48 protein-coding genes, 9 tRNA genes, 3 rRNA genes, 1 CRISPR repeat array and 2 riboswitches are annotated in these 57,671 nt (G+C 43.2%); of the genes, 40 read left to right on the top strand and 20 right to left on the bottom strand.

Features of this window, described 5'->3' with window-relative positions:
• Positions 1 to 265 precede the first annotated feature (265 nt).
• From DTOX_RS17515 to DTOX_RS17505, 3 genes are all read left to right on the top strand, one after another.
• Positions 266 to 1,135, top strand: a complete 870-nt coding sequence (locus DTOX_RS17515) for an AAA family ATPase (RefSeq protein WP_015759007.1) — start codon at positions 266 to 268, stop codon at positions 1,133 to 1,135.
• 3 nt (positions 1,136 to 1,138) lie between these two features.
• Positions 1,139 to 2,329, top strand: coding sequence for a vWA domain-containing protein (locus tag DTOX_RS17510; RefSeq protein WP_015759006.1), 1,191 nt, complete (start codon positions 1,139 to 1,141; stop codon positions 2,327 to 2,329).
• Positions 2,330 to 2,633: 304 nt separating this feature from the next.
• Entirely contained in the window at positions 2,634 to 2,876 is a 243-nt protein-coding gene (locus DTOX_RS17505; protein ID WP_042316165.1) for a hypothetical protein, read from the top strand.
• Here the strand turns inward: DTOX_RS17505 and DTOX_RS17500 are convergent.
• Positions 2,869 to 3,261, bottom strand: a complete 393-nt coding sequence (locus DTOX_RS17500) for a DUF6941 family protein (RefSeq protein ID WP_015759005.1) — start codon at positions 3,259 to 3,261, stop codon at positions 2,869 to 2,871. The genes DTOX_RS17505 and DTOX_RS17500 overlap by 8 nt on opposite strands.
• Before the next feature lie 22 nt (positions 3,262 to 3,283).
• Positions 3,284 to 3,730, bottom strand: coding sequence for a C-GCAxxG-C-C family (seleno)protein (locus tag DTOX_RS17495; RefSeq protein WP_015759004.1), 447 nt, complete (start codon positions 3,728 to 3,730; stop codon positions 3,284 to 3,286).
• Positions 3,731 to 3,942: 212 nt separating this feature from the next.
• Between DTOX_RS17495 and DTOX_RS17490 the strand changes: the two genes are divergently transcribed.
• Positions 3,943 to 4,269: a carbohydrate-binding protein gene (locus DTOX_RS17490; protein ID WP_015759003.1), complete on the top strand. Its 327-nt coding sequence runs from the start codon at positions 3,943 to 3,945 to the stop codon at positions 4,267 to 4,269.
• A 75-nt stretch (positions 4,270 to 4,344) separates the two neighbouring features.
• Here DTOX_RS17490 and DTOX_RS17485 read toward each other — a convergent pair whose 3' ends face one another.
• On the bottom strand, positions 4,345 to 4,626 hold the full coding sequence (locus tag DTOX_RS17485; RefSeq protein ID WP_015759002.1) for a DUF503 domain-containing protein: 282 nt from the start codon (positions 4,624 to 4,626) through the stop codon (positions 4,345 to 4,347).
• A 92-nt stretch (positions 4,627 to 4,718) separates the two neighbouring features.
• Positions 4,719 to 4,883 carry a hypothetical protein gene (locus tag DTOX_RS23235; protein WP_162013542.1) on the bottom strand — a complete coding sequence of 55 codons (165 nt, stop codon included), beginning with the start codon at positions 4,881 to 4,883 and terminating at the stop codon, positions 4,719 to 4,721.
• A gap of 185 nt (positions 4,884 to 5,068) precedes the next feature.
• On the opposite strand from DTOX_RS23235, the gene DTOX_RS17480 reads away from it, so the two are divergent.
• The 3 genes from DTOX_RS17480 to DTOX_RS17470 all read left to right on the top strand — a co-directional run bounded on the left by DTOX_RS17480 (position 5,069) and on the right by DTOX_RS17470 (position 8,203).
• The gene (locus DTOX_RS17480) at positions 5,069 to 7,081 is read left to right on the top strand and encodes a glycoside hydrolase family 15 protein (protein WP_015759000.1); all 2,013 of its coding nucleotides are present in this window, start codon (positions 5,069 to 5,071) and stop codon (positions 7,079 to 7,081) included.
• 355 nt (positions 7,082 to 7,436) lie between these two features.
• Complete coding sequence (locus tag DTOX_RS17475; protein WP_015758999.1) at positions 7,437 to 7,964, top strand: BON domain-containing protein; 528 nt, start codon at positions 7,437 to 7,439, stop codon at positions 7,962 to 7,964.
• A gap of 50 nt (positions 7,965 to 8,014) precedes the next feature.
• On the top strand, positions 8,015 to 8,203 hold the full coding sequence (locus tag DTOX_RS17470; protein WP_157863005.1) for a hypothetical protein: 189 nt from the start codon (positions 8,015 to 8,017) through the stop codon (positions 8,201 to 8,203).
• Positions 8,204 to 8,224: 21 nt separating this feature from the next.
• On the opposite strand, the gene DTOX_RS17465 is transcribed toward DTOX_RS17470, so the two are convergent.
• On the bottom strand, positions 8,225 to 8,437 hold the full coding sequence (locus DTOX_RS17465; protein WP_015758997.1) for a hypothetical protein: 213 nt from the start codon (positions 8,435 to 8,437) through the stop codon (positions 8,225 to 8,227).
• 282 nt (positions 8,438 to 8,719) lie between these two features.
• Between DTOX_RS17465 and asnS the strand changes: the two genes are divergently transcribed.
• Positions 8,720 to 10,012 (top strand): asparagine--tRNA ligase, encoded by a 1,293-nt coding sequence (gene asnS / locus DTOX_RS17460; RefSeq protein WP_015758996.1) that lies wholly within the window; start codon positions 8,720 to 8,722, stop codon positions 10,010 to 10,012.
• Positions 10,013 to 10,042: 30 nt separating this feature from the next.
• Here the strand turns inward: asnS and DTOX_RS23230 are convergent.
• Positions 10,043 to 10,139: transfer RNA gene (locus DTOX_RS23230), tRNA-OTHER, on the bottom strand.
• Positions 10,140 to 10,389: 250 nt separating this feature from the next.
• On the bottom strand, positions 10,390 to 11,259 hold the full coding sequence (hisG, locus tag DTOX_RS17455; RefSeq protein WP_015758995.1) for an ATP phosphoribosyltransferase: 870 nt from the start codon (positions 11,257 to 11,259) through the stop codon (positions 10,390 to 10,392).
• Between the two features lie 284 nt (positions 11,260 to 11,543).
• Here hisG and DTOX_RS17450 point away from each other — a divergent pair, with 284 nt between their 5' ends.
• On the top strand, positions 11,544 to 11,735 hold the full coding sequence (locus tag DTOX_RS17450; protein ID WP_015758994.1) for a hypothetical protein: 192 nt from the start codon (positions 11,544 to 11,546) through the stop codon (positions 11,733 to 11,735).
• 53 nt (positions 11,736 to 11,788) lie between these two features.
• On the opposite strand, the gene fabF is transcribed toward DTOX_RS17450, so the two are convergent.
• Positions 11,789 to 13,030: a beta-ketoacyl-ACP synthase II gene (gene fabF / locus DTOX_RS17445; RefSeq protein WP_015758993.1), complete on the bottom strand. Its 1,242-nt coding sequence runs from the start codon at positions 13,028 to 13,030 to the stop codon at positions 11,789 to 11,791.
• Between the two features lie 148 nt (positions 13,031 to 13,178).
• The gene (locus DTOX_RS17440; RefSeq protein WP_015758992.1) at positions 13,179 to 14,264 is read right to left on the bottom strand and encodes a hypothetical protein; all 1,086 of its coding nucleotides are present in this window, start codon (positions 14,262 to 14,264) and stop codon (positions 13,179 to 13,181) included.
• Between the two features lie 149 nt (positions 14,265 to 14,413).
• On the opposite strand from DTOX_RS17440, the gene DTOX_RS24975 reads away from it, so the two are divergent.
• Together DTOX_RS24975 and DTOX_RS24970 are read left to right on the top strand one after the other, a co-directional pair.
• Positions 14,414 to 14,539 (top strand): hypothetical protein, encoded by a 126-nt coding sequence (locus DTOX_RS24975; RefSeq protein WP_015758991.1) that lies wholly within the window; start codon positions 14,414 to 14,416, stop codon positions 14,537 to 14,539.
• Between the two features lie 326 nt (positions 14,540 to 14,865).
• A complete protein-coding gene (locus DTOX_RS24970) occupies positions 14,866 to 14,991 on the top strand; it encodes a hypothetical protein (RefSeq protein ID WP_015758989.1) in 126 nt (41 codons plus the stop codon).
• Positions 14,992 to 15,657: 666 nt separating this feature from the next.
• Here the strand turns inward: DTOX_RS24970 and DTOX_RS17430 are convergent.
• From DTOX_RS17430 to DTOX_RS23220, 4 genes are all read right to left on the bottom strand, one after another.
• On the bottom strand, positions 15,658 to 16,401 hold the full coding sequence (locus DTOX_RS17430) for a UPF0280 family protein (protein ID WP_015758985.1): 744 nt from the start codon (positions 16,399 to 16,401) through the stop codon (positions 15,658 to 15,660).
• A complete protein-coding gene (locus DTOX_RS17425; protein WP_015758984.1) occupies positions 16,402 to 16,803 on the bottom strand; it encodes an NIL domain-containing protein in 402 nt (133 codons plus the stop codon).
• A 24-nt stretch (positions 16,804 to 16,827) separates the two neighbouring features.
• A complete protein-coding gene (locus DTOX_RS17420; protein ID WP_042317428.1) occupies positions 16,828 to 18,021 on the bottom strand; it encodes a homocysteine biosynthesis protein in 1,194 nt (397 codons plus the stop codon).
• 85 nt (positions 18,022 to 18,106) lie between these two features.
• A riboswitch (SAM riboswitch) is annotated at positions 18,107 to 18,216 on the bottom strand.
• Between the two features lie 84 nt (positions 18,217 to 18,300).
• Entirely contained in the window at positions 18,301 to 18,450 is a 150-nt protein-coding gene (locus DTOX_RS23220; RefSeq protein WP_015758982.1) for a hypothetical protein, read from the bottom strand.
• Between the two features lie 324 nt (positions 18,451 to 18,774).
• Between DTOX_RS23220 and DTOX_RS17410 the strand changes: the two genes are divergently transcribed.
• The 10 genes from DTOX_RS17410 to DTOX_RS17365 all read left to right on the top strand — a co-directional run bounded on the left by DTOX_RS17410 (position 18,775) and on the right by DTOX_RS17365 (position 33,346).
• Positions 18,775 to 21,540, top strand: a complete 2,766-nt coding sequence (locus DTOX_RS17410) for an S-layer homology domain-containing protein (RefSeq protein ID WP_015758981.1) — start codon at positions 18,775 to 18,777, stop codon at positions 21,538 to 21,540.
• An 80-nt stretch (positions 21,541 to 21,620) separates the two neighbouring features.
• Positions 21,621 to 21,804, top strand: a riboswitch (cobalamin riboswitch).
• 83 nt (positions 21,805 to 21,887) lie between these two features.
• On the top strand, positions 21,888 to 22,952 hold the full coding sequence (gene cobT, locus DTOX_RS17405) for a nicotinate-nucleotide--dimethylbenzimidazole phosphoribosyltransferase (RefSeq protein ID WP_015758980.1): 1,065 nt from the start codon (positions 21,888 to 21,890) through the stop codon (positions 22,950 to 22,952).
• Positions 22,953 to 23,054: 102 nt separating this feature from the next.
• A complete protein-coding gene (locus tag DTOX_RS17400; protein WP_052292969.1) occupies positions 23,055 to 23,405 on the top strand; it encodes a YlbF/YmcA family competence regulator in 351 nt (116 codons plus the stop codon).
• 623 nt (positions 23,406 to 24,028) lie between these two features.
• Positions 24,029 to 25,204: a sulfate adenylyltransferase gene (gene sat, locus DTOX_RS17395; RefSeq protein WP_015758978.1), complete on the top strand. Its 1,176-nt coding sequence runs from the start codon at positions 24,029 to 24,031 to the stop codon at positions 25,202 to 25,204.
• 311 nt (positions 25,205 to 25,515) lie between these two features.
• Entirely contained in the window at positions 25,516 to 25,956 is a 441-nt protein-coding gene (aprB, locus tag DTOX_RS17390; RefSeq protein ID WP_015758977.1) for an adenylyl-sulfate reductase subunit beta, read from the top strand.
• A gap of 76 nt (positions 25,957 to 26,032) precedes the next feature.
• On the top strand, positions 26,033 to 27,910 hold the full coding sequence (gene aprA, locus DTOX_RS17385; protein WP_015758976.1) for an adenylyl-sulfate reductase subunit alpha: 1,878 nt from the start codon (positions 26,033 to 26,035) through the stop codon (positions 27,908 to 27,910).
• A 313-nt stretch (positions 27,911 to 28,223) separates the two neighbouring features.
• Positions 28,224 to 29,471 carry a CoB--CoM heterodisulfide reductase iron-sulfur subunit A family protein gene (locus tag DTOX_RS17380; RefSeq protein ID WP_015758975.1) on the top strand — a complete coding sequence of 416 codons (1,248 nt, stop codon included), beginning with the start codon at positions 28,224 to 28,226 and terminating at the stop codon, positions 29,469 to 29,471.
• A gap of 4 nt (positions 29,472 to 29,475) precedes the next feature.
• On the top strand, positions 29,476 to 31,686 hold the full coding sequence (locus DTOX_RS17375) for a hydrogenase iron-sulfur subunit (protein ID WP_015758974.1): 2,211 nt from the start codon (positions 29,476 to 29,478) through the stop codon (positions 31,684 to 31,686).
• A 167-nt stretch (positions 31,687 to 31,853) separates the two neighbouring features.
• Entirely contained in the window at positions 31,854 to 32,462 is a 609-nt protein-coding gene (locus DTOX_RS17370) for a 4Fe-4S dicluster domain-containing protein (RefSeq protein WP_015758973.1), read from the top strand.
• The gene (locus DTOX_RS17365) at positions 32,462 to 33,346 is read left to right on the top strand and encodes a CoB--CoM heterodisulfide reductase iron-sulfur subunit B family protein (protein ID WP_015758972.1); all 885 of its coding nucleotides are present in this window, start codon (positions 32,462 to 32,464) and stop codon (positions 33,344 to 33,346) included. Before DTOX_RS17370 ends, DTOX_RS17365 begins: the two co-directional genes overlap by 1 nt.
• Positions 33,347 to 33,797: 451 nt before the next feature.
• On the opposite strand, the gene DTOX_RS17360 is transcribed toward DTOX_RS17365, so the two are convergent.
• The 4 genes from DTOX_RS17360 to DTOX_RS17345 form a co-directional block, all read right to left on the bottom strand.
• Positions 33,798 to 34,055, bottom strand: coding sequence for a hypothetical protein (locus DTOX_RS17360; protein ID WP_015758971.1), 258 nt, complete (start codon positions 34,053 to 34,055; stop codon positions 33,798 to 33,800).
• Between the two features lie 259 nt (positions 34,056 to 34,314).
• On the bottom strand, positions 34,315 to 34,935 hold the full coding sequence (locus DTOX_RS17355) for a hypothetical protein (protein ID WP_015758970.1): 621 nt from the start codon (positions 34,933 to 34,935) through the stop codon (positions 34,315 to 34,317).
• A 110-nt stretch (positions 34,936 to 35,045) separates the two neighbouring features.
• Positions 35,046 to 36,638: an ABC transporter substrate-binding protein gene (locus DTOX_RS17350; RefSeq protein ID WP_083773486.1), complete on the bottom strand. Its 1,593-nt coding sequence runs from the start codon at positions 36,636 to 36,638 to the stop codon at positions 35,046 to 35,048.
• 224 nt (positions 36,639 to 36,862) lie between these two features.
• Positions 36,863 to 37,336 (bottom strand): general stress protein, encoded by a 474-nt coding sequence (locus DTOX_RS17345; RefSeq protein WP_015758968.1) that lies wholly within the window; start codon positions 37,334 to 37,336, stop codon positions 36,863 to 36,865.
• Positions 37,337 to 37,512: 176 nt separating this feature from the next.
• On the opposite strand from DTOX_RS17345, the gene DTOX_RS17340 reads away from it, so the two are divergent.
• The 7 genes from DTOX_RS17340 to DTOX_RS17310 all read left to right on the top strand — a co-directional run bounded on the left by DTOX_RS17340 (position 37,513) and on the right by DTOX_RS17310 (position 40,100).
• Complete coding sequence (locus DTOX_RS17340) at positions 37,513 to 37,971, top strand: pyruvoyl-dependent arginine decarboxylase (RefSeq protein ID WP_015758967.1); 459 nt, start codon at positions 37,513 to 37,515, stop codon at positions 37,969 to 37,971.
• Between the two features lie 13 nt (positions 37,972 to 37,984).
• Positions 37,985 to 38,812, top strand: coding sequence for a polyamine aminopropyltransferase (gene speE, locus DTOX_RS17335; RefSeq protein ID WP_015758966.1), 828 nt, complete (start codon positions 37,985 to 37,987; stop codon positions 38,810 to 38,812).
• 9 nt (positions 38,813 to 38,821) lie between these two features.
• On the top strand, positions 38,822 to 39,685 hold the full coding sequence (gene speB, locus DTOX_RS17330; RefSeq protein ID WP_015758965.1) for an agmatinase: 864 nt from the start codon (positions 38,822 to 38,824) through the stop codon (positions 39,683 to 39,685).
• A gap of 95 nt (positions 39,686 to 39,780) precedes the next feature.
• Positions 39,781 to 39,857, top strand: a tRNA-Asp gene (locus DTOX_RS17325).
• A gap of 5 nt (positions 39,858 to 39,862) precedes the next feature.
• A tRNA-Phe gene (locus tag DTOX_RS17320) sits at positions 39,863 to 39,938 on the top strand.
• A gap of 3 nt (positions 39,939 to 39,941) precedes the next feature.
• Positions 39,942 to 40,016 (top strand) — tRNA-Gly (locus tag DTOX_RS17315).
• 9 nt (positions 40,017 to 40,025) lie between these two features.
• Positions 40,026 to 40,100, top strand: a tRNA-Cys gene (locus DTOX_RS17310).
• 308 nt (positions 40,101 to 40,408) lie between these two features.
• Here DTOX_RS17310 and DTOX_RS17305 read toward each other — a convergent pair.
• Positions 40,409 to 41,401 carry an ADP-ribosylglycohydrolase family protein gene (locus tag DTOX_RS17305; RefSeq protein WP_015758964.1) on the bottom strand — a complete coding sequence of 331 codons (993 nt, stop codon included), beginning with the start codon at positions 41,399 to 41,401 and terminating at the stop codon, positions 40,409 to 40,411.
• A 204-nt stretch (positions 41,402 to 41,605) separates the two neighbouring features.
• Between DTOX_RS17305 and DTOX_RS17300 the strand changes: the two genes are divergently transcribed.
• Positions 41,606 to 41,962 carry a YlbF/YmcA family competence regulator gene (locus tag DTOX_RS17300; RefSeq protein WP_015758963.1) on the top strand — a complete coding sequence of 119 codons (357 nt, stop codon included), beginning with the start codon at positions 41,606 to 41,608 and terminating at the stop codon, positions 41,960 to 41,962.
• 69 nt (positions 41,963 to 42,031) lie between these two features.
• Here DTOX_RS17300 and DTOX_RS17295 read toward each other — a convergent pair whose 3' ends face one another.
• On the bottom strand, positions 42,032 to 42,880 hold the full coding sequence (locus DTOX_RS17295; protein WP_042317421.1) for a zinc metalloprotease HtpX: 849 nt from the start codon (positions 42,878 to 42,880) through the stop codon (positions 42,032 to 42,034).
• A 585-nt stretch (positions 42,881 to 43,465) separates the two neighbouring features.
• Here DTOX_RS17295 and DTOX_RS17290 point away from each other — a divergent pair.
• On the top strand, positions 43,466 to 44,371 hold the full coding sequence (locus tag DTOX_RS17290) for a GerMN domain-containing protein (RefSeq protein WP_015758960.1): 906 nt from the start codon (positions 43,466 to 43,468) through the stop codon (positions 44,369 to 44,371).
• Between the two features lie 105 nt (positions 44,372 to 44,476).
• On the opposite strand, the gene DTOX_RS17285 is transcribed toward DTOX_RS17290, so the two are convergent.
• On the bottom strand, positions 44,477 to 45,817 hold the full coding sequence (locus DTOX_RS17285) for a LysM peptidoglycan-binding domain-containing protein (RefSeq protein WP_015758959.1): 1,341 nt from the start codon (positions 45,815 to 45,817) through the stop codon (positions 44,477 to 44,479).
• A 188-nt stretch (positions 45,818 to 46,005) separates the two neighbouring features.
• Here DTOX_RS17285 and DTOX_RS17275 point away from each other — a divergent pair, with 188 nt between their 5' ends.
• The 10 genes from DTOX_RS17275 to DTOX_RS17230 all read left to right on the top strand — a co-directional run bounded on the left by DTOX_RS17275 (position 46,006) and on the right by DTOX_RS17230 (position 55,948).
• Positions 46,006 to 48,696 (top strand): DEAD/DEAH box helicase, encoded by a 2,691-nt coding sequence (locus DTOX_RS17275; protein ID WP_015758958.1) that lies wholly within the window; start codon positions 46,006 to 46,008, stop codon positions 48,694 to 48,696.
• Between the two features lie 464 nt (positions 48,697 to 49,160).
• Positions 49,161 to 50,731 (top strand): 16S ribosomal RNA (locus tag DTOX_RS17270).
• A 124-nt stretch (positions 50,732 to 50,855) separates the two neighbouring features.
• Positions 50,856 to 50,970: ribosomal RNA gene (gene rrf, locus DTOX_RS17265) — 5S ribosomal RNA — on the top strand.
• Between the two features lie 135 nt (positions 50,971 to 51,105).
• A tRNA-Ile gene (locus tag DTOX_RS17260) sits at positions 51,106 to 51,182 on the top strand.
• Positions 51,183 to 51,234: 52 nt separating this feature from the next.
• Positions 51,235 to 51,310 (top strand) — tRNA-Ala (locus DTOX_RS17255).
• A 98-nt stretch (positions 51,311 to 51,408) separates the two neighbouring features.
• Positions 51,409 to 54,345, top strand: a 23S ribosomal RNA gene (locus tag DTOX_RS17250).
• Together the 16S, 23S and 5S rRNA genes with 4 tRNA genes alongside form the textbook arrangement of a ribosomal RNA operon.
• A 32-nt stretch (positions 54,346 to 54,377) precedes the next feature.
• Positions 54,378 to 54,453 (top strand) — tRNA-Val (locus DTOX_RS17245).
• 67 nt (positions 54,454 to 54,520) lie between these two features.
• Positions 54,521 to 54,609, top strand: a tRNA-Leu gene (locus DTOX_RS17240).
• A gap of 417 nt (positions 54,610 to 55,026) precedes the next feature.
• Positions 55,027 to 55,197 carry a hypothetical protein gene (locus tag DTOX_RS17235; RefSeq protein ID WP_157863004.1) on the top strand — a complete coding sequence of 57 codons (171 nt, stop codon included), beginning with the start codon at positions 55,027 to 55,029 and terminating at the stop codon, positions 55,195 to 55,197.
• 307 nt (positions 55,198 to 55,504) lie between these two features.
• Positions 55,505 to 55,948 carry a hypothetical protein gene (locus DTOX_RS17230; RefSeq protein WP_015758956.1) on the top strand — a complete coding sequence of 148 codons (444 nt, stop codon included), beginning with the start codon at positions 55,505 to 55,507 and terminating at the stop codon, positions 55,946 to 55,948.
• A gap of 124 nt (positions 55,949 to 56,072) precedes the next feature.
• Positions 56,073 to 57,235: a CRISPR direct-repeat array (repeat unit 30 nt; unit sequence GTTTCAATTCCTCATAGGTAGACTAAAAAC).
• Positions 57,236 to 57,671: the final 436 nt, after the last annotated feature.

The following is a 57,671-nucleotide window of genomic DNA, read 5'->3' as shown; positions in this document are numbered from 1 at the left end:
GCAAAATTACTGAATATAGCTTTTGCTAGTCATAAGGGTATTTATTTAATCCCTTATAAAAAGGAGGCAGGTGAGTGGATAGAACTCCCTCCTCTTTTTTGTATTCTTGGAAAGTATGCTTATGATAGATTTGTATTAAAGATGTATATTGGTCTATTGACTGATAATTTATTGACATGAGGTATTATATAAAATAAGCTTTTAATTACAAGGTGAAATTGAGGAGAATTAATATTGTCTTGAGGGGGCGTTTAATACGGATAACATCACAGCAAAGACCTTTTTAAAGTACAACGGCACAGAGGACTACATTGTTTCCGAAGAATTGCGCAGCAGTGTGAATATCGCACTGACTCTGGGCAGACCGCTTTTAATCAAGGGCGAGCCGGGTACCGGCAAGACACTTTTATCCATGAGTATTGCCAGAGCTCTGGGTCTTAATTTGCTTATCTGGAATATCAAGTCAACTACTAAAGCCAAAGACGGCCTTTATATTTATGACACTGTGCAGAGATTATATGACAGCCAGTTTGGTGACGGGAATGTTTCGGATATTAAGAAGTATATAAAATTAGGACAGCTGGGAGAAGCTTTTGCCTCAGAGGAGCAAGTGGTGCTCTTAATTGATGAAATTGATAAAGCGGATTTGGATTTTCCTAACGATTTACTTTGGGAACTGGATATGATGAATTTTTATATAGCTGAAACAAAGGAGACGGTGACAGCCAGGCAGCGGCCGATTGTGATTATTACCAGCAATGCGGAAAAGGAACTGCCCGATGCTTTTTTGCGACGCTGTATTTTTCATTACATCTCTTTTCCCGAACCGGAAATGATGGCCGGAATCGCTCGGGTGCATTATCCCGATTTGGAAGATTTTCTTTTGCAAGAGGTTTTGAAAGCTTTTTACTGGTTGCGAAAAATCAGCGGTTTGCATAAAAAGCCCAGCACCAGCGAGCTGTTAGACTGGGTGCAGGCACTTAGCATAGGCGGCATCGAACCGGAGAAGATATGCCGGGAACTGCCTTTTCTGGGTGCTGTGTTAAAGCATAATCAAGATTTAGATGTTGTTTTGAGGAGATTAAGAGATTACGGCATTAAACCGGCCGGAGAACCGGCAATCGGGCGGGGTTAGCCTATGTTTAATGATTTTTTTTATACCCTCAGGCAGGAGGGGGTGCCGGTCACTCCTACCGAATGGATGACACTGCACGAAGGTTTAAAAATGGGTTTAGCCTTTTCCGGGCTGACTGGTTTTTATTATCTGGGGCGGGCCTGCCTGGTAAAAAGCGAGGCCCATTATGACCGCTATGATTTGGCCTTTCAACGCTGTTTTGGTCAAATTAATACTCCGGAAGATTTTTTGGAAAAGGTCTTGGCCTGGTTAGAGAGTGAATTGCCGCCTTTGGAAACGGAGGAGAGTTCTCCTTTCAAAGCCTGGAACCTGGAAGAATTGCGCCTGCTGCTGGAAGACCGGCTGAACCGCCAGGAGGAGAAACACGAGGGTGGCTCGCACTGGATTGGTCCCGGGGGACACTCTCGTCTGGGTCACTCCGGCATTAATCCTGTCGGGCTGAGAATTGACGGGCAGTCTGTAAACAACAGCGCGGTAAAGGTTGCCGGCCAAAGAAAGTACAAGGAACTGCGCACAGATGAGACCTTGGAGACCAGGCATTTTGAGGTGGCGCTGCGCAAGCTGAGGCAGCTTACTACCAGAGAAGACGGTCCACTGGACGAACTGGATTTGGATGGGACTATAGATGCTACCTGCCAAAACGGTGGTTTCCTGAAACTGGATTGGCGCAGGCCGCGCAGGAATGAACTGAAGGTGGCGCTTTTTATGGATTCAGGCGGATCTATGACTCCCTATGTGCATATTGTCAAACGGCTTTTTACCGCCGTAAATAAATCCAGCCATTTTAAGGATTTGCAGTTCTATTATTTTCACAATTGTATTTACGAAAGAATTTATGCTAACTCTATGTGTGTGCCCCGTGATTCTGTGTCTACCCGCGAGATACTGAAAAAGCTTGCTTCCGACTATCGTATAATTATAGTTGGCGACGCCAGCATGTCTCCGGGTGAACTGATTATGACGGGTGGGGCCATTGATTGGGGAGTCAGTAAAAATGAGCCAGGCCTGGCCTGGTTGAAAAGGTTTTCTAACCGTTTTAGGTATGCAGCCTGGTTGAATCCGAAACCGGAAAAAAATTGGCACAGCACTGACGGGGCGGAGACAATAGCCCTTATACGCCGTTATTTTTCTATGTTTGAGTTAACAGTGGAGGGTTTGGAAAGAGCTGTTAAGCGGCTCAAAGTCAGCCGTTAAAATCGTTTTTCAAACCAAAACCATGACGATTTATGGTTGTGATATGGAAAAAGGATTTTGGAAGTATAAAAATGAGTGTAATAGGCTAAAAAATAAAAATTTTAGTAAATTTCATTTTTATAAAAAACCGTTCCTGAAAACCCACGGGCTTGTCCCGTGGGATGAAAGGAGCTGTTGCCCGTTAAGGTGACAAGTATATGCACAAACACTTCCTATACTGTATAACCCTGGACATAGTTGGTGTTTCCAGGATTCCGAATAAATCGGTTAACGGTAAAACGGTAAATTCACCAGAGAGCGTAATTTGCCTGAAGGGTCAGAATATGCACGGCTAAAGCTACTAGCGCCGAAAAAAAAGCTGCTTAAATGTATTTACGATGAGCAGCAGATGCCCATGAGCCACAGGGCTGCGGTAACGCAGCCCTGTGGCTCATGGGAGAGTGTAAGACCTTGCTTTGCCAGAGCAGTTTTCAATGAAATGATAAACCTTACGGGTAGAAGCTTCCGTGCCCGTTTCGAGGGGAGTTCACTCGTGAGAGTTAATTAATCGAGCTAGTAACCACCACTTGCAAAGGGTATTCACCGTAAAGCTCATCATTTAAATATACAATAAAATGGTAGTTGCCGGGTACATGGAGGGGTATTTGAGCCTGCAGCACCACATTAACATATGGCCTGTCCAAAGTCAGTTCAAAACGATAGGCGGGCAGCATTAATATAGGCTGCCCGTGAGGGTCGTTAAGAATAATGTCAAAATGATGCATTCCCTGTTCACCATACCAGCCCATAACTATATTTAAGTTATATGTATACGGAAACAGCGGCGGAAAGATTCGATAGAACACACCTAAGATACAGTATTTACCGTTAACTACCTGCACTTCATCGCAGAAGGTAAAACAAACTATCTGCGGCAGAGGAACATTCACCATCTGACCACCTCAAATTAAAATATCATTCTTTATTGTATAAACCATTTTCCTGAAGGAACTCCATCAAAAGCTGGGCAGTCCCTCCTGTAATCTTGATACAGTTCCTTAAATGCTCCTTAGTATCAAAAGGGTGGGGGTTTAAAGCACGACAGCAGGTGTAACCAAACTTTTCTTCAAAACGATCATGAAAGCGGCGAGCCAGATCATAAGCAGGCTCTCTCTTCTCCTCGGGTGTAGTACGCCCTTTTATCATGTTTAAGGCCATAACGGAGGCATTTAAAGATCCGCAAAGACAACCGGCATGACCCAAACCTCCGCCAAATCCGGTAACAAATTTTACAGTCTCAGGGCTGATTTCCGGCGCCAAATATTCACGAAAAGTTAAAAAAACCGCCTCTGCACAGTTGAAGCCTGATTTAAAATAATTTCCCGCCTTATTTCTTGCTTCAGTTGCTATATTCTCACTCATCTACAATTCCTCCTAATAAAATAAGGTTTTAAACTATTTCTCCAAAAACATTTAAATCCCTACCTGCATAAAAAATAATTATAGACTATGTCTATAAATTAAAATACTGCCATTTCTTCTTTAAAATGGCCACTGTTAAAAGTTATATTAACATATCAAAGGTAGCAAAATATAAGTGTCAAAAGATTAATCTTTGGAGGTGTTAATACTTGATGAGTTTACAAGCTTCATTTGGCGGTTGGACCGATTCCTACCGGGGTGTTCAAGTAACTCCTTTGTCCCAGGATGGTAGAGAGGTAACTATAACTTACAACGGGTTGCTTCAAAATTCGGGCGCACAAGAAGTTTATTTACACCACGGCTTTGGAGATAGCTGGCACGGTACAGGTGAATTTAGGATGGAAAAAACCCCACAGGGCTGGCAAAAAACCATTGTCATGCAGGATAATCAGGTTGTCTTTTGTTTCAAGGACAACGCGCAGAACTGGGACAATAACGACGGCCATAACTGGCTCTACCGGTTATCATCAGGCTTTTAAACAATTGCTGCCGGAAATTAATTTAAGCAGAAAAAAAGTCAAGGAGAGCAAGACCAGCCCCTTGACTTTTTTGTCTTAATACAATTCATAATGATAGTCGATAATTTCCACCATGTTCTGTTGATCAATAAAGTTGAGCACCGAAGAAAAAACCTTATCTATCTGAGCCCTTTCATTGCTCACACAGGATACCCCGACAGTGGAACGCTGCCAGAGTTCTTGATGGTCGACTTCAGCTATAGATACATTGAAGCGTGCTTTTATTTTATCTATAACACTTTTTAACAACCGCCTTTTTTCTTTTAAAGAAGATGACTCCCCAATAAATAATTCAACAGTCATAGCTCCTACGTGCATAATAATATCAACTCCCTGCTGAAAACGACTGCAGGAAATTAATTGCCCTACCTGCAAGCGTATTGGGTTAAACTAACCCTATATTAGCCGCATCAACCGCCGCCCTTAAATAAAAGCATAAATATTTGCGCAATACCAAAAGACATTAAGACAAAAGATACAGTTGGAGGCAATTTACCGGATAAAGCCGCCAAAATAAAAAGCGGCCCCAATATCAAAAAAATTAATTTAATCTTGCCGCTGAGCATTTTCACCATCCCCCTTGCTGCTTTGTACCAGTATATCATCTTAATCAGCCTTGCTTCAAGAATAAAAGTTGCCCGCCATCCATGTGGTAAATATTGACGTTTCCTCAATGGCCATATTATGATAAACTTAGGGATTAAATATAGTTCTCTTTATATTATGCTCAGCCATATTTTAAAACTAACGGGGGGATTTTATGACCAGACCGCTGGTGCTTGGCAACGGAAAAATGCTAATCGCCTATGACCAAGAATTCAGCTTGAGAGATTTCTTTTACCCGCATGTCGGTCAGCATAATCATATTATGGGCAGATCCAACCGCTTGGGCTTCTGGGTTGAGGGCATGTTCTCCTGGCTGGATGCTCCATCATGGCACAAGTTGGCCAATTATCGAAAAAACACTCTGGTTATGGAATCAACTGCTAAAAACGAGGAAATGGGCTTATCCATTGTAAATACAAATGCGGTACACTACCGGGAAAATATTTACTTAAAGCGCCTGATAGTGCAAAACCTGACTGACAGGGGACGGGAAGTGCGCGTCTTTGTCACGCACGACTTTTCTATTAATGAAAATGAGGTGGGAGATACTGCATTATATGATGCCCGGTTGAAAACTGTTATTCATTATAAGAAAAACTGCTATATTTTGATTAACGGTTTTTTCGGACCATCTTCCTTTAATATGTACACCATAGGTGTGAAACGGGCTTTTGGTGCGGAAGGCACATGGCGTGACGCAGAAGACGGGGTGTTAAGCAGCAATCCTATTGCTATGGGATCTGTAGACAGTACTATTGGTTTTAAAATCTATCTGGGGGCCAAAGAAGAAGCCAGCATCTACTACTGGATTGCTGTCGGGCCCAGTTATAATGAGGTAAAAAGGTTAAATGAATTTGTTTTGCAGCAAACACCCAAGGCTCTGATAAAACGTGTGGAAAGCTACTGGAACCACTGGCTGAGCAATGTCCCGCAGGACTTCCTGGATCTGCCGGAATATTTGAGTGATTTATACAACCGCAGTCTCCTGGTTATACGCACTCATCTTGATAAAGACGGTGCCATTTTAGCCGCTGCTGACAGTGATATCGTCCTGACCAACAAAGACCATTACTGCTATCTCTGGCCCAGGGACGGGGCGCTGGTTGCCTGTGCCTTAATTAAAGCGGGCTACCCTCATATAACTAGGAAGTTTTTCCAATTTTGTGCCAATGTAATAACCGAAGAAGGGTACCTGCATCATAAATATAATCCGGATGGAACAGTAGGCTCCAGTTGGCACCCCTGGAATAATCCGGAGAGATTGCCTATACAAGAAGATGAGACAGCTCTGGTTATTTATGCTCTTTGGCAGTACTATGAATTTACAGGTGATCTTGAATTCATCAGCGATATATACAGGAAACTGATTATACCGGCAGCCGATTTTATGAACAATTATATGGATAACCAGTTGGAATTACCTAAGCCCAGCTACGATTTATGGGAGGAAAGGCACGGTATATTCACTTTTACTGCCGCGGCTGTTTATGCCGGATTAGTTGCTGCGTCAAAATTTTCCAATATATTTTATGCTGCCGAACCGGCAGAAAAATATCTTGCCTGTGCCAATAAAATTAAAAAATCTATTAAAACTCATTTATTTGATCCCGTACTAAAAAGATTTATCAGGGGTCTGATCTGGGATCAAGAGGGAGGTTACTACCGCAGGGATACTACCATGGAAAGCAGTGTAATGGGACTTTCATTTTTAGGTGTTTTGCCTCCGGATGACCCTTATATGCAAACTACCATGGTGGCTCTGGAAGAAGGCCTGTGCAATAAAACCTGGGTGGGCGGCATGGCCAGGTATACATATGACAGGTATCACAGAAAAACCACTGATGAAGGAATACCGGGCAACCCCTGGTATATTTGCACTCTCTGGCTGGCTCAGTGGCACATAGCCAAAGCAAACACCTTAAAGGATATGAAACCTGCGCTGCCGATTCTTCACTGGGCCGCAGCTTTTGCTATGGAAACCGGGATTATGCCGGAACAGCTTAATCCTGAGACAGGCGAGCCTCTTTCCGTAGCACCACTGGTCTGGTCACACTCTACTTTTGTACAAACCGTGCTGGAGTACATCAGCAAATATAAGTCAATGGAAATAGAAGACATATGTAAAATCAATACTAACAACACAATTCCAGAACCGCATGCAACTTAATGTTTGGATGATACAGTCAGCATTGATTGCAGATATCAAAACCTTGCTGCAAGATGAATTGACGGGTATGCTGCGTCACCCGTAATTGCTTTGTGACGATGCTTTTGGCAAAACGCGATATGACAGCTAATATTGCAGACGCAATGGTTTGTTTTTCTTTTTATGACTTAATTGTACAATAAGATAAATACTTATATACTTGTCGCCCTACCGGGTGACCGCTCCTTTTATTGATGTAGAATTATGTAATCTGTGTCGAAACAAAACCCTTGTGCAACAAATCAATTATAATAATTTTTCATGAGGGAATACTAATTCCGGTTTATAAATTTAAGCCGGAAGGGGTTTGCATAAAATGACCAGGAAAATACCGGATCGGGAATTGCAGCAAAAAGTACGTGGTTTCCTGGAAAATGACTTGAATTTGCGAAGATATGAACTAAAGGCTAATGTTAATAAAGGAGAAGTTTCGGTAATTGGTATCGTGGATACACTGTCTGAAAAGGAGTACTTGAACAGGCACTTGGCCGGCCTGCAAGGAATACAAAGAATCAATAACGGTGTAACTGTCAGCACTGACGGGGCTATAGATGATGAGGACGTTGCATTTGAAGTGGCTGAGGAATTAGGTTCCGACCCGCAAGTGAACATGCTTCATGTAGGGGTTAAAAGCGTTAATGGTACAGTATTTCTGCAGGGACGGGTTGACAGTGAAGAGGAAAAAGACGCTGCAGTCAAAGCAGCCTCCAGGGCTCGTGGGGTAACCAATGTAGTAAGCCAGTTGAAGAGGAAAGACCACGATTTAACTCTTAAAGAAATATTCCATAGCCAGGTGAATAATGACAGGGAAGATTCTAACAAAGAAGATTTCATTGTGGAGTAGTCCGCTTAAGGTTAATAATGGTCAAGGCCGATGGTTGGGAAGATTTTATTGTGTGTAAGCAAATGGCCAGGGAGAAAACGTTTATTTATCAAATACGTAGAACAGACAACCGGCAGAAGAAACAAACCCGTACATCAGCAGCAAGTGGTACGGGTTTGTTGTATAATGCACTTCTGCGGAAAGTAGTACAAGCAGTACTTATTTTACAATTAAAGCCGGCTGTTAGTGGTAAAACTTAACGTTACACTTGAAGTTAATCCCTAAAAAGAATCCTTGCGCTTTGCCTTAACAGATTTGTTAGCATTGCCGATTCTTTTGGGACTGCTTTTCATTTCATTTTTAGTCATGTTTGTACCGGCAGGTAAAAGCTCTTCGGAGAATTCACCGTTATTTCCTTTAACCGATATACTCTGTACCCTGAGATTGGAATTTGCCATTTTTGCCATATCTTTTCTATTTCTTTTCATTTTCAAGTTATAAACCTCCTTAATTATTTGACACTATTTTGCCGCCAGATATCAAAAATACTCCCGGTGAAAGCTGTTAGCAGTGGTTTATTGCGGTTGTTCAAGGAACAGTCAACTAATTTTATTTAACATAAAGACGTGTCATAAGCGTTTATCAAAAATTGTTTTAAAAATTCTAATAAAGGTTTGAGCAGAAGTAAGTGGGATATCATATAATAGGCTTAAAAATTTTGTTGTTTTTTTTCAGTATAGCTTTTAAGATACTAAGTTAAAGCTGAGGTGGTTGTATTGACAACAGTTTTGATAAAACACCTGGGACGATATGTTAATCAGGAGGTGCAAATTGAGGGCTGGTTATTCAATAAAAGGTCCTCCGGGAAAATTAGATTTATAATTATTCGGGATGGTAGTGGCCAGGTGCAGGCAACCCTGGTCAGGGATGAGACTGACCCGGAATTGTTTGAGCTGGCTTCAAGCGTAACTCAAGAGTCCTCTATCAGGGCAACAGGTCTGGTTAGGGAAGAGCCAAGGTCACCCAGTGGTTATGAATTGACGGTTACCGGAATAGAGATAGTTGGTGGATCGCAGGATTACCCAATCACGCTTAAGGAGCACGGGGTAGACTTTCTGGCAGATCGCAGGCACTTGTGGATACGGGGACCTCGCCAGGCTTCCATACTGCGTATTCGTTCGGAAATCGAGCAGGCTATCAGGGATTTCTTTTATGAAAGGGACTTTATATTAGCTGATTCGCCTATAATTACCGCTCTGGCAGCCGAAGGGACGACTAACCTTTTTGAAATAGATTATCATGGAGAAAAAGCCTACCTGGCTCAAACAGGCCAGCTTTACAGTGAGGCTACCGCCATGGCTCTGGGCAGGGTATATAATTTCGGGCCGGTTTTTCGGGCTGAAAAGTCTAAAACGCGCAGGCACCTACTGGAGTTTTGGATGGCAGAGGCCGAGATGGCCTACTGTGATCATGAGGCTAACTTAAAAATTCAGGAGGAACTGGTATATTATATTATCCAAAGAGTTTTACAAAGAAAAAGCTTGGAATTGAAAACATTAAAAAGAGATATAGGGAAGTTAGAAGCAGTAAGCCTGCCGTTTCCACGTATCAGTTATACCGAAGCAGTCAAAATTTTACGGGACAGCGGCGAGGATTTTAACTGGGGTGACGATTTTGGCGCTCCACAGGAAACCCTGTTGTCTGAACGTTTTGCCTCACCTTTATTTGTGCATAGATTCCCGGCAGAAATTAAGGCTTTCTATATGAAACCCGACCCGGAGGACTCAAAGGTTGTTTTAGGTGCCGATCTCCTGGCTCCCGAGGGTTATGGAGAGATTATAGGAGGCGGGCAGCGTATTGAGGATTTGGTACTCTTGCGGCAAAAGATTATGCAGCACAACCTGCCGGAGGAAGAATTTCAGTGGTATTTAGACCTGCGCCGTTATGGTTCCGTGCCTCACGCCGGTTTTGGACTGGGGCTGGAGAGAACCGTAGCCTGGATTTGTGGAATAGAGCATATAAGGGAAGCGGTGCCATTTCCCCGCATGCTCTACCGGATAAGGCCATAAAAAATAACCCCGCCGGGGTTATTTTTTTTGTGGAGGGGAGAAGTCGGAGTTGAACCGGACCCCCGCCCGGATCGCGGGCAGGTCAGCAGATTTGCAGTCTGCGAGACACACCGGTGCCTTTCTCCCCAAGTTTATGTAGATATAGTATTCTACAAAAATACTTAATATCCTGTTATATATTATATGAAAAAAAGTTATAAATTATTGATGCTCTACTGTAACTGGGATAATACAGGTGAAAGAGGGTTAATGAGAAGACTGTTTTGGAGCTGGCATATATGTGTTTTTATTTGTTGGGATGAGTTTTTTTAAATATCTTAGGGGTAAAAAAAGCCCGATCTCCTAAATAGAAGGTCGGGCTAATATTTTAATCCGATTTAAGGTATAACCTTGTTTAAAGCGTATTCAATAATATCCTGGGCTCCTGCCCGCTTGATTGCCGGTATCAAATCGCGCACCTGTTTTTCATCCAGCACAACTTCTACCGCCAGCCAGTCGCTCTCAACCAGTTTGGATACAGTAGGTTTTTTCATAGCCGGCAAAACAGCCAGAATATCTGGCAATTTATCTTCCGGCACATTCATTTTTAGCCCGACCTTAGCATCCGCTCTAAGCGCACCCAAAAGCAGTACCGACATGTTTTGCAGTTTTTCTCTCTTCCAGTCATCTTCCCAAGCTGCTTTGTTGGCATGCAGTTTGGTATTGGATTGGAGAATAGTTGCAATGATACGCAGGTTATGCGCTCTTAGAGAACTTCCTGTTTCAGTTAAGTCTGCAATGGCATCAACCAGATGCGGTACTTTGACTTCTGTTGCTCCATAAGAGAATTCTACCGCTGCTTCTACGCCATGAGCTTTTAAAAATTTTTTTGTCACATTAACTAGCTCGGTAGCTACGCGCTTGCCTTGCAAATCCTCTACTTCCTTAATGTCGCTGTCATTAGCCACAGCCAATACCAGTCTGATAGGGTTGTTGGTCTGTTTTGAGTAGACCAAATCAGCTACTTCCACTACATCCGCTTCATTCTCGGTTATCCAGTCATAACCGCTTAAACCCGCGTCAAGGACTCCTTCATGCACATAGCGGGGGATTTCTTGTGCTCTCATCAGCAATACTTCAATTTCCGGGTCATCTATAGTGGGAAAATAGGAACGCCTGCCGACTGAGACGTTGTAACCGGCTTTTTTAAACAGTTGAAAAGTAGCTTCCTGCAGGCTGCCTTTAGGCAGTCCAAGACGTAATTTCACCGGTAACTCCTCCTTAGTAATGATATGATTATTTAGCGCTACTTTTCAGTATAAACTTTTGTATTTTATAATGTCAAGATATTAATATGTTAAAGTGATAAAGTTTGTGTTGTTGTGTAGTTGATATCTCGGTATGAATTAATATATAGACAAATATGGTATTTTGTGGTATCACCGTTAATGCAATGAAACGTAAACTATTTTTTTTGAGCGGTCTCAAAATGTAGCTATTTATAAAAGCTATGAATAAAATGGTAAATACAACTGAGAGGGTGAGATAAATTATGTTATCTAAGGATGAATTGAAGTTGATAGGTATGCTCAAAGCTAATATCAATAATCCTGACAAGCTGATTGAGCTATATTATAAAAACATAGATAGATTAACAGTGCTGCAAAAGAAATATCCGAATTGGAAACAATATTTAGACACTGAAACCCTTAATAAATTAGCTGAGAGCGGCATTCCACTGTAAAGGATAATATAACAGCTTTTTCTAAATTAACGAGCCTGTATTTTTTACATTCCTTAGCTGTTGTATTCTCTGAAAATAATAGAAGCATTATGACCACCGAACCCAAGTGAATTGGACAGGGTGACTTTAACTTTGGCTTTACGGGGGATATTAGGGACATAATCTAAATCACATTCCGGGTCGGGAGTTTCATAATTAAATGTAGGGGGAATCAGGCCGTTCTTTATAGTCAATATTGCTGCAATAGCCTCAACCGCTCCGGCGGCTCCAAGCAGGTGACCTGTTAATGCTTTAATTGAACTGATGGCCAGCTTGTAGGCATGATCGCCAAAGACAATTTTAATTGCATTAGTTTCAAATTTATCATTAAGCAATGTTGATGTTCCATGTGCATTGATATAATTCACCTCTGATGGTTTAATTCCGGCATCGCGAATAGCTTCACTCATAGCCTGTGCTGCACCTCTTCCTTCAGGTGCCGGTTGAGTGATATGATACCCGTCTCCACTCATGCCATAACCGGTTATTTCGGCATATATTCTGGCACCACGGGCCAGCGCGTGTTCAAGTGACTCGAGTATCAGTATTCCGGCACCCTCGCTCATTACAAACCCATCTCGATTAAGATCAAATGGGCGGCTGGCTTTTTCCGGCTGTTCGTTTTGCTGTGACAGTGCGCGAGAAGCACTGAACCCTGCCAGTATGACCGGAATAATGGCAGCTTCTGCGCCACCTGCAATCATTACATCAGCCTGACCGCGCTGGATAATTTTAAAGGCATCTCCCAGGGCATTGGTGCCTGTTGCACAGGCGGATAAGGGTGAACTGTTCGGTCCTTTGGCTCCCATAATTATCGAAACATGACCTGAAGCTATATTACCGATTATCATTGGAATGAAAAACGGGCTGATTCGCGCAGGGCCTTTCTCAAGAAAGATTTTATGCTGCTCAACTATAGTGGAAAAACCACCGATTCCAGATCCAATATATACTCCGACTCGTTCGGCGTTTTCCTCTGTCACTTTAAAATCTGCATCCTGAGCAGCCATTTGTGCTGCTGCAGCAGCAAATTGTGCGAATCTGTCCATGCGTTTCACATCTTTTTTGTCAATGAAATCTTCCGGTTTAAAAGAATCCACCATGCCCGCAACTTTTGTTGAAAACCGGGAAACATTAAAGCGGTCAATTGTTCTGATGCCTGATTTTCCTTGAATTAAGGAATCCCAAAATGTGGGAATATCACTTCCAATGGGGGTTATCAGGCCCATCCCGGTTACTACAACCCTTTGATACAAATTTAATCCCCCTCACCTGTCCGAATATGTACGATAGATTAATCGGGTTATTATATGTACCGGTTTTGACAAGTGTGATTTTTCACTCATTCTTCGGCTTGGCGGGTTATTAAGTTTAAAAGGCGGGCAATTGCCCGCCTTTTAAATATCAGATTTCTTTTTGATAAAGCCTGAAACTTTTTACTTTAGGACAGCCTGTTCCTGAGATTATTTTATTCATCATGGTATTTCTCTCGTGTATTAAGGAAAACTCACCGCTGGTATAACCTTTAGCTAAAGCTGTATTAATCGTGCGGGATATCATTATTGCTTCTAAGCCCCGGTACCGGAAATCCGGTACAACGCCAAGGATAGCTAAACGAAAGGTGTTCAGCTGTTGTTTTAGACCGTAAGGCAGCGGAAGCGGCAGGCCTCTGGTGAACCGGTTCAACAAGGGGTTGATATTGGGTACTGTCAGGCAGATTGCCGCTGGCTGGCGGCCGATTTCAATAACTGTCATTAAATCCGGATCACAAAAACCCTTGTATTCATATAGTAGTTGCTGGGCATCCAAATCGCTTAAAGGTTTGTAACCCCAGTTGTTGGACATAGCCTGGTTGAGGATGTTTTTAACTGCCAGAGCTTCCTGGTTAATACGATTAAATCTAATGGAACGAACGTTTAAGCCACTTGACCTGCTGGCTTTTAACGCCACCCTATGTATTTTGGGCGGAAATGCTATGTCCCTGTTCCAGCGGTAAGCAAAAAAGTCTTCTGCTTTGATAAACCCCATACTGTCAAAAAGAGAGCTGTAATAGGGCGAGTTATAAGGTGTCATAAAATATGGTTCTTCAGAAAAGCCCTCGGTTAACACGCCTATAATTTGATTAGTATTACGGGTGACCGGACCGATAACGGTATTTACCTGGCATTCTTTTAACCAGCTAGTAGCGGCATTGAATAAGCTGGCTGTAGCTTCCGGTTCCTCAAAGGCTTCAAAATAACCTATAAAACCTATATTTTTCATATAGTCTTGATTGGTTATAGCCGCAGCTCTGGCTACCGGCCGGTTATTATTCAGAGCAAGGTACAGTTTATTATGTTGTCGAAAATAAGGGCTTTGAAAAAAATTAGGCAGGTTGCTGTCCATAGGAGGCAGAACACCCCAGCGATCATTTTTATATATTTGACGTGACAAATCAATGAATTTATATAATTCACTGCCGGTGCTTACTTCAATAACCTGAATTGACATTAGGACTATCCCTCCAGCTTCATTATTAATATTACCTTATGGTCCTAATGCGAAAAATGTTTCTTTTTTGAGTGTAACAAAATATTGTTTAATTTAATAACATAGTTAGTGAAGAAGTCAAAAACTTAGTTTAATGAGGAGGGAATAAAATGGCATACGGCGCAGGTGGATGTGGAAGCGGAAGCGGTGGTTTTGGTTTGATTTTTTTATTGCTGCTGCTCATGTTGTTTATGCCTATGATTGGTTGCGGGTATAGTGTTGCAGACAAGAAATAGCAACCCAAAAACCCGGTCATTAATTAATGACTGGGTTTTTAGTTTAAATACAGACATTTCACACCCCATATTATTCATGATAGGTTATATGGCAGTAACCAGATAATTTTAATTAAGCGTAACAAATTGTAGTACTATGCAATAATATGGTTAGTGAAGAAGGAAACGCTTAGTGGTAGAGGAGGAAACTTAATGGCATATGGTGTTGGTGGCGCTGGTATGAGTCCGATAATCTGGATATTATTAATCTTGTTACTCTTTGGCATGCCTTTTGGTGCTTATGGTACCGAAGAGAAGTAACAAATATATATGAGGGAGGAAATATTATGGCATACGGTACAGGTGCAGGTGTAGGTACAGCACCACCTGCTGCAGCAACATTTTATGGTAGTTGGACTTTTGTTCTCTTCTTAATTTTAATTCTCTTAATATTAGCTATACCTAGTTTTTGATTTTAACAGAGAAGTAAAAATTAACAGCTATAAGGGGGAAATTTAATGGCATATGGTGCAGGTGCGGGAACAACTCCGGCTACAACGTCAATTTTCGGTAGTTGGACTTTTATTCTCTTTCTGATATTGATTCTTTTAATGTTAGCAATACCCAATTTTTAGAATTTATCAATAAATACGGATATCAGCTAATTAATTTAGGAAAGGGGGGAAATTAAATGGCATATGGTATTGGTGGTACCACTCCGGCCGGAGCATCAGTATATGGCAGCTGGACCTTTGTTCTCTTCCTGATATTGATTCTCTTAATGTTATCTGTACCCATGTTTTAAGCTTTATTAAAAGTTGTTTCAAATATTAGTCCGGAATGGGGGGAATTAAATGGCATATGGTGTAGGTGGCACTACTCCTGCCGGAGCATCAGTATTTGGCAGTTGGACTTTTATTCTCTTCCTGATATTGATTCTCTTAATGTTAGGAATACCCAATTATTAAAATTTGATATGTATAACTGGGGAAGAAGAGAAAAACCGGGTGTTGTGATCCGGTTTTTCTTGTTGCTTAAGCGTATATATTTTAAACTGTTTTTGTTATGTTCCTTGAGTAAAATAATGAAAGCACGTAATTGCATAACCGTGCTGCAAGAGAATAAAAGCATGCAAAATCTTAGGCGGAAACAATTTTTATAATTTTTCCCCAGACTGCCAGTTTATCAGCCTTAATTGCAACTACTCCGACAATACCAGGTATGGCAGTGGCAAATTCCAGTGCATTATGTAAATCATCCGGCTCCTGTATCAGATTTGCCGTAGCGGTAGCAACTGCGTCAGCTAAAGCTGCATCGGCAGAGAGAATGATGGCGGCATCGGCTTTACCAAAACTCAAAGAATGGCCAACTGTGCCCGACGAGGTGCAAATGCCATACTCCCTTAGTTCGGGAAGGATTTCCATAGCAATTTTACCCGAAAAGGGGGATGTCCCGGCAAATATACCGATTCTCCTTATCTTATTGGTGCGTAAATAGATATCTCCGCCGTTTTCTATAATTATCTCATCGGAATGGCGGGCTAATTCCTTTCCTACCGATTCGGCCACAGCACCGGCCACCGCAGCCATTGGCCCGACACCGGCGGTTTTGGCGGCGGCAGCCATTTGAACGGCTATGGCAGGTGCAAATGGTGTTAGCTGTACCGGTTCTAAGGATGTTAAAAATTCCTGGTGTGTTTTTATATAGTCCTCTAACTGGCGCCGGTATTTAGCTGAAATTTCTTGCGCCAGTTGCACCAGTTTAGGTTTATAATTTTTTTTCTCAACTCCAATGTCCAAATCTGTTTCCTTGATCATAACCTGGAAATGAGCTAAATCCGATTGACGATAGTTTTTACGGTAGGTTCTTGCTTCGTAGACCAATCAAAATCTTACCTCCATAGCCCGTAAGGGGCATATTTTCAGGCAGAGCTGGCAGACCACACACTTATCACTGTCAAATTTAACTTCCATACCAGGCCTTTCAATATAAAGAGCGCCGGAGGGACAAATGGCAGTGCAGGCGCCGCAGCTGGAACAGCGGTCCTCATTTCTGACTATTTCCTGTGTCAGCGGTTGAACTGTTACTCCCTGGCTGCGCAGGTATTCCAGACCTTCCTGATATTTTTCCCCGCTTAGCTCAAGAATTAACATCCCCTCTTTATGAGGATTGATATTGGCCTTAACAATATTAACCACCAGGTCATAATCCTTAACCAAATGATAGATAATGGGTTTGTCGGATATTGATGCAGTGAAGCGCAATACTATTTTAGGGGGAGACATAAAACCACTCCTTCTTAAAAAAAATTATTTTAAGGCCTTACCCACAATGCCAGAAGTTGTATTTGGCAGAAGTTGTGCAGGTTGAGAAAGGAGAAAGTCTCCCTTTAGGATCCATCCTTTTAGGATAGAAGCAATTTCTCTGGCTTTTTTATAGCTGGACATAGACGCTGTCGGTATTTCTTTGCCGTTTAAGGATATTTTACCGGATTTTAGCTCCGCATAGCTGACATAGCCAAGATTGCCTGGTTTGCGGTTGGGATAGGCATCCCCATAATCAACAACCGGTGCGTACAGTTCCTCATCTGAAGCGGCGGCAAAGCGCAGGATATCTTCGTCGAGTACCGGTATCGGTATGCCTATGCCTACGGTTAAGCTGGCACCGTAGCCAAGGAAACTGGAGCCTTTCAGCCATTTAGGGCTCATTTGTTTTAAGTCGCCCAATACTGACAGGGTGCCACCGGCAGAACCCAGGTATTTGCCGTCTTTATCAGTAATGTGTTCCGGAAAGTGCTGAGTTCCGTTCCATATAACATAACCTATCCCGCCGCCCAGAAAAATCCTGGTACCTATGCCGATAGTTCGGAAATCGGGATCTTTTAAAAGGGGGCTGAGCTGTCCGGCCGTGGAGTAGTGAGCGTTGCCCAGTCCCGGTTTAAGCATGCCCATATAAGTATAAACAGTCCGGTCGGAAAGGTTTACCGCACAGTTGTAGTTTTGATAAGCATTGCGGGGGTTCATTAGTATAGCTTCATTAATCTCCTGCAAGGTTATTTCCGTTTCAATTTCTTTTAGCGGGTAGCAGTCCGTGCCGTAAGCCACAGCCTTATATTTGATGGTTTTGCCTGCCACCATGTCTTCAATTACATGGCCCCCGCCGTAGCGGAATTCACCCGGGTAACTGTTGTTTAACGGGTCATCCTCAGGTAACTCTGTAGCTCCCAAAAAAACATCGGCCGCGGCTATACCGCCATAGGCAGGCACTTTATTTAGCCAGGCTTTTTGTATCTTCATGCGGGGCTTGCTGTGTCCGAGATTTATAAAAGCGCCGGAAGAGCACATGGGCCCGAAAGTTCCGGTAGTAACGACATCAACCTGTTCGGCGGTTGCGGCAATACCCTTGTCCTTAACCATGCCTATCAGTTCTTCGGCTGTTACGACAACTGCCTGGCCTGACTTTATTTTGCTGTTGATCTCAGTGTAAGTTCTTTTGATGCTCAAGTTTTTACCCTCCCTGATGTACTCTATCCGAAACATAAAGTAAAGCCTCTTCCATACAGAAGAGGCCACATTTTCCATGTGTTCCCTCTTATCTGTCAGAAGAAAATCCTCTGCAGGAATTAGCACCTTTCTGATTAGTTCTCAGAAGGTTGCCGGGTTTCATCGGGCCAGTCCCTCCACCACTCCGGATAAGAGCACTTTGTTTAAAATTAAGTTTAGTTTAGCAGGTGTTACCCAATTAGTCAATAAAAATAAATAACAGCAAAAATGTTGCAATTTTTAATGGGCAACGCGCCCGTTGGATTTTTCGTCTAAGATGTCAATAACCTTGACAATTTGACTTTTACATGCTACGGATAAGGCCCCAAGAGCAAATAAGACAATAATAGAGTAATAGAAAAGCGAAAAATCAAAAATGTTATCATACATACGGCAGACCCCCTTTAATTTATTAAACCAAATAATTTTAGAGGATAGATACTTTTATTTATATTAACATGAAAGTTGCCTTTGGTAAATAATTATATAGTCCATGAATACCAGTAGTAAATTACCAGCGTTTATAAAAGGTAGAATATGATATAATAATTATAATGTTCGATAAACTTTGAGGTTATTTCGTATTATTGCAGTAAATGTATTAAAATATTTGATCTGGTTGACTGTAAAATAAACGGGTGATAGGATTAGGTGAAATGAATCCTGCCAGGTCAGGTGATTTGTTTCAGAAAAGAGATGAGGAGGTAGTAAAAGTTGTTCAGGGGAGCTTGGGGTTTTTTATGTAAAGGTTTCAGTACGGTATTATTGGCTTTGGGGTTAGTCTGGAATGCCGGGTTTACGCCTGCCTATGCGGATATAAACCCGGTAAACACTGAGATAATCAGTCCCGGGGTGGTACTGCAAACTTATATGTATAATAAAACCAGGATTTATGCTATTAAAGTTGATTTGTCCAACCCCTATGTGAAAATTGATACAATGATCGGTGCCGACGGAACTCTTAATAAGGCTCAGAGTTTAACAGGCATGACATCAAGGACGGGGGCTGTAGCCGGTATTAATGGCGGTTTTTTTCAAATGAAGAATCACCGGCCGATTGGCTTGGAATTCAGCAACGGAAATCTGGTTTCCAGCCCTGCCATGCGTGAGGACATGCCTGGTTTTGCTGTGACTAATAATAACCAGGCTATTATCGGCATATTTGGGTTTTCCGGGACAGTTGTATCCGAAAACGGAAATTCATTTCCGCTGTTTGGTATTAATAAGCCTGATTACCTGCTGCAGGACGGCCAGTCTGCCGATATTAACCACCTTAATCTATATAACTCCTTCTGGGGTACTGAGACCAGGTCGGATGTTTCCGGACAAAGCGGAATAGTAGAAGTTGTAGTTCAAAATGATTTAGTTGTCTCGGTTAACCAGAACAAGCCCGGTGTACCTATTCCTGCGAACGGTTATGTTCTGGAGGGTCATGGGGCGGCGGCTCAATTTTTGCTGGAGAATTTGCCAGTATCCTCCAGAGTGCAGACGAGTTATCTGGTTACTCCCCAAACAGGCAACCTGAGAGCTGCCTTAGGCGGCAATACTTTGCTGGTGCAGGACGGCCAGCTAGCCCCTTTTACTCAGGAAATTACGGGTAATTATGCCCGTACCGCTGTAGGTATAATGCCTGATAATAAAACGCTTTATCTGGCCGCTGCTGAAAATGGCAATGGCAGTGTGGGTACTACCCAAACAGGTATGGCTGAATTTCTCCTGGCGCTTGGTGTGAACAGGGCAGTAAACCTGGACGGTGGCGGATCGACCACACTGTCCGCCAGGCATGCCGGAGACGGCGAGGCATCTCTAATCAATCATCCCCAGCTAACTCAGCAGCGTTTGCTTCCGGATGCTGTAGGAGTATTTTCTACCGCACCGAAAGGGAACCTGGGTGGTTTAGTTGTTACCGGTCCGGATTATGTTCTGGGCGGCACATCAGTGCAATATGCGGTGAAAGGTTATGATGTGAACTATAACCCTTACCAGGTAGACCAGTCGTCTGTTAGCTGGAAATCTGATCCGCAAAACGCCTTCCAGTCGAATATCTTTCACCCGCTCTCAGGCGGCGACTATAAAATTATTGCTTCTGTCAACGGTGTCGCAGGAGAGAAAACGGCGCATGTTATAGGCGCGGAAAGCCTGTCGGAATTAGTTGTTTCCCCTGCTTCAGTGATTGTTGAACCGGGCGAATCGGTAACATTTAAGACGATTGCTAAAACAAAGAGCGGTCAGGACTATGAGTTATACGCGACTGATTATCAACTTCAGCTGCAGGGCGATATGGGTTCCCTGGCAAACAATTTGTTCACAGCCCAAACCCCGGGAACCGGCAGTATAACTATTTCCTTCCAGGGAATGGTAAAAACCGTTCAGGTAATTGTGCGTTCTACGGGCGCAAATACTGCGGTGGTTTCAAATAGCAGCGGTGCGGAAGTAGTTTTGGATGAGAATACAGTATTACAGTTTCCGGCTCAGGTAGTGGAGTCCCCGCTAAATATTGAAGTTATACCGCTGGACGATGTTGCAATACCCGGTTATGATGTGTTAAAAGCATTGGATGTGGCCGGTTCCCAGCCGATATCATGGGGGGAACCCTGGAAGCTCAAATATAATTATAATAAAAGTGATCTGCTTAGTTTGTCGCCGGAAACATCGGGAGAGCCGCTTGACTCGGATGATTCAACTGAATTATTAGATCCTTCTGACATACTGTTAGATCCTTCTGATATACTGACTCAAACGCCGGGAGAAACAGATTCCAATGATGACAGCCAGCTTGCTTCTGACCTGACACCTGTAGTAAAGGTCCTGTTTAAAGGCGAGGGCAGCGATGAATGGCAGCTCCAGCCTGCATGGACAGTGGGGCAGGATAACCTGCAAACAATTAATGCCAGGATAAAAGGTCTGGGACAGGTTGCCGTAGTGGTGGATGAGCAACCAATACCGGTTTTCAGCGATATGAAAAATCACTGGGCTGAGAATATAGTGACTCAAATGGCCTCCCGTGAGATTGTCAACGGTTACCCGGACGGCAGTTTCCGGCCTAAAAACATGATTACGCGGGCTGAGTTTGTGGCCTTATTATACCGGGCTTTGCTCTGGTCTAAAACGGAAAACCAGGTTTCTTTTAAGGACGAGATACCCGAATGGGCCGTAGATCCAGTATCTGCCGCTGTGAGCAGAAAGGCGGTCAGCGGCTATCCCGATAACACCTTTAAACCATCCAAAGGCATAACACGTTCGGAAATGGCTGTCATAATTGATCGTGTGCTTAATTTGCCCAAGACAGATAAGCAGCAGAAGTCTGCATTTACCGATATATCTTCCGTTCCTGCCTGGGCACTGGATCAGGTTGACCGGGTGGCAGCGGCGGGAATCTTGAAAGGTGATAAGGACAAGTTTCGCCCTCTGGACAGCGCTACCAGAGCTGAGGTAGCTGTGGCAGTGAGCAGGGTTCTTGATTACTGGGTAACCCATTAATATAATTGGGGTTTGTTCATAATATTTTAAAGTTGGAGCAGGAAAATGAGGTTTCATGTAGAAGATTTCATTTCAGATAATTAAATAAGTTGGTTTCAGGTGCCCCATGAAATCGGGGAGAATAGGGAATCAGGTGTAAATCCTGAACGGTCCCGCCACTGTAACCGGGGAGCATAGCGGCATAGGATAACCACCGTTAAACCGGGAAGGTTGCTGCATGTATTGAACCGGAGTCAGGAGACCTGCCTGAAAACCAAAAACCTTTTACAGGTTGCTTCGTTGGATGATGGAAAAGTCCCACGGCCTTATTGGCTGTGGGCTTATTATTTTTAACGGGGGTTGATTGCATGTTGCAGAAAGCGATATCGATGATTGGTAGCTTGGATCAGGAGGCTATGAACAAAGCTCAGCAGCGGCTGGACAGTTTAATTAAGCCGCCGGGCAGCCTGGGTGTTTTGGAAGAAGTGGCTGTGCGTTTGGCCGGTATTACCGGAAATCACAAACCTTTTATAAGGAAAAAGACCGTGGTTGTCATGGCTGGCGATCACGGTGTGTTTGAAGAAGGTGTCAGCGCTGCGCCGCAGGAGGTAACCTATCAAATGCTGCCTGCTTTTGTACACGGTGTGGCAGGTATTGGTGTTTTGGCCCGTCATGCCGGAGCTAATCTTATTGTGGTGGATGTGGGGGTAGCAGTGCCTGTGGATTATCCGGGAGTATTGCGGAAAAAGGTCAAAGCGGGTACCGGTAATATAGCCAGAGGGCCGGCTATGACAGTGGAAGAAGCGGTACAGGCTCTGGAGGTTGGCATAGAAACTGCGTGGCAGGAAATAGATCAGGGAACAGATCTGCTGGCTACCGGCGACATGGGAATTGCCAATACCACACCGAGCACGGCTCTCCTGGCTGTCTTTGGCAATCTATCGGTAGATGAAATCACCGGTCGCGGGACTCTTATTAATGACGAAGTTTTAAATAACAAGATAAAAGCAATAGAGGCTGCAATTAAGGTCAATAAGCCTGATCCGGCTGATCCTGTAAGCGTGCTGGCCAAGGTAGGCGGTCTGGAAATTGCCGGGTTGGCCGGCTTGATCCTAGGCGCTGCAGCCAGGCGGGTGCCGGTACTGGTTGACGGTTATATCAGCACTGCCGCCGCTCTGGTTGCTTCGCGCATATGCCCCTTGTCCAAAGAGTATATGCTGGGTTCTCATTTGTCGGGAGAAAAGTCTCACCGGTACATGCTGGAGGTGGTCGGCCTGAAGCCCATGCTGCATTTGGACATGAGGTTGGGCGAGGGGACCGGATCAGCCCTGGCTATGAATATTGTAGAAGGTTCACTGAGAATATTGCATGAGATGGCAAGTTATGAAGAGGCAAAAGTATCAGATGTGGATGAGAGCAAAATTTTAAAGTAATTAAATAAAAAACCGGAAATAATAAAAACAATCAACTTAATATAAGCAGGAATTTGAGTTTTTTCGGAGAAAATAAGGGTGTTAGGAACAGGAGGTGTTAAAGTGTCTTTAGAAAAAATTTATGATATGGCGGTAGAGCTGGGGAAAGCCATTGCCGAGACGGAAGAGTTTAAGGATATGAAGCAAAGTGAGCTGGCCATCATGAGAAATGAGGACGCAGCGGGCCTGGTAGAGAAGCTTAACAATGCCAAAAGAGGCGTAGAAAGAAAAAAGATGTTAGGTGAACTTACCGAGGCGGATGCTATAGAAATGGGCGAGATTGAAAAAGAAGTTTTGAGTAACCAAGTGGTAAAGCAATCCTTTGAAGCTAACGCTATGTTTAATAATTTTATGCAAAAAATCAGCGTAAAAATACGTGATGGCATCCGTGAGAAATCTGATCATTTGGTCTAGTAAATAATCTATGGCGGAGCCGGGTGGGACTTCGTTATTGAGGAGAGGTGGCAAGTTAACCTCTTCTTTTGACGAAGCAGGAAAATCCCCTTTAGCGACTTTCGAGGCAGCCATGGGTACTCGTGTTTATCGGAAATTATTCAGTACTGACATTATTTATGCAATATAAATTTATACTTCATTAAACAGTGGTTATCCACGGATCCATATAAGCATAATTCCCTGGAGTAAAATAAATTCATAGGATAAATTTTTAGCAGGTATTTATAGGGAAGTTGAAGAAATACATAAAAGCACTTATATATAGAGAGTACAATTAGTTAATTGCCGGTTTTACAGCCCATTTCGCTTGATTTAAGGCCTAAGAGCGGTTATTTATCTATTAAAAGCCATGCAAAAATTAATAATAAAAAAAAACAATTTTAATAAAAAAAATAGCTTATTCTTAGAAGGAGTTTTGAAGTTTAGGTAGAATAACTTATATACAAGAATAATTAGTGATCGATGAAGTGCATCTGAAGCGTTGGATTTGTGCAAATGCAAGTGATAAGCTGCACAATCACCAGGTTGCATGAACCGGTCAATAATAAAGAGAAAAATATTTGAGGAGGGCGATGAGGAAAATGGCATTAGTTGCACCGCATGGTGGAAAATTAACTCCGGTAATTCTCCCGAAAGAACAACGTGAAGATGCTTTGGCAAAAGCTAAAACTCTGCCGGTAATTAGAATGTCATCCCGTGAAACATCTGATGTATTAATGATTGGTATGGGTGCATTCAGTCCATTAATGGGTTTTATGACCAAAGAAGATTATGAAAGCGTAGTAAACACCAAGCACTTAGCCAACGGCTTAGCCTGGCCCGTGCCCATCACTGTTTCAGTTACCAAAGAACAGGCTGCTGAACTTAAAGAAGGTATGGAAGTAGCTCTGGTTGACGACGAAACAGATAAGTATGTGGCTATTCTTACTGTTAAAGATAAATATGAGTATGACAAGACCAAAGAATGTAAAGAAGTATTCTTTACCGATGATCCCGAGCATGATGGTGTTAAGAAAGTTATGGGCCAGCCGGAAATTAACGTTGGCGGCGATATCATCACCTTCAGTGAAATGGGCTATGCTACCCAGTATGCCGGTTATTATGCTCACCCGCACGAAACCCGTGCATTATTTGAATCCAAGGGCTGGAACACTGTTTGTGCTTTCCAAACCAGAAACCCCTTGCACCGCTCTCACGAGTTCCTCTGCAAGATCGGTATGGAAGTTTGCGACGGTTTGTTCCTGCACCCGATTGTTGGTAAATTAAAGCCTGGCGATATTCCGGCTGAAGTTCGTTTTAAGTGCTACCAGGCTCATATGGACAACTATTTCAATAATAAGAACGTTGCTCTTAAAGTATATCCGATGGAAATGCGTTATGCCGGACCCAGCGAAGCTATCCTGCATGCTATCTTCCGTCAGAACTTCGGTTGCAGCAACATCTTAATCGGTCGTGACCACGCCGGTGTAGGCAGTTACTATTCTGCATATCAGGCTCAGGAAATTTTTGACCAGTTTAAGCCCGGTGAGATCCTTTGCCAGCCGATTAAAGTTACAGCCGCTGCTTATTGCAAGAAGTGTATGGGTATGGAAACTGAAAAGACCTGCCCGCATACCGGTGAAGATCGCGTAGCTATCAGCGGTACCAAGGTTCGTCAGATGTTTGGCGCCGGCCAACTGCCGCCGCTGGAATTTGGACGTAAAGAAGTTCTCGAAATTCTCACCGAGTACTATCAGGCTTTAGATAAAAACAAGTAATAATTAGTTAATCTATAACTTATGCTGGTTTAAGGCCGGTTGCCGCTTAAAGCGGTAATCGGTATTAGATAAGGGTGTCATGCTAACTACATGAGGAGGTGGTCAAGAACAGTTAAGGTTTTTGCCGCCTGTCATTAAGACAGTCATGTTTTTGTATGATTGACTGAAAAGTCAAAAAAGACTTGCAGTCTATATGCCTGATAAGTTATGTGTAATATTTTCGCAGCGTGCTGATTGGTTTTAAGCCAGGCTTATGATAGCTGCGAGGTTTTAAACTAAGATTTATATTTGGTTATAGGAGGTCAGAGAATATGCCAACTTTTGTAATGCAAGAAAAATGCGATGGTTGCAAGGGTCAGGACAAAACAGCTTGTATGTATATCTGCCCGAACGACTTAATGGTGCTTGACAAGGAAAAAATGAAGGCTTATAACCGTGACTTAACAGCTTGCTGGGAGTGCCTGTGCTGTGTTAAGATTTGCCCGCAACAAGCTATGGACTTCAGAGGCTATGCTGATTTCGTTCCCCTGGGAGCCAGTGTTGTTCCTTTGAGAAGTTCCGACAGCATTATGTGGACAGTTAAGTTCAGAAACGGCTTAATGAAGCGCTTCAAGTTCCCCATCAGAACAACTGAAGAAGGTACTGCAGTTCCCGACGCTGGATACACTTTGGATAACGACGATCTGCAAAGTGAAATGCTGTTTACCCAGCCGTATTCCATGAATTTAACTGAGTTCCCGACCATTAAGTAGTTATTTAAACTTATATATAATTTGTTAGCTGAAATATTTTGGTATTTAGGATGTATAAAGAGGAGGTAAAAATAGTATGCCGAATTTTGAAACTGTAGAAATTACCACTGATCTTTTGCTTATCGGTGGTGGTATGGCCAACTGCGGTGCTGCTGTAGAAGCTGCATATTGGGCAAAGAAGAACGGTGTTAAGGTTACTTTAGTTGATAAAGCCGCTATGGACAGAAGCGGTGCCGTTGCTATGGGTTTATCTGCTATCAACCAGTATGTTAACTATGCTAAAGGCGTAAACACCCTTAAGGATTATGTTGAGTATGTTAAAAAAGACTTAATGGGCATTGCACGTGATGACCTTGTTTATAACATTGCCCGTCACGTTGACTCTACCGTTCATTTGTTCGAAAAATGGGGTCTTCCCATCTGGTTGAATGACGACGGCACATATGTAAATGAAGGCCGCTGGCAGATCATGATTAACGGTGAGTCTTACAAGATCATCGTAGCTGAAGCTGCTAAGAATGCTCTCGGCACCGAGAACATTTATGAGCGCGTATTCATCGTAGAGCCGATTCTTGATGGCGACAGAATTGCCGGCGCTATCGGTTTCAGCACTCGTGAAGAGAAAGTTTATGTATTCAAGGCTAAAGCAGTTCTGGCTGCTATGGGCGGCGCTGTAGGCGTATTCAAGCCTCGTTCCTCCGGTGAAGGTCTTGGCCGTTCCTGGTATCCTCCGTTCAGCACAGGTTCCTCCACTTACTTTACAGTAATGGCTGGCGCTGAGCAGACCTGTCAGGAAGTAAGATTTATTCCCATTCGTTTTAAAGACGGTTATGGCCCTGTAGGCGCTTGGTTCTTGCTCTTCAAATCCAGAGCCACCAACGCTTTCGGCGAAAACTACATGGAAACCAACAAGGGTGTATTAGCTGACTATGCTCCGTATGGCGATGCTAAGCCGATTCCTGCTAACCTGAGAAACTATCTCGGTATGTTAGACGTAAGCGCAGGTAAAGGACCTCTCTTCATGAGAACAGAAGAAGCTATTGCTAATCTGGCATCTAAATATAAAGATGACGAGAAAGCCTTCAAGAAGAAAATGAAAGAATTAGAAGCAGAAGCTTGGGAAGACTTCCTTGATATGACTATTGCACAAGCTATGCTGTGGGCAGCTACCAACACCGCTCCGGAAGAGAAATCTTCTGAAATCGCTGCTGCTGAGCCTTACTTCATCGGCTCACACTCCGGCGCTTCAGGTTGTTGGGTAAGCGGACCGAGAGACGTAGCTCCGGCTGAATATCAGTGGGGTTACACCAACATGACAACTGTTAAAGGCTTATTTGCTGCCGGTGACGCTTCAGGCGCTTCCAGCCACAAGTTCTCCTCCGGTTCACACGCTGAAGGTAGAATCGCTGGTAAATCAGCTGTACGTTTCTGCGTAGAAAATCCTGAGCAGCCCAATGTTGATCCTGCTGTTGTAGAAACTCTCAAGGCTAAGATCCTCAAGCCGATGGAAGTTTATGAAGCTAATAAAGGCTTTACCACTGATGACGAAATTAACCCGAACTACATTTTCCCGAAAATGTATATGTTCAGACTCCAGAAGCTCATGGATGAGTATGCAGGTGGTGTTACCGCTAACTTTACCACCAGTAAAGCTCTCTTAGAAAAAGCTCTCGAACTGCTTGTATTCTTGAAAGAAGACTCAGAGAAACTGGCAGCCAGAAGCCTGCATGAACTTATGAGATGTTGGGAAAATATCCACAGAACCGTTCAGGCAGAAGTACACATTCACACAGTAATGTTCCGTGAAGAGACCAGATTCCCTGGTTACTACATGAGAGCTGACCTGCCGAAGATCAACAATGAAGATTGGAAGTGCTTCTGTAACGCAACCCGCAACCCGCAAACCGGTGAGTGGACCATGCGTAAGGTTCCTGTTATTGATTTAGCTCTCTAATCAGTTAATTTGCCGCTTTTTGGCTTGAAATATTGATTCAGTTATAATGCCAACCACGGCGTTGTAGGGGTTCGTGGCCGTCGGTGGTCACGAACCCCATTTCAATCTCTCGAAAATATGGGTTATCGGCCTGTTCGAGCCATGCTCGTGGAGACTGGGCGGAATACTTTGAGTGTTATTACCCTGATTTCCAGGTGTCCTGACAGGTCACCTGGACATTTTTATTGGGCTTGTGAATTTTCGTATTAGCCAAAAAAACAGATTCAACTCCTAATATGTGGGTGTGAACAGACATAGAAATGGGTGATAAAATTTGGCAAATAAAAGTATATTGGTAGTCGGTGGAGGTATTAGCGGGCTAACTACTGCGGTAGAAGCAGCTGAAGTAGGATATGAGGTTTATATCGTAGAACAGAAACCGTACCTGGGCGGTAAGGTTGCCCAAATAAATCAGTATTTCCCTAAACTTTGTCCTCCTAACTGTGGTTTGGAAATCAATTTTCAAAGAATAAGAAAGAACCCTAATATAACGTTTTATACAATGGCAGAGGTTGAAGCAATTACCGGCCAAGAAGGTAATTTTACAGTAACCGTTAAGCAAAACCCGCGTTTTGTCAATGAGAACTGTACCGGATGCAATAAATGTACAGAAGCTTGTCCTGCTGATAGAGCCAACACATTTAATTATGGTATTGATAAGACAAAAGCTATCTATCTCCCGCACGAGTTTTCCTTTCCACAGCAATATGTTATAGACGCGGAGGCCTGTTTAGGAAAGGGCTGTACTAAATGTGTTGAAGCATGTGCCTATAACGCTATTGATGTAAATATGCAAGCTAAGAGCTTTGAACTTAATGTAGGGGCCATAGTTTATGCAACAGGTTGGAATAGCTACGATGTTACCAAATTGGCTTACTATGGTGGTGGCCAGTATGCTAACGTTATTACCAATACAGTAATGGAAAGAATGGCTGCAACCAACGGACCGACCCAGGGTAAGATTGTTCGTCCTTCAGACGGCAAAGAAATTAACAGCATTGCCTTCATTCAGTGCGCCGGTTCCCGTGATGAGAATCATTTGAGCGCCTGTTCCACTGTTTGCTGCATGGCTTCCTTAAAGCAGGCAACCTATGTAAGAGATCAATATCCTGACGCTAAGATTAGCATTTTCTATATAGATATCAGAACCCGTGGTAGGCATGAAGATTTCTTTAATAAAGTTCAGAATGAAGCTAATGTAACACTGGTAAAAGGCAAAGCCGGAGAGTTGGAAGAGGATCCGGAAACCAAGGATATTACTGTTATTGCAGAAGATCAAATGTCACAGCAATTAATGCAGGAAAAATTTGATTTGGTTGTTTTGGCTACAGGTATGTATCCGGCCACTGCTGATACAAAGATTCCTTTTGCAGTTGATTATGATAAAGATGGTTTTGTAGCCTCAAACACACCTGGAATTTATGGCGCCGGTTGCGTAAAAAGCCCTATGGATGTTTCCGCATCCGTTAAAGATGCTACCGCTGCAGCGCTTAAGGCTATACAATCTACGGTGAGGGGGTAGCAAAATGGCTAAAAAAATTGGTGTATATATATGTACCGGCTGCGGCATAGGTGAAGCAGTAGATGTAAATGCCTTAACTAAAGTTGCTACTAAAGAACATAAAGCAGGCATTTGTAAAACCGATGCTTTCCTTTGCGGCCAGGATGGAATTAATCTTATAAAAAGTGATATCCAGGGAGAAGGCGTTAATGCCGTAGTTATCGCCGCTTGTCCTGCGCGTATTAAATATGATGTGTTTAACTTTGGCCCGGAAGTTATGGTTGAGCGTATCAATTTAAGAGAACAAGTTGTATGGACTCATGAAGCCGGTGACGAAGACACAACCATGATGGCTGAAGACTATATGCGCATGGGTATGGTTAAGGCTAAAGCCGCTGAAATTCCTGAACCCTATAAGCTTGAAGATACTGCCAAGTCTATTCTGGTAGTCGGTGCAGGTCTGGCAGGGATGACATCAGCCATAGAGGCTGCCAAAGCCGGTTATCAGGTAATACTGGTAGAAAAAGAAGCCGTATTAGGCGGCTACGTGGCAGGTATGTATAAACAAGCTCCCATCAAGGCACCTTTTGATGGAATTAAAGACAATTGTATTCCGGCGCTGGCCGCAGAGATACAGTCGAACTCCAATATTAAAGTTTATACGTCAGCTAAGGTATTAAAAACTGCCGGTGCTCCCGGAATGTTTGATATTACCATTGAGCAGGGTGGACAAGAAATTCTCGAAAAGGCCGGTGCAGTCATTCTGGCTTCCGGTGCGACACCTTATGACCCGGCTAAACTTGGTCATCTTGGCTACGGTTCCTGCAAAAATGTGATTACCCAGGCTCAATTTGAAGAATTGGCTAAAAAAGGTGCGGTAAACCGTCCTTCAGACGGAAAAGCGGTTGAGAGGGTTGCCTTTATTCAGTGTGCCGGTTCACGTGACGCTGAGCATTTGGCCTATTGTTCCGCTGCCTGTTGCGTTGAGTCTTTAAAACAAGCAGCTACCTTAAAAGAACTGAATCCTGATGCACAGTCAATTTTCTTCTATAAAGACATTCGTTCTTCCGGACAGTATGAGCACCTATATAAGCAAGTTCAGTCAGACGGAGCAATCTTTGTTAAGTCCGAGATCGTAAATGTAACTGCGGACAGCTCAAGCAGTGTTACTATAGAAGTACAGGATCTTATCCTTGGCGAGAATGTAATTACTGATGAGATTGACCTGGTTGTGCTGGCTAACGGCATGGTTCCTTCCACTGCCAATGTAGCGCAGCCTGCCGCACCCCCTGCGCCGGGAGAGCAAGTTGAAGAAGTAGCAGAAGAAAAAGACACAATTTTGAACCTGGCCTACAGACAGGGCCCGGAACTTTTAAACCTGAAATATGGTTTTCCTGATTCTCACTTTATTTGTTTCCCGTATGAAACACGCAGAACCGGGATCTTTGCCACCGGCAGTGTAAGAGCCCCGCTGGATTTGGCCGCTACAGTGGAGGATGCCACCGGTGCTGCTTTAAAAGCTATTCAGTGTGTGGAAGCTACCGCCTTTGGTGCAGCTATTCACCCGAGATCCGGTGATATGTCTTATCCTGAGTTCAACATGAATCGTTGTACGCAGTGTAAGAGATGTACTGAGGAATGTCCGTTCGGTGCTATTAACGAAGATGAAAAAGGCAATCCTCTTCCCAACCCGACACGCTGCAGAAGGTGCGGTACCTGCATGGGTGCTTGTCCTGAAAGAATTATCTCCTTTAAGAACTATTCAGTGCCTATGATCGGCAATATGGTTAAGGCTGTTGAGGTTCCTGAGGAAGCTGATGAAAAACCGAGAATTCTTATACTGGCTTGTGAAAATGATGCTATACCGGCTCTGGATATGGCCGGACACAGTCGTCTTAATTATAACGCCTGGGTGCGCATTATTCCGCTGAGATGCCTTGGTTCCTTGAACCTTGTATGGGTAGCTGATGCTATGTCCGGTGGTTGGGACGGCATCCTGCTGTTAGGCTGCAAGCACGGTGACGATTACCAGTGCCACTTTATGAAGGGCAGTGAGCTGGCTGAGATTCGCCTGTCCAAGGTTTCAGAAACTCTTGACCGTCTTGGATTAGAATCTGACAGGGTAAGATTCAGGCAGATTAACATAATGGAATATAAAGAAGTTGCCACAATAATTGATGAATTTGCCAAGGATATTGAAAAATTCGGCCCGAACCCGATGAAGGATTTTGCATAAGAAGAATTGGCCAACTGTGAATGATTTAGGGGGAGGAAACGGCTTTTGTTTAAATAGCCGGTTAACTAACTCCTAGGAATATGATATATTTATAGTGGAGGTACAGGGCGGCTGTTTCAAAAGCCGTCCTGGAATCCAGTAAAAAGCGAGGAAAGGAGCCATAGGAGATGACTGAAAATTGTAACATTTCCAACACTTCCTCCCAGCCTCTAAAATACGACCTGAAATTTCTTCGTGAGGTTCGGTCCTTAGAAAACGGGGCATATGTGACAACATGCATGCAGTGTGGGATGTGTGCCATAGCATGTGCCACGCGGGAGATAATGGATTATTCGCCGCGCAGCCTGTTTAACTTAATTAAGCTTGGTAAAAAAGAGGAAGTAATGAACTCCAATACCATGTGGATGTGCACCTCTTGCTTAACCTGCAAGGCTCGCTGCCCGAGGGGTATCCCGTTAGTGGATGTAATGCATGATCTTAAAATGCTGGCAATTCAGCAGGGTAATGTAAGCTACCCGCAGGCTGCTTTTTACCAGGCATTTTGGGAAGAAGTTAAAACCAGAGGCCGTGTATTTGAAGGTGGGATAATGGCACGGTATGCCTTGAAACGCGGTTTGGGAGAGATTAAGAAACTATTTGGCATGAAGGATTTGGGTATGGATATGCTGTATCACGGTCGTATGCCTCTAATGCCGCCGGCAAAGATCAAGGGTTTAAAAGACCTGCAAAAGATTATCGATAAAGCTCAAAACATTATGCGGAGGGAGGCTAAGTAATGAAATACAGTTTCTATCCAGGATGTTCAATGGAAGCAACCGCCATTCCGTATTTAAAATCATTTGAGCCAGTCTTGGAAGCTTTAGGTGTGCATATGGAAGAAATACCCGATTGGAACTGCTGTGGAGCAACCGTTGCTTCCGGTGTAGTGGGTGATTTTACACAACAAGTGCTGACTGCCCGCAACCTGGCTATAGCTGAAAAAAACGGCAGTGATATACTGGTAGCCTGTAGTTCCTGTTATCTTAGCCTGGCTACAACCAACAAGCGTTTCCAGGAAGATGAGCATTTCGCTAAATTAGCTAATGAAGCACTGGCTGAAGGCGGTTATAAATATAACGGCACTATTAAAGTTCGCCAGATCCTTGATGCTTTGATCAATGATATCGGCCTTGATAAAGTACGCGCCAGAGTTAAGCGCCCTTTAACCGGGTTTAAAGTTGCAGGTTATGTGGGGTGCCAGACTGTCAGATCGATTCCCTGGGAATTTGATGATCCTGAGAATCCAGTCACATTAGATAATGTTATCGAAGCGTTGGGTGCCACTCCGGTTAAGTTTCCTATGAAAGCCAAGTGCTGTGGCAGTTCTCAGGCTGTAGCTCAGCCTGACATCGTGCTGGATTGTTGTTTGGATATATTGCAATCAGCCGTGGACAATGAAGCAGAATTAGTTGTAACCTCTTGTCCGATGTGCCAGCTTAACCTGGACGCCTACCAGGGTCAAGTAAATCAGAAACACGGCAAAAATTTTCATATGCCTGCGTTATTTTTTACACAGCTAATGGCTATTGCTTTTGAGCTGCCGGCACCTAATTGGGCGTTGAAATATAATATTGTTGATCCGAAAAAAGTAATTGATCCACTGTTACGCAGACTCGGGTAACAGTGAAACAAAATAATAATAAAACATTTTGACAATTCACATTGCAATTTATATACCAGTATTGGCTGCGCTGAGTAAAGACCGCCAAAGGCATGAAACAAAGAAAGTTGAAAATATTTCGGATTAGAGCAAGCTTGCCAAGTGTGACTGGTGTTGACAGGTACATCTAGGGGATTTCAATACATTTTATTCACTGTAGAAATATTTACTGTCACGCCGGTATACACATTGTATTTATGTTTACAGTATTCTTCCTTATTCCTGTACATAAAAAACTTCTTACCAAATAAAAGGTAAGAGGTTTTTTATTTTTTCTTATTTCTTATAATATAAAGTTTAATTGAATATTGATATAAAACGCATACAGCCCGCTAAGGGCTGTTTAAAGTTAGCTATGATTTTAATTTGAAATTGCCTTGTTAATAGCAGCCTGATACCCAGCCTTAGATTTTTACGATATTTTTTGATGCGTCTGCTGTGTGATATTTTCCTGTTGGCGCTGTTCCTTTTTTAGCAATTCCTCGGCATAATCAGTTGAAATTAAATAAAGATTGACCCATAGGTTATGCTCGTTTGATTTACCTTCTAATTCTTTAGATAGTTCTTTGAATTTTTTGCCTACTCTGTCTTTAAATGATGAAAATTCTATTAATACATCAAGCACATCCTTTTGAATATAAGAAACACCGTCTTTTAATACCTTAGCCAAGGTTGTCCCTCCCCTTGCTCTTGTCTTATATTACCTATATTATAATATCTTGGGCAATATATGTTAAGGGGGGTAAATTGTCTTATAACATTTTCTTTTGTATTATTTTGTTGTGTCAGAAAATATATATGTTGCGTAAGAGCATGAATAACCCGCACCGTTTTACTTGATCTAAAACCCCTTGGGAACAGATCAATTGGTGATGCGGGCTTCTTTTTAGTGTTTAATTTAATATTCCTGCCTTACGGGTTGCCTTTAACTATTTGTAGGTGCCGAAACCTGCTGTTTGGTTAAGTGGCTGGAATTGCGATTGTTGTAAAAAGTTATTATACTGCTGTGCTGTTTGTTGTTTGGGCTGTGCCAAGTAACTGCTGAACTGCTGCGGATACTGGTTTGGCTGCGACACATAACTTCCTAATTGTTGAGCATTATACTGGGATGGCTGAGATACGTAACTTGAATACTGTGAAGTATAGGGCTTAATTCCCTGATTATAAAGCTGTTGGTTGGCGAAACCTAAGCCGGATGACTGTTGAGTGCCGGTTCCATAACCGTACCCGTAATACTGGCTGTAATTTTGTTGTCCACCGGTACCTGTTCCGAATTGATTGGTGCTGCCCACTTGATTAATTTGAGAAGTCAACTGGCGTGCCATATTGTTAACCTGATTCATGTTCTGGCTTATGTTGCTGCATATCTGCTGCATGCGTTGCAGTTGCTGCGCTGCGTTTACCTCATTTTGCTGCATTTGCTGCAGCTGACCGGTGTTGTTTTGCTCTGATTGCTGTAATTGACCGGCTATGTTTGAGATATTATTCAGATCCTGGCGTAATTGTTGAATTTGATTTTGAATTTGCTGTATTTGTTGAAACTGATACATTTTTATGCCCCCCTGACTTTTTAAGTTAATATATTTAATATTATTAATCCCCAATTTTCAGCAGGATATGAATAAAAATATATGTTATATTATGGATATTCTTATTTCTATTAGTTGAGTCTGTTTAAAAAACAGGTACCGTTTCTTTGTAATATACAATTTTTAATTACAGGTGACACAGCTAAAATATTAATGCCGTGATTAAGGGGTACAAGGGGGGCGTCTGATAAGATAAGTCTTTGTACTCTGGCATAAATATTCTGTCTTTGCTCTAAATCGCAAGAAGAACGTCCTTCCTCCAGCAGCGAATTAACAGCTTCATTATTATAGTGGAAGATGTTTAAACCGCTCTCATTTAGTTTACCGCCGAATTGATGGTATAAAAAATCATCTGGGTCTCCGCTGTCACTAATCCATCCGTACAGGAAAGCATCACCCTCCTGGTTAAGCAGTGCTCTCTTGTACTTTTCCCAATTGTATGTTTTTATTCTAACTTTTATATTTACCTGTGCCAACTGATCTTGGATAAATTTGGCCAGTGGCTCACCGCCTGTGTCGTTATAAGGTCTTTGATCCAGATAAGTAATCAGCTCAAAGGAAAAGCCATTGCCAACTGTGTCATTAAGTATCTGAATTGATTTTTCAGGGTCATAGCCGTATAGTTTAAAGTTTTTCTCAAAACCACAAACGCCGGGAGGTAAAATGTTTTCATTATTTATTGCTAATTGGCCGGTATCTCCTTTTTCACCGCGGTTAATAGCCATGCTTATTGCACGGCGAAGTTTAATATTATTAAAGGGTGGCTTGTTAACGTAAAAACCCAGGTAGCTAACATCATTGCTGACAGTAGTCTGGTAAGGTATATTCCTTTGCTTGAATAACAAGGTATTTAGCTGTGTAAAACCGTCTGCCAGGTGGACATCACCATTTAATAGCGCTGTTAGACGCTGGCCAGTTTGTGGTATCACCTTAAATATAAGCTTTTTAACTTCGGGTCCCGGTTCGCGATAAAACGGGTTAACTGCCAGGCTGATCGAAATATCTTTATCCCAATCCAGTAAGATGTAGGGTCCAGTGCCCGTAGGATTGACTCCAAAGGCCGAACCATATTTCTCTGCTGCCGAAGGTGAAACAACGGGAGCGGCATAGGGCATAGCCAGATTCCGCAGGAGTGGAGCATAGGGTTTAGAAAGGACCAGCTTTACCGTATAATCATCAATTACCTTTACCTCCCTTAAGGGCCCGAAAACCAGATCGTAATAATAGCTTGCTATTCCCTTTTTAGTTTGACGCTCAATACTGTATTTAACAGCCTGGGCCCTAAAAGGTGTACCGTCGTGGAATAAAATATTTTTTTTAAGATTAAAAGTGTAGGTAAGGCCGTCTTTAGATATTTTCCAATCTGAAGCTAACGCAGGTTCAATATCGAGAGTTCCAGGTTTATAACGTACCAGTCCTTCATATATACAGCTAATTAGCTTGGCTGATTGAGGATCTTTGGCCAGTGCCGGGTCCAGTGTCTGAGCTTCTGAGGTGTAAGCATAGACAACTGTTTGATGCGAGTCCAGGAGACTGAGCACAGGTATGCCGCCTAGCTTTAGATTCCAGGAAAAAAAGCCTAAAGCAAACATAAAGAATACGCCTGTCATTAATCTGTGCCAGAATTCCTTGTTAGATAGATTAGCGCTTTTTTGGATAAACAATTAATCATCCCCAATTGCATATATTTACCATATAATATACATCATGGAACCTGTAAAATCCTGCAATGAAAAACAAAAAGTATATAATCGTGTTAAGGATTATTTATTAAATCCTATTAGCGGGTAAATACGCAAACCCGTACCACTGAGTGATACGGGTTTCTTTCTGGGGATTGGAAAATTATTATAGCTATCTCCGGGAGTAGCCGTTTAATGTATGCAGCTTAAAATGTTTCGACGTTTTGAGCACCGTTATCCTGTAAGGTTTTAGCGGCCTGCTGTACCCTTTTTGCGTCCGACTGAACTGAAACAATAGTGCTGCCCTGCTTGACTTTATCTTCATAGAAACTGCCACGGTCGGATGGTATGCCAAAATCAGCTAACCCACCTGCTATCCCACCGGTAGCTGCTCCTGAAAGTGCGCCGGCCAGCGGACCGGCTGCCAGAATAGGGCCTATGCCGGGGATAGCCAAAGCGCCCGCGCCTAATACCAGACCGGCTATTCCGCCTATTACGCCGCCGGTTGTTGCACCGTCGGATACCGGGTCATTGCCATAGAAGTTATTGTAGTTGTCGTTAGCATTATCTTTTTTTGCCGCTATTGAGATATCTTTATCAAAACCCTGAGTGCGCAGCGCATTTACGGCTTTTTCAGCAGTTGCTTTATCGCTAAAAGCGGCAATTACAGACTTACTCATTGGACAGCCTCCCTTTTATAGTGTTCATCTTAGATTACCTCAAAGTAAAAATTCTTATGCAGACGCATTATAAAATTTAATCTGGACATTGCTAAAATTAATGTTTTTTTCTTTTTCTTGTTCTGTTATAATATATCTTGTTGTATTCCAGAAATAAGTTTAGGAGGGGATTTATTATGTTGCCAACCCCGAAGAAGTATTTTATTACCGCTGGTTGTTCAGAGGGCAAAAGCAGGCTAACGGCTTTTGATAATGCGCTACTTAGAGCTCGAATTGGGAATATAAATTTAATCCGTGTCAGCAGCATTCTACCACCGGGCGCAGAATTTGATCCGGAATTAAAAATACCTTTCGGTTCGCTGGTGCCTACTGCTTACGGATATATAATCAGTGATGTACCGGGAGAAAAAATCGCCGCTGCCGTGGGAATAGGTCTTTCCTCTGATACCTTTGGTGTAATAATGGAGTTTTCCGGCCGCTGCAGTCGTGATGAAGCATATAAAGCGATAGAGGATATGTTGAAAGAGGCTTTTGAAACCAGGGGCATGGATCTGGTTGATATGAAAATCGAAGCAGTGGATCATGTTGTGAAGGAAGTAGGTTGCTGCCTGGCTGCAGTACCTCTCTGGTATTAAAGGAGGGTTTTCGTTGGAATTTTGGTTTACTGAAGATCAAAGCAAAGATTTAAGGATTGGCTGCCGCATACTGGAGACTATACACAGTGAAACAACTCCTTTTCAAAAACTGGCGGTTATTAATACGGCTCAATTCGGGCGCATGCTGGTGCTGGACAATGTAATACAAACTACTGTCAAGGATGAATTTGTTTATCATGAGATGATTGCGCATGTAGCCTTAAATACCCACCCCAACCCCAAGAAAGTGCTGATCATCGGTGGCGGTGACGGTGGTGTGGTTCGTGAAGTGGTTAAACATACGGGTGTGGAGAAAGTGGTGCATGTGGAGATAGACGGCAGGGTTATCGAAGTGTCTAAAAAGTACCTTCCGGAAATCAGTTGCGCTTTGGATAACCCGAGGGTTGAGGTTATTATTGATGACGGAATTAAGCATGTGCAGGAATATAAAGATACCTATGATGTAATTATTATTGATTCTACTGACCCGGTAGGCCCGGCAGTAGGACTTTTTAGCGCGGAGTTTTACCGGTCTGTCTCTGAGGCATTAACGCAGGACGGATTATTTGTGGCGCAGACAGAGTCCCCCTTTTATAACGAGGAACTAATCACCAGGATACAAAAAGATGTGGCAGACATCTTTCCGGTAACAAGCCTGTACCTGGCATGCGTTCCTACCTATCCTGGCGGTTTGTGGAGCTTTACTATAGGTTCAAAGATATATGACCCTCAAAAAGCAGATACAACCAGGTTTTCTGAGCTTGCCACCAGGTATTATTCGCCTGTGGTGCATAAGGCAAGTTTTGTATTGCCCCCTTTTGTTCAAAACCTATTGAAATAAGGTGATTAGATGAATGGCCTAGTCGAAAGAAATACGCGTTTCATGGGATGTTCGGACAGCTATGAGCAATCAGCGGTGGTGATAACCGGTGTGCCGATGGACTTTACGGTAAGCTTTCGGCCTGGGTCCAGATTTGGCCCGCAGGAGATCAGGCAAGTATCTTTTGGTCTGGAAGAATATAGTTACTATCTGAATCGTGATCTGCGGGATTTCACCTTTTTTGACTATGGCGATTTAATCTTACCCTATGGCAATATAAAAGAATGCCTGAAACGTATTGGCCAGGTAGCCGAGAAACTGTTTTCTGAGGGTAAATTCCCCCTGGTATTAGGCGGTGAGCACTTAATCAGCCTTCCTTTTATAGAAAAAGCCGCCGCCTTTTATCCTGGTCTGGCGTTGATTCATTTGGATGCTCACGCGGATTTGAGGGAAGATTATATGGGAGAGGTCTATTCACACGCTACTGTGATAAGGCGTGCAGTCGAGGCAGTGGGCGGCAGGAATGTTTACCAGTTCGGTATTCGCTCGGGTGACGGGTCTGAGTTTGCTTATGCCCGTAAGGAAACAAATTTCTACCCTGATGAGGTGATTGGTCCCCTTAAAAAAATTTTGCAGCAGTTGGGGGATAGGCCTGTATATGTAACTATGGATATAGATGTGGTTGACCCTGCCTATGCTCCAGGCACCGGCACCGCTGAGCCGGGTGGAATTACTTCACGGGAGGCCTTACAGGTAATTCATCTTCTGGGGCAGACCAGGGTGATTGGTTTTGATTTGGTAGAAGTCAGCCCGCCCTATGACGCTACCCAGCGTACTTCTTTATTGGCGGCCAAGTTGGTGCGGGAAATAATTTTGAGTTTCGGCGGAAAATAATTTTCCACATAGTAAAAGATTATAATTGACTTCCAGTTGAAAATTAGGTATACTATACATTGTCAGTGGATAAGTGTTCTGACAATATTAAATGCGGAGCTGTGGTGTAGTGGTCTAACATGCCGGCCTGTCACGCCGGAGATCGCGGGTTCGACTCCCGTCAGCTCCGCCATAAATGCCACGGTAGCTCAGTTGGTAGAGCAGAGGACTGAAAATCCTCGTGTCGGCGGTTCAATTCCGTCCCGTGGCACCATATGCGGAAGTAGCTCAGTGGTAGAGCATCGCCTTGCCAAGGCGAGGGTCGCGAGTTCGAATCTCGTCTTCCGCTCCACTTATGCCTGGCGGCATAGCCAAGTGGTAAGGCAGAGGACTGCAAATCCTCCACTCCCCAGTTCAAATCTGGGTGCCGCCTCCAATAGCAAAAGACCGTTTACTATATAGTAGTATATAGTAGACGGTTTTTTGTGTTTCAGGAAGTTATGCTTATGATGGATCAGTGAATAAGCCATTGTATAATGAAGTGCAAATTATATTGCATAATCAAGTCAGTACCACATAATTTGCGACAAGCACGAGTTCCTATGGCTGATCGAAAGCAGCCTTAAGCGACTTTTTGGGTGTTTGGGACAATTGGTAATGGCAACGAATCAATATAGGGAAGCGAGTTATATTAAACTTATTGATATGTCTATCTTATATCAAAAAATACTACCTGTTAATTTATTAAACATTTAGATCCAACAACCCACGCGCCGTTTTTTCTATAGTATCCTTAACCTTTAGTTTTTCCAGCCAGCGTCCGGGTATCGACTCGTATCCGTAAAAACACCCCGCTAGCCCACCGCAGATGGCTCCAACCGTATCAGCATCATCTCCCAGGTTAACGGCTTCAATCACGGTTGATTCAAAATCAGGGAAGTGATAGAAAACCCACAGCGCAGCTATCAGGCTGTCCAGTACAAAACCGGAGGCCCAAATCTGATTTTTCCTTAATGAAATACTGTTAGCAATATCCTCCCAGTAGCCTTTAGGCAATGCGGGCAGGTTGGCGCTGCAGTAAGCTTTTGCCTCTGCCAGCGCAGTAAAAATCATAGAGTCCTTGTCAGGGTTTCCTTCAAGGGCCGACAGAACTAACAGGTTGTAAAAGATGCAGGCTGCCGCGGCCTGGGAATCATAGTGTGTCATGTGTGATATCTGAGCGGATATCCTGCACATTTTATCTTTGTCATGTCGGTAAGCCAGACTGACAGGCAGTGTGCGCATGAGGCTGCCGTTGCCGGCGCTGCGATTGCTCAGGCTGACATGAGTTTTTTGCGAGGCCTCGGCCCAGCTGTCGTATTTCTTAAAATTATATATTGATGTACTGACAATGTTACCAATATCCCTGGGTTTGGTATCGTACCAGCTGACAAAATGCTGACCCACGGCTCTGTGCGGGTTGCCGGGGTTGTCTTGTATTCCCATGGCTACAGCCAGAGTCATAGCTGTATCATCAGTACACTCTCCCGGCTGCAGGCCTAACCAGCCTTCCCCGATAATGTCTTTTAGAACGCCGTATTTTCTTTGTATCTCATCACGGTTCATAAATTCCAGAGTAGCACCCAGAGCGTCTCCGGCGGCCAGCCCGAAAAGACCTCCTTTTATACGTTCTAACAGATTAATTGACTGCTCATAGGATATATGGCTAAATGAATTAATAACGGCAGCTTTATTCATACGCACAGCCCCTTTTATAAAAATATACAGTGTAAATATATGTTGACATCATTATACAATATAATGAGTGGGAAGAGATTAATTATTTATATAATTTAAATAATAGATTTGGCTGCAGGATTTATAATTATTTTGTCGTATATGAAACTTTAAGTAACTATAGGTAAATAATCATTGTTGAATAAATAAATTGGGGGTTTTATTATGGTTGTTCTGGATGATGCCCTTTCACTGGGGCAAAAATTGAGTCAAACATCCGAGTATCGTGCTATGAAAGAGGCAGAGGAAATGATGGGCAATGATCAGGTGGCAAGGAAAGCCTATAAAGCTTATCAGAATTTAAGAAATTCCTACCAGCGCATGGAGCAGATGGGACATCAATTAACCAAAGAAAATATGGATAAACTTATCAATGTGCAGTTGGAGATGATGAAAAACCCGCTGGTTAAGACTTATACTGAAAGAAAAGAAGATTTTATGAATCTTCTCAAGCAGGTTGACCAGAAAATCAGTGAGGGGTTGACCGGAATTAAACCAAGTGCCTGCGGTCCAAGCACCTGAGGCTAATAAAAATACCGGGCGGTCGCCCGGTTTAATTTTTTTGCATCTCGACAAAGGTCTAATTTATTTTTAGCGCATGTTTTGCAAACGTCTCACTCTTTCTTCGATTGGCGGGTGGGTGCTGAAGAGCCTGGCAATGTTTTGAACTGACAGGGGATTGACTATAAACATATGGGAGGCGGCAGGGTTTAACTGCATAGGTATTTGCCGGGCTGCCTGTTCCATTCTTAAAAGGGCATTGGCCAGGCCATCAGGGTGCCCGGCTATGCGAGCGCCCGTAGCATCCGCTTCGAATTCACGTGAACGTGAGATAGCCATTTGAATCAGTGCCGCAGCAATTGGTGCCAATATAGCCATGAACAGTGTTCCAATTAAGCCGAAGATGCCGCCGCCTTCTTCGTCGTCACCCCGTAAACCTCCAAACATAGCTGTCCATTGCAGCATATTGCCGATCATGGTGATTGCTCCGGCCAGAGCTGCAGCAATAGTGCTGATTAAGATATCACGATTTTTTATATGGGCCAGCTCGTGAGCCAGTACTCCCTCCAGTTCATTTCGGTTAAGCATTTGCATGATGCCTTGTGTTACCGCAACTGCTGCATGAGAAGGGTTTCTGCCGGTGGCAAAAGCGTTGGGCTGGTGAGAAGGTGTAATGTAAAGCTTGGGCATAGGCAGATTTGCTCTTTCGGACAACCGCTTAACAATATCGTAAAGTTCCGGTGCCTCTGCTCGGGATACCGGTTGTGAGCGGGTCATCATAATAGCAATCTTATCGCTGAAAAAGTAACTTATAAAGTTCATACCCATAGCTATGATAAAGAAAAGCAAAGCCCCTGAACTCCCGCCAAAAGCGCGACCCATCAATACCAGAATAATAGTCAACAGTCCCATCAGGGAAAAAGCTTTGATAGTATTTATGGCAATCACTCTCCTTGCGTGAATTATTATAATATATGATGGATAAGTTTAAATTAGTTTTATAACCTTACATTAGTCTATAACCTCCTTTTTTATAAAAAAGATTATGTTTGAGCGGTTCTTTTTAAATAGTTTATGAAGTGGCAGGTTAAAATACACTGTCTCTTATAAATATTATATATTCTTTAATCAGCCCCGACAAGTGCTAAATACCATAATATGTTATGTGAGCCAATCTATTAAAAAGAATATCGTAAATAAAGAAGATAACCGGAATCAGACATGGTAACGGGCACGTCTAAAGGATAATACTTATGTGTTTGGTATTGCTGCTTTAAATTATACAAATAATAAAGTTTTTGTTGTTGATTTGACTTTAAATGATATATTAATAAAAGTAAAATATTTAATATTTTTTTTAAGATAGGTGTGGTAAAGTATATCTATTTCATGGTAATATATGTATAATATTTGAAACATTGTTTTTCTTGCTAATTCAAAATGGATGAATAGGAGGAAGATAGATGGTTAGTGTGGAATTAATAAATAACTATATGGGTATGCATTTTGAGGGAGGCGAATGTTTTGAAAAAAAAGGTTTCAAGGAATATTGTACTATATGCTTTAGTTGTTGCCGCTTGTCTTTTGATGGCAGGCTGTTCAACAAATAAGACTGATGCGGCCCTGGAATCACCCAGGAACACATCGGAAAAAAAGATTCCTGTTACAATTTATATGAATGGCCCTGTTAAAGGTAGCCTTGATCCTGTTCTCGTGCCTGTGCAGAGGGAGATTGTTTTAAAAGGTGAAGACAGTGATAAGCTAAGAGTTAAGGCGGCAGTAGAGGAGCTAATCAAAGGAGTTACGGAAAAAGAAAAGGAGGCCGGTTTAACTACCTCCTTGCCTAAAGAAGTTAAAGTCTTGAATGTGGGTATAAAAAGACCTTATGTTACTGTGGATTTCAGTTCCGAATTGCAGGTAATGGGGGGTGCTATGCTGATATCCTCTTTCTTGGAGCAGATTAAATATACTTTAACCGAATTTGACGGTATAGCCGGAGTAATTTTGCAGGTTAACGGTGAGCAGGTAGGCACAGAGGCAAATCCTTTTACCGGGGACGGTTTTCAATTTAATGCTCTGGTCAGGCCGGCCGGCGGCAGTTGGGCTAAAAGCATTTCCCCTTCCCGCGCTTTGGATAACTTTATTGTAAGTATCGGTAATGGTGATATTAAAGAAATGTGGCTTTGGATGGGACCCGGGGTAAGAGAACAGTATAAATACCCTGATATGACAAATATCTCTGAATTATCCGAGGGGTTGGGTGCCTGGCGTAATTATAAAGTGGTATCAGAGAATATAAACGGGGATAAGGCTGTTGTTATTATTAAAGGTGATCAAAAATTAGAGGGAATGACGGAAAAAGATGCTCAGTACACAGCCTATATGGTTAAAGAAAACGGCCAGTGGAAGTGGGACCCTAAGAGCAAATAGCTTTGAATAAGATTTTTAAAAAACCAGTTTAGTTATTGTATAAGCTGAGTTATATAATATATTAAAGAGGCAGTTGTCTTTATTGTGCAACTGCCTCTTTAATATTTAATAACCGGCAGCTTTTCGCACTGATGCCTGGTGATCGGGGTCGATTGTATTTGTGTTGTGGGTGCGGCTGTTTAAAAAGTGAAGATCAAACATACCGTAAAAAGCGTTATTGCTAAGGGTGTCAAAGGAATGCGGCATGCCGGCCATAGATGCGGCCAAGACCCTTCCTTCAAAACGAACCAGCACAGGTCTGGTTGACCAGTTCCACTGACCGCCAAATATTCCTTTCATAATCGCGGTATCATCAGCGCTTAAGGGTTCGCAATCAGCGTGGTTGGAGCCGCCGATCCGGTGGGCCTTAAATTTTATACCGGTTTGTAAATCCTCAATTACAGCTGTGCTTCCCGGGTTGAAAAACCAGTTGACATATTCCCAATCCAAAAGTTCCCCGTAACCTGTTTTAGCTTTTACAGAAGGGCACTTAATACCATATATAGGTTGTGTGGAGTTTTTAGGTACAAAAAGTGCCTGTTCAGGAAGTATGAGATCAATTTTAATATTATTTGTTTTGTTAATGGCTTCCGTAGTGGTATTATATTTTTGGGCGATACTCCACTGGTTGTCTCCTTCCTGAACATGATAAAGCAAGGCACCGGAAGGGATATTCCACAGTGTTGCCTGCGATTGGCCGCTGCTGCTTGTTGCTGCTGACGTTGTTGTCGACGTTTTACCTGGAATTATGAGTATTTGCCCTGCTTTCAGGTTTGTAGAACTAAGCCAATTAACATTAGTTAGATCACTGACTGATAAGTTGTATTTTTGAGCTATTAGATAAAGGCTGTCTCCTGATTGAACAGTGTATTGTTTGGTTTCAGCCACCGGTATATATATTTTTTGATCTGTAATAATATTGGTATCAGTTAAGTTATTGATTTTAGTAAGTTGATTAATGGTTGTTCCGAATTGTGTGGCCAGGAGGCTTAGGGTATCCTTATTGGCAACCTTGTATGCAAGAATTCCCGGTAGATTTACTTGCTGTCCGGGATAGAGCACGTCTGAGGATGTCATGTTGTTCGCAGTTAAAAAAACCTGCAGTGATATGCCAAATCTCTTAGCTATTAAGTAAGGAGTATCACCCGATACTACTTTATAAATATTACTTTGGGGTATTACCAGTCTTTGGCCTGCCATAATAGAATCGGAATTAATGCTGTTCACAGAAGCAATTTTGTCACTGGACGTATATAATTTATTGGACATTATCCATAGGGTATCTCCGCTTATAGCATTATAAGTCGGATAATTTGTTGCAGCCAGTCCGGCGGTACTGCAAATGAATAGTGAAATACCGGCTAAAGTCCCTGCAGCACTTTTTTTGAGTTTATTTTTTATACTCATATATCCTCCTGTTGTTAAAATTATTTTGTATGAGCCAGTAATTTTACCCTATAAAATAACCTCCTTTTTCAATATGTATCAAATTATATTTCTTATTACATTATTCGACATAATTTATAGATTTGAGGGTGTAATGGGTAAAAAATATATTAGTTCTAAAAAATATATTTATTTTTAGGTGGCAGCTTATGTTAAAAGGACTTGACCAGAAGTTAATAATGAATATTCATGAACTTCCCTCCAGGGATGCAACTTACGCAAATTTTCCCAGTGGCCTGAAGGAAGACTTAGTCCGTGGGTTGGCTGTTAACGGAATCAGTAAGCTTTATTCTCACCAGGCTAAAGCAATAGAGCAAATTTTATTGGGCAGGAATTTAATTATAACTACCGGTACTTCCAGCGGTAAGTCCCTGGTTTATATTGTACCTGCCATAAATTGCATATTAAATAACAGCCTCAGTACTGTACTTTATCTATCTCCTGCTAAAGCGCTGAGTCAGAACCAGTATCAAAATATTGAGAAGTTTTGTAAGAAGATACTTTGGCCGGTCAGTGCGCCGGTTATTTCTGTGTGTGATGGGGATACTCCCCTGGAGGAAAGAAGGGAAATTCTAAATCGCTCTAATATAATTTTCTCAACGCCGGATTTTTGGCACAGCAGCGGGTTGTCCAGGCACATCCATTGGCCAGGTTTTCTGTCTAATTTGCAACTAATTATTATAGATGAGGCCCATATCTACAGAGGATCGCTGGGCAATCATGTCAGTCACGTACTGCGAAGGCTGAGAAGGCTTTGTTATCACTATGGTTCGTACCCAAGGTTCATTCTTTGCTCGGCTACTATTGCTAACGCCCTTGAGTTTGCTGAAAACCTGACCGGATTGGATTTTGTCCTGATAGATAAGGAAGGTTCCCATAGTGCTAAAAAGAATTTTGTATTTATCAATCCGCCTCAATATCAGGATAAAAATAGCAGCCAAATTAAGCGTAAGCTCAGTCATTACGAAGCTGCCAGGATAGTAGGTAATTATGTGCGCACCGGCAGGCGGGTGATTAACTTCGGGCGGTCCAAACAGGTGGTTGAATCAGCTTATCGCAAACTCATTGAGGAATATCCGGATATTGCCGGCCAGGTTCGTCCTTATAAAGGAACCTTGACTCCAGAAACGCGCCGTGAAATAGAAGGTAAGCTCTTTGATGGCATGCTAAAAGGAATTATATCTACGAATGCTCTGGAACTTGGAGTGGATATCGGCGATCTGGATGTTTGTGTGATGAGCGGTTTTCCGGGCAGTATATCTTCCGTATGGCAGCAGGCAGGCAGGGTAGGGCGGCGGGGTAAAGAATCTCTGGTAGTATTTGTAGCGGGAGATGACCCGCTCGATCAATATCTGATCAGAAAACCGGAATACTTTTTTTCGCGCCTCTGCGAAAAAGCTGTGGTTAATCCTAATAATCTTTCATTCTTATCGGAACATTTACTGGCAGCTGCTGCAGAACTGCCTATTGTAGTTGAGGATCGGAAATACTGGGGTAATATTTTAGACAAGGCTGTCTTGCTGTTAAGAGGTAGCGGATTAATTAGGCTGGAAAGAATAGGAGAACAGAAAACTTACAGGTTAAACTGCAGGATGCAGGCTTTTTCCCTGCGCGGAGATTCCCCCAATTATCTGATTAAGACGGAAAACGGTAAAATAATAGGGCGTACTAATTATGATGATGTGCTGCTGCTGCTTTATCCCGGGGCTATTTTCCTGCAAATGGGCAGGCAGTACAGGGTTTTGCGTGTTGAGGAAAAGAGTAAAGAGGTAATTGCCGCCGAGTGCGCTTTTTCCTGGAGAAATAAGCGAACAAGACCCTCGATCCGGGCAAATGTAGCTATAGAGCAGCTTGAGGCCAGCAGCCAGGTGAAGGATGTCAGGGTAAACACTGGCATACTCACGGTTAAGCGACAGACGGAAGGCTTTACTCTGTATGAATACCGGTACGGCAAGGGAGAAAGCAAGCTCTCACAGCACAGTGTTGATTTACCCGCTGTAGATTTAAAAACGGTAGGGATATGGTTGGAAATCGGATCTGAGACAGTAAATCGCCTGGGCGGGGATTCGCTTTTACTGGCTCTGCACGGTGTTGAACATTTGCTGCGGGTGGTTCTCCCGTGGAAAGTTATGTGTGAAAGAAACGATATCGGAGCTTATATAGCCGGTCACGGCAAAGACGGTGCAACTCTGTTCCTATATGATATTTACCCCGGAGGTGTAGGTTATTGTGAAGCTGCTTTTAACATGATTGAAGAAATTTTACAAGAATCGCTTAGTCTTATTGAAACTTGTAGTTGTAAAAAAGGCTGTCCCTCGTGTATTCATCTGCCTCAGTGTGAAAAAAGAAACTCTGACTTGGATAAAGAGGCAACCAGGGATTTGCTGCTTCTGTTGCTGGGCAGAGATACTATAAAAGTATCCAACTGGCTGGACAGAACCATCACTGCTGTCGGCAAGGCTGTTAACCGGGCTGATTTAAGATTATCCGCTCGCCAGCAGGAGAAAGGCAGTCAGGCAGATTTGCAAGTTAAAGTTGATCGCCTGGCAGAGATTTTGGGTAAAATTGATTTTGATAAAACTTCGCTAAATTATATTACTGACCAGGACAAGTTAATTCTGTCTGCTGTATTTGTTTTGCAGCAACAACCTTATTTTTTCGTAAGCAGAGATGATTTGCGCAGTTTATGTAGTAAGATTGCTATTTCTGATTATGTGAGCAGGCTGAATTATTTAAAAAAGCAGGGTTTGATAATTAGAGACAACCCGCCTCAATTGGATACGTCAACGCACAGACTCTTGCAGAGTATGGAAGAGGTTTTCATGAGAGGAAGAGTTTAAGTATAAGGTTTCTTGGTTTTTAAGAGGTGTTTTATCTGATGGAGTGGGTTATGTCTTATATGCAGCTCACTTGTTACTACTTATTCCCGCTTGGTTACGGTGATGCTGATTAAATTAATTCAAACAAATTATTAGTCGTGGTGCAAAAATATTTGCTTGACCTTTTAAAAATTTTAGGTTACTATATCTAAGCTGCCGGTGGTTGAAAGGCATAAAATAACATTGACTTTTTAAGCATTTAAATGTATTATTGATATTGTCGCTGCAAGAATAAAGGTAAAAATGGTTCTTGACTAAGAGGCACATAACTGTTATAATTAATAACTGCCGGGTGAAATTTTCGGTTAAGGTCTTTGAAAACTAAACAGTGTAAGATGGATGAAATTAAACATACCTCGTCAAAAGTTTTAACTTTTAACGAAATTTAAGCCAAATCTTAATGAGCAATCAAACTTTTCACATATTTAACGGAGAGTTTGATCCTGGCTCAGGACGAACGTTGGCGGCGTGCTTAACACATGCAAGTCGAACGGAGATAAGAAAAAAGTTTACTTTTTCCTTAACTTAGTGGCGGACGGGTGAGTAACGCGTGGATAATCTGCCTGTAAGACAGGAATAACGCCGGGAAACCGGTGCTAATACCGGATAACCTCTTTTTATCGCATGGTGAAAAGAGAAAAGGTGGCCTCTTTACAATGCTGCCGCTTACAGATGAATCCGCGTCCCATTAGCCAGTTGGTGGGGTAACGGCCCACCAAAGCGACGATGGGTAGCCGGCCTGAGAGGGTGATCGGCCACACTGGAACTGAGACACGGTCCAGACTCCTACGGGAGGCAGCAGTGGGGAATCTTCCGCAATGGGCGAAAGCCTGACGGAGCAACGCCGCGTGAGCGAAGAAGGTCTTCGGATTGTAAAGCTCTGTGATATTGGACGAACAGATTTCTTGTAAACAGCAAGGAAAAATGACGGTACAATAAGAGGAAGCCACGGCTAACTACGTGCCAGCAGCCGCGGTAATACGTAGGTGGCAAACGTTGTCCGGAATTACTGGGCGTAAAGGGCGAGTAGGTGGTTTATTAAGTCAGAAGTGAAAACTCCGGGCTCAACCTGGAGACTGCTTCTGAAACTGGTAGACTTGAGTGCAGGAGAGGGAAGTGGAATTCCTAGTGTAGCGGTGAAATGCGTAGATATTAGGAGGAACACCAGTGGCGAAGGCGACTTCCTGGCCTGTAACTGACACTGAGGCGCGAAAGCGTGGGGATCAAACAGGATTAGATACCCTGGTAGTCCACGCCGTAAACGATGAGTGCTAGGTGTCGGGGGTATCGACCCCCTCGGTGCCACAGTTAACACAATAAGCACTCCGCCTGGGGAGTACGGTCGCAAGACTGAAACTCAAAGGAATTGACGGGGGCCCGCACAAGCGGTGGAGTATGTGGTTTAATTCGACGCAACGCGAAGAACCTTACCAAGGCTTGACATCCCGTGACAGCTGTGGAAACACGGTTTTTCACCTTCGGGTAAACACGGAGACAGGTGGTGCATGGTTGTCGTCAGCTCGTGTCGTGAGATGTTGGGTTAAGTCCCGCAACGAGCGCAACCCCTACAGCCAGTTGCCAGCACATAAAGGTGGGAACTCTGGCAGAACTGCCGTTGACAAAACGGAGGAAGGTGGGGATGACGTCAAATCATCATGCCCCTTATGTCTTGGGCTACACACGTACTACAATGGCCTGAACAGAGGGAAGCGAAACTGTGAAGTAGAGCCAACCCCTAAAAACAGGTCCCAGTTCGGATTGTAGGCTGCAACTCGCCTACATGAAGTCGGAATCGCTAGTAATCGCAGGTCAGCATACTGCGGTGAATACGTTCCCGGGCCTTGTACACACCGCCCGTCACACCACGAAAGTCGGCAACACCCGAAGCCGGTGACTTAACTCGCAAGAGAGAGAGCCGTCGAAGGTGGGGTCGGTGATTGGGGTGAAGTCGTAACAAGGTAGCCGTATCGGAAGGTGCGGCTGGATCACCTCCTTTCTAAGGATATTGGAAGCAGAGGCAAGTAAATGGTGATGAGAACTCTCACAGCTAATTTCTTGCCTACTACTTCTCAATATTGGTCGACATCCATCGACAAACTGTTTAGTTTTGAGAGGCTTTTTCCGGTGGCAATAGCGAAGAGGTCATACCCGTTCCCATCCCGAACACGGAAGTCAAGCTCTTCAGCGCTGATGGTACTTGGGGTTACCCCCTGGGAGAGTAAGACGTTGCCGGAAACTAATTTTACCCCTTAAACAGGGGTTGTTTATTGTTAGACATAAACCAGAAATAAGTTAAGATCTAACTACTGATTTAATAGAAAACAAGTAATAGAATAAAACTTTGCCTTAATAAACGATGCAAAAAATTATGGGCCTATAGCTCAGCCGGCTAGAGCGCACGCCTGATAAGCGTGAGGTCGGTGGTTCGAGTCCACCTAGGCCCACCACTGTTCGAAATTCGATATTCGGAGTCATAACAGACCTTCAAATATTGAGTATGGGGGTGTAGCTCAGCTGGGAGAGCACCTGCCTTGCAAGCAGGGGGTCAGCGGTTCGATTCCGCTCATCTCCACCATAAAAATTTATTAATATTGTTCTTTGAAAACTACACAGCGTGAAGCAAAAGAAAGCTCTATTTAGTAATGCAAATAGAACTCTCAAGCGCAAAAAATAGGTCAAGCAAAAAAGAGCATACGGCGAATGCCTAGGTGCTGCAGGCCGAAGAAGGACGCGGCAAGCTGCGAAAAGCCACGGGAAGCCGCAAGCAGGCAACGATCCGTGGATATCCGAATGGGGCAACCCGGCGAGGCAAACCCTCGTCACCTATAACTGAATCCATAGGTTATAGGAGGGCACCAGGGGAACTGAAACATCTTAGTACCCTGAGGAAAAGAAAGCAACAGCGATTCCCCGAGTAGCGGCGAGCGAAAAGGGACCAGCCAAAACCTAAACTGCTTGCAGATTAGGGGTAGCGGGACACTCATCACAAACCATTGCTTTAGCCGAAGCGGCCTGGAAAGGCCCGTTATAAAAGGTAACAACCCTGTAGGCGAAAAGGCGAGAAGTTTAGAGTGAATCCCAAGTACCGCGGGACACGAGAAACCCCGTGGGAAACAGGGAGGACCACCTCCCAAGGCTAAATACCTGCAGCAACCGATAGTGATTAGTACCGTGAGGGAAAGGTGAAAAGCACCCCGGAAGGGGAGTGAAAAAGAACCTGAAACCGTATGCTTACAAGCCAGTCGAAGCACGTTAAAAGTGTGACGGCGTACTTTTTGTAGAACGGACCGGCGAGTTACATCTAACGGGCAAGGTTAAGTCAGAAAAGACGGAGCCGAAGCGAAAGCAAGTCTTAATAGGGCGGCAAGTCCGTTGGAGTAGACCCGAAACCGGGTGATCTACCCATGTTCAGAGTGAAGCTTTAGTAAAATAAAGTGGAGGCTCGAACCGACCTTCGTTGAAAAGGAGGCGGATGAAACGTGGGTAGGGGTGAAATGCCAATCGAACCCGGAGATAGCTGGTTCTCCTCGAAATAGCTTTAGGGCTAGCCTTGAGAAAAAAATCCGGAGGTAGAGCACTGACTGGGCTAGGGGCCTTCACCGGTTACCGAACTCAATCAAACTCCGAATGCCGGATTAAAACATACTCAAGAGTCAGACTATGGGTGCTAAGGTTCATAGTCGAAAGGGAAACAGCCCAGACCGTCGGCTAAGGTCCCAAAGACATGCTAAGTGGAAAAGGATGTGGGGTTGCACAGACAACCAGGATGTTGGCTTAGAAGCAGCCACCATTCAAAGAGTGCGTAATAGCTCACTGGTCAAGTGGCCCTGCGCCGAAAATGTAACGGGGCTAAAGCATGTCACCGAAGCCACGGATGTCGCAAGACATGGTAGAGGAGCGTTCCATATGCAGCGAAGTCGTACCGTAAGGAGCGGTGGAGTGTATGGAAGTGAGAATGCCGGTATAAGTAAGCGAAAAGGCAGGTGAGAATCCTGCCCGCCGAAAACCTAAGGATTCCTGGGGAAGGCTCGTCCGCCCAGGGTAAGCCGGGACCTAAGCCGAGGCCGAAAGGCGTAGGCGATGGACAATAGGTTGAAAATCCTATGCCACCAAAAGTCATTATCAGGATGGGGTGACACAGGAGGGTAGGCCAAGCGCGCGGATGGAAAAGCGCGTCCAAGCTCGTAGGGCGTCAGACAGGCAAATCCGTCTGACATAAAGCCTGAGAAGTGATGGGGAGGGAAAATAAGTACCGAAGTGGTTGAACCCATACTGTCAAGAAAAACCTCTAACGAGACTCATTGGTGCCCGTACCGCAAACCGACACAGGTAGGTAGGGTGAGAATCCTAAGGCGCGCGAGAGAACCCTCGTTAAGGAACTCGGCAAAATGACCCCGTAACTTCGGGAGAAGGGGTGCCTCATTAACGTGAAGATTTATACATTCGGAGCGTGAAGAGGCCGCAGAGAAAAGGCCCAAGCGACTGTTTACCAAAAACACAGGTTCCTGCTAAATCGCTAAGATGAAGTATAGGAGCTGACGCCTGCCCGGTGCCGGAAGGTTAAGAGGAGAGGTCAGGGGAAACTCGAAGCTTTGAATTGAAGCCCCGGTAAACGGCGGCCGTAACTATAACGGTCCTAAGGTAGCGAAATTCCTTGTCAGGTAAGTTCTGACCCGCACGAAAGGCGTAACGATTTGGGCACTGTCTCAACGAGGGGCTCGGTGAAATTGAATTGCCGGTAAAGATGCCGGCTAACTGCGATAGGACAGAAAGACCCCGTGGAGCTTTACTGCAGCTTGATATTGGATTTTGGTATTGCATGTACAGGATAGGTGGGAGGCAGAGAAGCCAGGGCGCCAGCCTTGGCGGAGCCAACGTTGGGATACCACCCTTGCAGTATTGAAGTTCTAACATACGGCCTTGAATCAGGCCGGTGGACATTGTCAGGCGGGCAGTTTGACTGGGGCGGTCGCCTCCCAAAAAGTAACGGAGGCGCCCAAAGGTTCCCTCAGCGCGGTTGGAAATCGCGCTCACAGAGTGCAAAGGCAAAAGGGAGCTTGACTGCGAGACATACAGGTCGAGCAGGGACGAAAGTCGGGCTTAGTGATCCGGCGGTATCGAGTGGAAGAGCCGTCGCTCAACGGATAAAAGCTACCCCGGGGATAACAGGCTTATCTCCCCCAAGAGTTCACATCGACGGGGAGGTTTGGCACCTCGATGTCGGCTCATCGCATCCTGGGGCTGTAGTAGGTCCCAAGGGTTGGGCTGTTCGCCCATTAAAGCGGTACGTGAGCTGGGTTCAGAACGTCGTGAGACAGTTCGGTCCCTATCCATCGCAGTCGCAGGAAACTTGCAAGGAGCTGTCCCTAGTACGAGAGGACCGGGATGGACGGATCACTGGTGTACCGGTTGTCGCGCCAGCGGCAATGCCGGGTAGTTATATCCGGAAGGGATAAGCGCTGAAAGCATCTAAGCGCGAAGCCCACCTTAAGATTAGGTTTCCCTTCACAAGAATAAGACCCCTGGAAGACCACCAGGTAGATAGGCCGGGTGTGTAAGCATAGTAATGTGTTTAGCTGACCGGTACTAATAGGTCGAATGCTTGACCTACAAATTCACGCTGTGCAGTTTTGAAGGAACAAGGGCGATTAGCTCAGCTGGGAGAGCGCCTGCCTTACAAGCAGGATGTCGGCAGTTCGATCCTGTCATCGCCCACCATAGTTTTAATTATTGACATGTTATATAAGCTGTGTTATTATAATTAACGTTAATAATTTAATCTCCTGCCGGAGTGGCGGAACTGGCAGACGCACAGGACTTAAAATCCTGCGAGGGTAATTCCTCGTACCGGTTCGATTCCGGTTTCCGGCACCAAGAAACCCTGGGATATCAACTGTTCCAGGGTTTTTATATTTATTAGTATTTCTATAGACAATGATGTGGACATTTTGGGGACACAATTTGCAAAACGATATATTATTATAAGACCTAACTAAAACTAATACATAAAAAATGCTGGGAGTTTAACCCCGGTTTATTTTTTTTTGCCATAGTAGTATCCGGGAAGCCGCATATTAATTTGCTCGGTGGTTTTTTGTGTTTTAAATTTTTTGATTCCGGCTATTGAGGGGATAGCTTTTATCATTCACGCATAAAAGTATAGGAAATACATATATTTTTATACGAGAATGGAAATAGCTGTATGGAAAGATATTCATATATATGAAATACAATCATTGACAAAATGGACAAGGTGCTGGAATAATGGGTCTGGAAAGGAGGCTGGGGGAAATGGCAAGAATAATTTCTGAAAATCCGGAGTTGCTTCTTAAACTGTCGGTAACCTCCTTAATTCTCTCTTTGGCAACAGCAAAGCTTTATATATATCAAATGGATATTATTAATGAATTAAGGCAGGATGCCGAATCCCTTGAAAATTTAAAACAAGCTTATAGTATCTAATAATTTAATGAATGAAACTGCTAAAGTAAGGTCAATGATATTATGGATCAAAGATGATGAACCTGAAGAAACGCTTGTAAAGTCGGTCAATCTTCTATTTTATGCAGGACAGCAAATCTCAAAATTAGTTAATATTCTTACTGAGTAGTATTTATTGAAGCACTAAGAATATTACTTAAAGCAAAATCAAAACCGGAGGCCTATCCAGCCTCCGGTTTTATTCATCTTCTTTTTAGTTCTCTTCAGATCCAATGCTCTCCAAAAATCATTAACCAATTCTAAGAAAAAAGGTAAAAACAGAGCTATTGTGGCTTTAGCTCACAAAATTTTGAGAATTATATACGATTGTCTTTCAAAAAACGAAGAATTTGATCAAAAAAAGTTTAGGGGTACTCAGCAAAATAATGAAAAAAAAGCCGTCTCCGATTCTCTAAAGAATGAATCTGCCGAGATAACTGATCTTTTCGGTGCATCTGATCTCTTAGAATCGGCTATTGAAAGTGATGATGCTATGCTGGAAAAAGTTGAAGCTTTGCTTACTACTTTTCCTATTATTTCTAATTCTGAGCCTAATGTTTTTGAAACTTTTATTAGCTTTGTAAATGATGATCTTCCTATTACGGATTCTCCTGATATTTCTTTAAACGAGAACCGGAACGTTAATATAAAAGCATCTGTTGATGCACCAATACCTACTGAGAATATTGATAAACCGCCGAATAAAAAAAGAGGCAGAAAACGAAAATCCTAATTTAATAGTGGGTTAATAACAACCAAACACTTAACCCTTCAAAGTTACCTGATCGTATTTCCATGTCGACAAAACCTATACCGTTTACCGAAGCATGTAGGCATTCCACAGGCAATTAATTTTCACACCAATTCCTCATAGGTAGACTAAAAACGTGCGTAACATACGTGACACTATCCCCCTATATATACTGTTTCAATTCCTCATAGGTAGACTAAAAACTCCTGGCAGTTTGCCGGTGTGCTAGGTCAGCAAGAGTTTCAATTCCTCATAGGTAGACTAAAAACCTACATTAGATAAACTTGCTGAGATAGCCGACACTGGTTTCAATTCCTCATAGGTAGACTAAAAACGGCTGCACTGGCTACTGAGATAGCTAACCAGTTATCGTTTCAATTCCTCATAGGTAGACTAAAAACATAAATGAAAATAACTTTAGTTAATGCTTTCAGCATGTTTCAATTCCTCATAGGTAGACTAAAAACCCAGAGACACGACCTCTTCATGCCCACAAGATCGGGGTTTCAATTCCTCATAGGTAGACTAAAAACGAAGTTAACATTAACTACAGTTGTTTTCATTGGTTAGTGTTTCAATTCCTCATAGGTAGACTAAAAACGCTTAGGATGTCACTACTGGAGCGCTTGCAGGTATCAGTTTCAATTCCTCATAGGTAGACTAAAAACTCGTATGCCTAACAATTGTAATGTGTTTGAAGATAGTTTCAATTCCTCATAGGTAGACTAAAAACTTATACGAAGCTAATAGACCTAAGAAGTCTAAAGCCGGTTTCAATTCCTCATAGGTAGACTAAAAACAAAGTAAATGAAGATGTTTCATCAGGGTTAGAATATAAGTTTCAATTCCTCATAGGTAGACTAAAAACGTTTTGATAAAGACACAATAAATACCTTCGAAACAATGTTTCAATTCCTCATAGGTAGACTAAAAACTTGATGGAAAACTTACCACCGATGCTGTGCAATTGCGTTTCAATTCCTCATAGGTAGACTAAAAACAGTATGCGCTTTTAGCATTTTAAACATGCCGATTGTGGTTTCAATTCCTCATAGGTAGACTAAAAACGCTGGGGCGATGAAGATGAAAAGCCTAAAGACAAAGAGTTTCAATTCCTCATAGGTAGACTAAAAACGCTTTATTACTGCATCAATGTTAGGAATAAATCTTGGGTTTCAATTCCTCATAGGTAGACTAAAAACGAACTTGAGAAAAGGGACCCAAAAGTACGTGAACCATGTTTCAATTCCTCATAGGTAGACTAAAAACCCACTAAAACCTTAGAATGTCTACTTTTAAGTCTACATCAAATAAACAGTTAAAACAAGTATTATACTTAGCATTATCATTAAAAGTTAGATATATTAGTGTCTAAAGGCCACAAAACAATATCGTCGATCTGCCGGAAAAATTACACTACCGGAGATCGACGACAATACTCAGTAATGAGTTGGATTTGTGATATTTGGGATGGGACAAGTATACTTAATCCCGTTAAAAATAAAAAACGGTGTTTAAGACTGATAGCAGTAATTGACAGTTATACCTGTAGTATTATTCAGTCTGAATTTTATTTTAACCAAACCCCGCCAGAATTCCCCCACCTCTAAGGTGGTGGGATGAATGGCGGCCTTGTTTTGTGTACTAATAAAATGTTTGCCAAAGCCTCTATGATGTGGCAAAATATAATCAGACGCAATAACGA

This window comes from Desulfofarcimen acetoxidans DSM 771 (genome assembly GCF_000024205.1).
GTDB lineage: Bacteria > Bacillota > Desulfotomaculia > Desulfotomaculales > Desulfofarciminaceae > Desulfofarcimen > Desulfofarcimen acetoxidans.
The sequence above is the reverse complement of the archived record's forward strand: the minus strand, read 5'-3'. Positions and strand labels throughout refer to the sequence as shown.

What these genes read in the sequence shown, in the direction of transcription:
- DTOX_RS17425 (WP_015758984.1), bottom strand. Translation starts at nt 16,803, where the DNA reads ATGTCTCCCCCTAAAATAGTATTGCGCTTCACTGCATCAATATCCGAC.
- cobT (WP_015758980.1), top strand. Translation starts at nt 21,888, where the DNA reads ATGTTGCAGAAAGCGATATCGATGATTGGTAGCTTGGATCAGGAGGCT.
- DTOX_RS17480 (WP_015759000.1), top strand. Translation starts at nt 5,069, where the DNA reads ATGACCAGACCGCTGGTGCTTGGCAACGGAAAAATGCTAATCGCCTAT.
- aprB (WP_015758977.1), top strand. Translation starts at nt 25,516, where the DNA reads ATGCCAACTTTTGTAATGCAAGAAAAATGCGATGGTTGCAAGGGTCAG.
- speB (WP_015758965.1), top strand. Translation starts at nt 38,822, where the DNA reads ATGAATGGCCTAGTCGAAAGAAATACGCGTTTCATGGGATGTTCGGAC.
- aprA (WP_015758976.1), top strand. Translation starts at nt 26,033, where the DNA reads ATGCCGAATTTTGAAACTGTAGAAATTACCACTGATCTTTTGCTTATC.
- DTOX_RS17305 (WP_015758964.1), bottom strand. Translation starts at nt 41,401, where the DNA reads ATGAATAAAGCTGCCGTTATTAATTCATTTAGCCATATATCCTATGAG.
- DTOX_RS17275 (WP_015758958.1), top strand. Translation starts at nt 46,006, where the DNA reads ATGTTAAAAGGACTTGACCAGAAGTTAATAATGAATATTCATGAACTT.
- DTOX_RS17440 (WP_015758992.1), bottom strand. Translation starts at nt 14,264, where the DNA reads ATGTCAATTCAGGTTATTGAAGTAAGCACCGGCAGTGAATTATATAAA.
- DTOX_RS17365 (WP_015758972.1), top strand. Translation starts at nt 32,462, where the DNA reads ATGAAATACAGTTTCTATCCAGGATGTTCAATGGAAGCAACCGCCATT.
- DTOX_RS17375 (WP_015758974.1), top strand. Translation starts at nt 29,476, where the DNA reads ATGGCTAAAAAAATTGGTGTATATATATGTACCGGCTGCGGCATAGGT.
- DTOX_RS17300 (WP_015758963.1), top strand. Translation starts at nt 41,606, where the DNA reads ATGGTTGTTCTGGATGATGCCCTTTCACTGGGGCAAAAATTGAGTCAA.
- DTOX_RS17490 (WP_015759003.1), top strand. Translation starts at nt 3,943, where the DNA reads ATGAGTTTACAAGCTTCATTTGGCGGTTGGACCGATTCCTACCGGGGT.
- DTOX_RS17340 (WP_015758967.1), top strand. Translation starts at nt 37,513, where the DNA reads ATGTTGCCAACCCCGAAGAAGTATTTTATTACCGCTGGTTGTTCAGAG.
- DTOX_RS24975 (WP_015758991.1), top strand. Translation starts at nt 14,414, where the DNA reads ATGGCATACGGCGCAGGTGGATGTGGAAGCGGAAGCGGTGGTTTTGGT.
- DTOX_RS23235 (WP_162013542.1), bottom strand. Translation starts at nt 4,883, where the DNA reads ATGGTGAAAATGCTCAGCGGCAAGATTAAATTAATTTTTTTGATATTG.
- DTOX_RS17355 (WP_015758970.1), bottom strand. Translation starts at nt 34,935, where the DNA reads ATGTATCAGTTTCAACAAATACAGCAAATTCAAAATCAAATTCAACAA.
- DTOX_RS17475 (WP_015758999.1), top strand. Translation starts at nt 7,437, where the DNA reads ATGACCAGGAAAATACCGGATCGGGAATTGCAGCAAAAAGTACGTGGT.
- DTOX_RS17345 (WP_015758968.1), bottom strand. Translation starts at nt 37,336, where the DNA reads ATGAGTAAGTCTGTAATTGCCGCTTTTAGCGATAAAGCAACTGCTGAA.
- DTOX_RS17485 (WP_015759002.1), bottom strand. Translation starts at nt 4,626, where the DNA reads ATGCACGTAGGAGCTATGACTGTTGAATTATTTATTGGGGAGTCATCT.
- DTOX_RS17370 (WP_015758973.1), top strand. Translation starts at nt 31,854, where the DNA reads ATGACTGAAAATTGTAACATTTCCAACACTTCCTCCCAGCCTCTAAAA.
- DTOX_RS17495 (WP_015759004.1), bottom strand. Translation starts at nt 3,730, where the DNA reads ATGAGTGAGAATATAGCAACTGAAGCAAGAAATAAGGCGGGAAATTAT.
- DTOX_RS24970 (WP_015758989.1), top strand. Translation starts at nt 14,866, where the DNA reads ATGGCATACGGTACAGGTGCAGGTGTAGGTACAGCACCACCTGCTGCA.
- sat (WP_015758978.1), top strand. Translation starts at nt 24,029, where the DNA reads ATGGCATTAGTTGCACCGCATGGTGGAAAATTAACTCCGGTAATTCTC.
- DTOX_RS17285 (WP_015758959.1), bottom strand. Translation starts at nt 45,817, where the DNA reads ATGAGTATAAAAAATAAACTCAAAAAAAGTGCTGCAGGGACTTTAGCC.
- DTOX_RS17235 (WP_157863004.1), top strand. Translation starts at nt 55,027, where the DNA reads ATGGCAAGAATAATTTCTGAAAATCCGGAGTTGCTTCTTAAACTGTCG.
- DTOX_RS23220 (WP_015758982.1), bottom strand. Translation starts at nt 18,450, where the DNA reads ATGTATGATAACATTTTTGATTTTTCGCTTTTCTATTACTCTATTATT.
- DTOX_RS17450 (WP_015758994.1), top strand. Translation starts at nt 11,544, where the DNA reads ATGTTATCTAAGGATGAATTGAAGTTGATAGGTATGCTCAAAGCTAAT.
- DTOX_RS17500 (WP_015759005.1), bottom strand. Translation starts at nt 3,261, where the DNA reads ATGGTGAATGTTCCTCTGCCGCAGATAGTTTGTTTTACCTTCTGCGAT.
- DTOX_RS17510 (WP_015759006.1), top strand. Translation starts at nt 1,139, where the DNA reads ATGTTTAATGATTTTTTTTATACCCTCAGGCAGGAGGGGGTGCCGGTC.